Source organism: Streptomyces sp. NPDC048196 (assembly GCF_040652715.1).
Taxonomy (GTDB): Bacteria; Actinomycetota; Actinomycetes; order Streptomycetales; family Streptomycetaceae; genus Streptomyces; species Streptomyces siderophoricus.
Map to the genome: position 1 here is coordinate 57,672 of NZ_JBEZMM010000010.1, position 57,671 is coordinate 115,342.

Annotated in this window: 42 protein-coding genes and 8 pseudogenes (1 of these 50 only partly in view); 36 read left to right on the plus strand and 14 right to left on the minus strand. The window is 69.6% G+C overall.

The features are described 5' to 3' along the window. The first annotated feature begins 517 nt into the window (after positions 1 to 517). The 5 genes and pseudogenes from AB0E02_RS13720 (at position 518) to AB0E02_RS13740 (ending at position 4,273) form a co-directional block, all read left to right on the plus strand. Entirely contained in the window at positions 518 to 1,132 is a 615-nt protein-coding gene (locus tag AB0E02_RS13720; RefSeq protein WP_362138557.1) for a DUF998 domain-containing protein, read from the plus strand. A 259-nt stretch (positions 1,133 to 1,391) separates the two neighbouring features. Beyond that, positions 1,392 to 2,036 carry a dihydrofolate reductase family protein gene (locus AB0E02_RS13725; RefSeq protein WP_362138560.1) on the plus strand — a complete coding sequence of 215 codons (645 nt, stop codon included), beginning with the start codon at positions 1,392 to 1,394 and terminating at the stop codon, positions 2,034 to 2,036. Between the two features lie 169 nt (positions 2,037 to 2,205). Beyond that, a pseudogene (locus AB0E02_RS13730) lies at positions 2,206 to 2,724 on the plus strand (decarboxylase); the annotation flags it as partial. A 268-nt stretch (positions 2,725 to 2,992) separates the two neighbouring features. After that, positions 2,993 to 3,331: pseudogene (locus AB0E02_RS13735) on the plus strand (IS21 family transposase); the annotation flags it as partial. A 131-nt stretch (positions 3,332 to 3,462) separates the two neighbouring features. After that, positions 3,463 to 4,273 (plus strand): annotated as a pseudogene (locus AB0E02_RS13740) (ATP-binding protein). Between the two features lie 76 nt (positions 4,274 to 4,349). Here AB0E02_RS13740 and AB0E02_RS13745 read toward each other — a convergent pair. From AB0E02_RS13745 to AB0E02_RS13755, 3 genes are read right to left on the minus strand one after another with little or no spacing between them, the layout of a single operon-like run. Continuing rightward, complete coding sequence (locus tag AB0E02_RS13745) at positions 4,350 to 5,141, minus strand: aldo/keto reductase (RefSeq protein WP_362138745.1); 792 nt, start codon at positions 5,139 to 5,141, stop codon at positions 4,350 to 4,352. After that, complete coding sequence (locus tag AB0E02_RS13750; RefSeq protein WP_362138563.1) at positions 5,065 to 5,415, minus strand: cupin domain-containing protein; 351 nt, start codon at positions 5,413 to 5,415, stop codon at positions 5,065 to 5,067. The genes AB0E02_RS13745 and AB0E02_RS13750 overlap by 77 nt, the downstream gene beginning before the upstream one ends. Beyond that, a complete protein-coding gene (locus AB0E02_RS13755; RefSeq protein ID WP_362138565.1) occupies positions 5,396 to 5,719 on the minus strand; it encodes a hypothetical protein in 324 nt (107 codons plus the stop codon). Before AB0E02_RS13755 ends, AB0E02_RS13750 begins: the two co-directional genes overlap by 20 nt. 150 nt (positions 5,720 to 5,869) lie before the next feature. Between AB0E02_RS13755 and AB0E02_RS13760 the strand changes: the two are divergent. Next, positions 5,870 to 5,994: pseudogene (locus AB0E02_RS13760) on the plus strand (DUF6009 family protein); the annotation flags it as partial. 165 nt (positions 5,995 to 6,159) lie between these two features. On the opposite strand, the gene AB0E02_RS13765 reads toward AB0E02_RS13760, so the two are convergent. Beyond that, positions 6,160 to 6,486: a hypothetical protein gene (locus AB0E02_RS13765; protein WP_362138567.1), complete on the minus strand. Its 327-nt coding sequence runs from the start codon at positions 6,484 to 6,486 to the stop codon at positions 6,160 to 6,162. A 61-nt stretch (positions 6,487 to 6,547) separates the two neighbouring features. Further along, positions 6,548 to 7,537: a YafY family protein gene (locus AB0E02_RS13770; RefSeq protein WP_362138569.1), complete on the minus strand. Its 990-nt coding sequence runs from the start codon at positions 7,535 to 7,537 to the stop codon at positions 6,548 to 6,550. Between the two features lie 93 nt (positions 7,538 to 7,630). On the opposite strand from AB0E02_RS13770, the gene AB0E02_RS13775 reads away from it, so the two are divergent. The 3 genes and pseudogenes from AB0E02_RS13775 to AB0E02_RS13785 all read left to right on the plus strand — a co-directional run bounded on the left by AB0E02_RS13775 (position 7,631) and on the right by AB0E02_RS13785 (position 10,378). Continuing rightward, positions 7,631 to 8,029 (plus strand): VOC family protein, encoded by a 399-nt coding sequence (locus tag AB0E02_RS13775; RefSeq protein ID WP_362138571.1) that lies wholly within the window; start codon positions 7,631 to 7,633, stop codon positions 8,027 to 8,029. A 48-nt stretch (positions 8,030 to 8,077) separates the two neighbouring features. Further along, a pseudogene (locus AB0E02_RS13780) lies at positions 8,078 to 8,280 on the plus strand (leucine zipper domain-containing protein); the annotation flags it as partial. Between the two features lie 357 nt (positions 8,281 to 8,637). Beyond that, positions 8,638 to 10,378 (plus strand): annotated as a pseudogene (locus AB0E02_RS13785) (coagulation factor 5/8 type domain-containing protein). A 254-nt stretch (positions 10,379 to 10,632) separates the two neighbouring features. Here the strand turns inward: AB0E02_RS13785 and putP are convergent. Then, entirely contained in the window at positions 10,633 to 14,202 is a 3,570-nt protein-coding gene (putP, locus tag AB0E02_RS13790) for a sodium/proline symporter PutP (RefSeq protein WP_362138574.1), read from the minus strand. Between the two features lie 611 nt (positions 14,203 to 14,813). On the opposite strand from putP, the gene AB0E02_RS13795 reads away from it, so the two are divergent. From AB0E02_RS13795 to AB0E02_RS13805, 3 genes are all read left to right on the plus strand, one after another. Then, positions 14,814 to 15,194 carry a hypothetical protein gene (locus AB0E02_RS13795; protein ID WP_362138576.1) on the plus strand — a complete coding sequence of 127 codons (381 nt, stop codon included), beginning with the start codon at positions 14,814 to 14,816 and terminating at the stop codon, positions 15,192 to 15,194. A 358-nt stretch (positions 15,195 to 15,552) separates the two neighbouring features. Next, entirely contained in the window at positions 15,553 to 16,617 is a 1,065-nt protein-coding gene (locus AB0E02_RS13800; RefSeq protein ID WP_362138578.1) for a serine hydrolase, read from the plus strand. 746 nt (positions 16,618 to 17,363) lie between these two features. Continuing rightward, entirely contained in the window at positions 17,364 to 19,223 is a 1,860-nt protein-coding gene (locus tag AB0E02_RS13805; protein ID WP_362138580.1) for an Ig-like domain repeat protein, read from the plus strand. A gap of 524 nt (positions 19,224 to 19,747) precedes the next feature. On the opposite strand, the gene AB0E02_RS13810 is transcribed toward AB0E02_RS13805, so the two are convergent. Next, positions 19,748 to 20,311, minus strand: coding sequence for a GNAT family N-acetyltransferase (locus tag AB0E02_RS13810; RefSeq protein WP_362138582.1), 564 nt, complete (start codon positions 20,309 to 20,311; stop codon positions 19,748 to 19,750). Between the two features lie 952 nt (positions 20,312 to 21,263). On the opposite strand from AB0E02_RS13810, the gene AB0E02_RS13815 reads away from it, so the two are divergent. After that, complete coding sequence (locus tag AB0E02_RS13815) at positions 21,264 to 21,455, plus strand: hypothetical protein (RefSeq protein WP_362138584.1); 192 nt, start codon at positions 21,264 to 21,266, stop codon at positions 21,453 to 21,455. A gap of 154 nt (positions 21,456 to 21,609) precedes the next feature. Here the strand turns inward: AB0E02_RS13815 and AB0E02_RS13820 are convergent, their stop codons facing one another. After that, complete coding sequence (locus tag AB0E02_RS13820; protein WP_362138587.1) at positions 21,610 to 22,176, minus strand: hypothetical protein; 567 nt, start codon at positions 22,174 to 22,176, stop codon at positions 21,610 to 21,612. A gap of 342 nt (positions 22,177 to 22,518) precedes the next feature. Here AB0E02_RS13820 and AB0E02_RS13825 point away from each other — a divergent pair, with 342 nt between their 5' ends. Beyond that, on the plus strand, positions 22,519 to 23,019 hold the full coding sequence (locus AB0E02_RS13825; RefSeq protein ID WP_362138589.1) for a hypothetical protein: 501 nt from the start codon (positions 22,519 to 22,521) through the stop codon (positions 23,017 to 23,019). A gap of 224 nt (positions 23,020 to 23,243) precedes the next feature. Here the strand turns inward: AB0E02_RS13825 and AB0E02_RS13830 are convergent, their stop codons facing one another. Then, complete coding sequence (locus AB0E02_RS13830; protein WP_362138591.1) at positions 23,244 to 23,924, minus strand: DUF6445 family protein; 681 nt, start codon at positions 23,922 to 23,924, stop codon at positions 23,244 to 23,246. Positions 23,925 to 24,112: 188 nt separating this feature from the next. After that, positions 24,113 to 25,603 carry an alpha/beta hydrolase gene (locus tag AB0E02_RS13835; RefSeq protein ID WP_362138593.1) on the minus strand — a complete coding sequence of 497 codons (1,491 nt, stop codon included), beginning with the start codon at positions 25,601 to 25,603 and terminating at the stop codon, positions 24,113 to 24,115. Between the two features lie 166 nt (positions 25,604 to 25,769). On the opposite strand from AB0E02_RS13835, the gene AB0E02_RS13840 reads away from it, so the two are divergent. From AB0E02_RS13840 to AB0E02_RS13885, 10 genes are all read left to right on the plus strand, one after another. Next, complete coding sequence (locus tag AB0E02_RS13840) at positions 25,770 to 27,026, plus strand: ATP-grasp domain-containing protein (protein ID WP_362138595.1); 1,257 nt, start codon at positions 25,770 to 25,772, stop codon at positions 27,024 to 27,026. Continuing rightward, positions 27,023 to 27,898: a DUF364 domain-containing protein gene (locus AB0E02_RS13845; RefSeq protein WP_362138597.1), complete on the plus strand. Its 876-nt coding sequence runs from the start codon at positions 27,023 to 27,025 to the stop codon at positions 27,896 to 27,898. The genes AB0E02_RS13840 and AB0E02_RS13845 overlap by 4 nt, the downstream gene beginning before the upstream one ends. Then, positions 27,895 to 28,992 (plus strand): pyridoxal-phosphate dependent enzyme, encoded by a 1,098-nt coding sequence (locus AB0E02_RS13850; RefSeq protein WP_362138598.1) that lies wholly within the window; start codon positions 27,895 to 27,897, stop codon positions 28,990 to 28,992. Before AB0E02_RS13845 ends, AB0E02_RS13850 begins: the two co-directional genes overlap by 4 nt. Beyond that, positions 28,989 to 30,044, plus strand: a complete 1,056-nt coding sequence (locus AB0E02_RS13855) for a dipeptide epimerase (RefSeq protein ID WP_362138599.1) — start codon at positions 28,989 to 28,991, stop codon at positions 30,042 to 30,044. Before AB0E02_RS13850 ends, AB0E02_RS13855 begins: the two co-directional genes overlap by 4 nt. Continuing rightward, on the plus strand, positions 30,041 to 31,300 hold the full coding sequence (locus AB0E02_RS13860; protein WP_362138601.1) for an MFS transporter: 1,260 nt from the start codon (positions 30,041 to 30,043) through the stop codon (positions 31,298 to 31,300). Before AB0E02_RS13855 ends, AB0E02_RS13860 begins: the two co-directional genes overlap by 4 nt. A 13-nt stretch (positions 31,301 to 31,313) precedes the next feature. Next, entirely contained in the window at positions 31,314 to 32,126 is an 813-nt protein-coding gene (locus AB0E02_RS13865; protein ID WP_362138603.1) for a class I SAM-dependent methyltransferase, read from the plus strand. A gap of 26 nt (positions 32,127 to 32,152) precedes the next feature. Then, entirely contained in the window at positions 32,153 to 33,760 is a 1,608-nt protein-coding gene (locus AB0E02_RS13870; RefSeq protein ID WP_362138605.1) for an ABC transporter substrate-binding protein, read from the plus strand. Then, complete coding sequence (locus tag AB0E02_RS13875) at positions 33,757 to 34,710, plus strand: ABC transporter permease (RefSeq protein ID WP_362138607.1); 954 nt, start codon at positions 33,757 to 33,759, stop codon at positions 34,708 to 34,710. The genes AB0E02_RS13870 and AB0E02_RS13875 overlap by 4 nt, the downstream gene beginning before the upstream one ends. Before the next feature lie 71 nt (positions 34,711 to 34,781). After that, positions 34,782 to 35,573 carry an ABC transporter permease subunit gene (locus AB0E02_RS13880; RefSeq protein WP_362138747.1) on the plus strand — a complete coding sequence of 264 codons (792 nt, stop codon included), beginning with the start codon at positions 34,782 to 34,784 and terminating at the stop codon, positions 35,571 to 35,573. A 68-nt stretch (positions 35,574 to 35,641) separates the two neighbouring features. After that, positions 35,642 to 37,183: an ATP-binding cassette domain-containing protein gene (locus AB0E02_RS13885; protein ID WP_362138749.1), complete on the plus strand. Its 1,542-nt coding sequence runs from the start codon at positions 35,642 to 35,644 to the stop codon at positions 37,181 to 37,183. 31 nt (positions 37,184 to 37,214) lie between these two features. Here the strand turns inward: AB0E02_RS13885 and AB0E02_RS13890 are convergent. Continuing rightward, a pseudogene (locus AB0E02_RS13890) lies at positions 37,215 to 37,460 on the minus strand (N-acetyltransferase); the annotation flags it as partial. 103 nt (positions 37,461 to 37,563) lie between these two features. Between AB0E02_RS13890 and AB0E02_RS13895 the strand changes: the two are divergent. Together AB0E02_RS13895 and AB0E02_RS13900 are read left to right on the plus strand one after the other, a co-directional pair. Beyond that, a pseudogene (locus AB0E02_RS13895) lies at positions 37,564 to 38,202 on the plus strand (HAD-IC family P-type ATPase); the annotation flags it as partial. Positions 38,203 to 38,230: 28 nt separating this feature from the next. Then, positions 38,231 to 39,787, plus strand: a complete 1,557-nt coding sequence (locus tag AB0E02_RS13900; protein ID WP_362138609.1) for a cation-translocating P-type ATPase — start codon at positions 38,231 to 38,233, stop codon at positions 39,785 to 39,787. A gap of 583 nt (positions 39,788 to 40,370) precedes the next feature. On the opposite strand, the gene AB0E02_RS13905 is transcribed toward AB0E02_RS13900, so the two are convergent. Both AB0E02_RS13905 and AB0E02_RS13910 read right to left on the minus strand, forming a co-directional pair. After that, a complete protein-coding gene (locus AB0E02_RS13905) occupies positions 40,371 to 41,591 on the minus strand; it encodes a metallophosphoesterase (protein WP_362138611.1) in 1,221 nt (406 codons plus the stop codon). 433 nt (positions 41,592 to 42,024) lie between these two features. After that, on the minus strand, positions 42,025 to 44,805 hold the full coding sequence (locus AB0E02_RS13910; protein WP_362138613.1) for an AAA family ATPase: 2,781 nt from the start codon (positions 44,803 to 44,805) through the stop codon (positions 42,025 to 42,027). Between the two features lie 644 nt (positions 44,806 to 45,449). Between AB0E02_RS13910 and AB0E02_RS13915 the strand changes: the two genes are divergently transcribed. Next, positions 45,450 to 46,418: a GlxA family transcriptional regulator gene (locus AB0E02_RS13915; RefSeq protein ID WP_030410749.1), complete on the plus strand. Its 969-nt coding sequence runs from the start codon at positions 45,450 to 45,452 to the stop codon at positions 46,416 to 46,418. Positions 46,419 to 46,953: 535 nt separating this feature from the next. Continuing rightward, on the plus strand, positions 46,954 to 49,866 hold the full coding sequence (locus tag AB0E02_RS13920; protein WP_362138616.1) for a BTAD domain-containing putative transcriptional regulator: 2,913 nt from the start codon (positions 46,954 to 46,956) through the stop codon (positions 49,864 to 49,866). A 21-nt stretch (positions 49,867 to 49,887) separates the two neighbouring features. Here AB0E02_RS13920 and AB0E02_RS13925 read toward each other — a convergent pair whose 3' ends face one another. After that, positions 49,888 to 50,034 carry a hypothetical protein gene (locus tag AB0E02_RS13925; protein WP_158744850.1) on the minus strand — a complete coding sequence of 49 codons (147 nt, stop codon included), beginning with the start codon at positions 50,032 to 50,034 and terminating at the stop codon, positions 49,888 to 49,890. Positions 50,035 to 50,454: 420 nt separating this feature from the next. On the opposite strand from AB0E02_RS13925, the gene AB0E02_RS13930 reads away from it, so the two are divergent. The 8 genes from AB0E02_RS13930 to AB0E02_RS13965 all read left to right on the plus strand — a co-directional run. Further along, the gene (locus tag AB0E02_RS13930; RefSeq protein ID WP_362138619.1) at positions 50,455 to 51,237 is read left to right on the plus strand and encodes a methyltransferase domain-containing protein; all 783 of its coding nucleotides are present in this window, start codon (positions 50,455 to 50,457) and stop codon (positions 51,235 to 51,237) included. A gap of 31 nt (positions 51,238 to 51,268) precedes the next feature. Beyond that, positions 51,269 to 51,964 (plus strand): 7-carboxy-7-deazaguanine synthase QueE, encoded by a 696-nt coding sequence (locus AB0E02_RS13935; RefSeq protein WP_362138621.1) that lies wholly within the window; start codon positions 51,269 to 51,271, stop codon positions 51,962 to 51,964. Positions 51,965 to 52,002: 38 nt separating this feature from the next. Beyond that, the gene (locus AB0E02_RS13940) at positions 52,003 to 52,365 is read left to right on the plus strand and encodes a 6-carboxytetrahydropterin synthase (RefSeq protein WP_030410744.1); all 363 of its coding nucleotides are present in this window, start codon (positions 52,003 to 52,005) and stop codon (positions 52,363 to 52,365) included. A 37-nt stretch (positions 52,366 to 52,402) separates the two neighbouring features. Beyond that, complete coding sequence (gene folE / locus AB0E02_RS13945; RefSeq protein ID WP_362138623.1) at positions 52,403 to 52,993, plus strand: GTP cyclohydrolase I; 591 nt, start codon at positions 52,403 to 52,405, stop codon at positions 52,991 to 52,993. Positions 52,994 to 53,144: 151 nt separating this feature from the next. Continuing rightward, the gene (locus tag AB0E02_RS13950; RefSeq protein WP_362138625.1) at positions 53,145 to 54,125 is read left to right on the plus strand and encodes an aspartyl/asparaginyl beta-hydroxylase domain-containing protein; all 981 of its coding nucleotides are present in this window, start codon (positions 53,145 to 53,147) and stop codon (positions 54,123 to 54,125) included. Positions 54,126 to 54,227: 102 nt separating this feature from the next. Next, positions 54,228 to 54,917 (plus strand): 7-cyano-7-deazaguanine synthase QueC, encoded by a 690-nt coding sequence (queC, locus tag AB0E02_RS13955; protein WP_362138628.1) that lies wholly within the window; start codon positions 54,228 to 54,230, stop codon positions 54,915 to 54,917. Then, positions 54,914 to 55,939 carry a 2-oxoglutarate and iron-dependent oxygenase domain-containing protein gene (locus AB0E02_RS13960; protein ID WP_362138630.1) on the plus strand — a complete coding sequence of 342 codons (1,026 nt, stop codon included), beginning with the start codon at positions 54,914 to 54,916 and terminating at the stop codon, positions 55,937 to 55,939. The genes queC and AB0E02_RS13960 overlap by 4 nt, the downstream gene beginning before the upstream one ends. Positions 55,940 to 56,050: 111 nt before the next feature. Continuing rightward, positions 56,051 to 57,671: the 5' portion of a BTAD domain-containing putative transcriptional regulator gene (locus AB0E02_RS13965; protein WP_362138632.1), read on the plus strand. It continues 212 nt past the right edge of the window; the window shows 1,621 of its 1,833 coding nt (coding positions 1–1,621); its start codon is at positions 56,051 to 56,053; the stop codon falls past the right edge of the window.

The window sequence follows — 57,671 nt, forward strand, 5'->3', positions numbered from 1 at the left end:
GGCAGACGGGATGGGAGCTGCTCCTGCACGCCACTACTCGCACTCGCCAACGGCGCCCCCGCAGTCTCGGAGACCGAGTGCCCCTTCCGGAGGCATGAGGCATGAGGCATGAGGCATGAGGCATGCTTTTGACCGTCGCCGGAGCGTCTGTTCCAGCAGCTCCATGCCGAAGCGGACGCGGCTGGCCGGATCGACTGGGACATCTCCCTCGACTTCACGATCGTGCGAGTGATGGGCATGCCGGCAGCGGTGCCAGCGGTCGGTGCCGCTTATGATCGAAATGCGCCCGACCCAGACGGAGGTGACACTCCGCCAGGCGGCTCTGTTGAAGGCCGAACGCGTCGAGTTTCCCGTCGCAGCGATGTGCCGCAATGCCGTCGAATGAGAACGCTCAGGACAGTAAAGTCACCGACTCGGCACCTGAAAGGCCATGATGAAAACGAGATCCACGTCGTACTCCGAATACCGCACCGCCGCGACTGCAAGGATCGGTGCGGCCGCATTAATCGTAGGCACCGTGCAGTTCTTCGTCGTCCAGCTGGTCGTGGAGACCGGCTGGCACACTCCCTACAGCTGGGCGGAGAACAACATCAGCGATCTCGGCAACGTGGGTTGCCGGCTCTGGGACGACTCCCGGCCCCGATATGTGTGCTCGCCGCTGCACGGCGTCATGAACGCCAGCTTCACCGTCCACGGCGTACTGCTGCTCACCGGCGTGCTGCTGGCCGGAGCCTGCTGGGGCCGCGGTGCGATATCGGCAAGTTCCCGTATTCTGCTCGCAATCGCTGCCGGTGGGTGGGTTCTGGTCGGCCTTGTTCCTGCAGACGTCGAAGAAAACCTCCATGTAGGGGGCGCACTCCTCATCATGGGGCTGGGAAATCTCGGGCTCCTCCTCACCGGATTCACCTCCCGAGACGCACTCTTCGGCGGACTGCGGAGCGTAACCCTCCCGATAGCTGTCGCCGCGGCGCTCGCCGCATGGATGTTCTTCGGTCAGTACGACCCAGGCATCGGACTGGGCAGCCTGGAACGTATCGCGGCCTGCGCACTGGACGCGTGGAGCCTCCTCATGGCTCTCGCCATACTTCGTGCCCGTCGCTCGGACACCGCGGGCGACGTGGCGAGTCGTTGAAGCGATCGGGCGCGGCACCATGGTTGACGATGTGTTCCTTGTGCTGCCGGCCTTCGTGGCAGCGAACAGGTTCACGCGGAACAGGTCCCGCTATCCCACGCCATCTTGTACCCTCGGCGCGCTATCTTTCCCTGCACCCGCAGGCGCCCTGACTGGTTAGCCCGGCTTCTGACCGGACACGGACGCAGCGGGGAGTTTCCTGGCCCGGCAAGTCTCACCACCGTTATGGCCCTCACCATCGTCATCACAGGAGGAACGAGTGGCTCAGCTATTGAGAGTTCAGAACTTCAACGTCTCGAGTGACGGTATCGGTGCCGGTGAGGACCAGAGCCTGGAGAGTCCGTTCGGCCACGCCCATCCCGAGAGGCTGTTTGCCTGGGCCGGCGCCACGGCGAGCTGGCCCATGCGCACCGACCCCGGGGGCAGCCGTGGTCTCGACGACTACCTCACGCGGGACTACGCATGCAACATCGGTGCCGAGATCATGGGCCGCAACAAGTTCGGTCCCCAGCGCGGCCCTTGGCACGACCACGAGTGGAAGGGCTGGTGGGGTGACGAGCCCCCGTTCCGCACCCCGGTATTCGTCCTGACCCACCACAAGCGTCCATCGCTCACGCTCTCCGACACCACGTTCCACTTCGTCGACGGCGACCCGGCAACGGTCCTCAAGCAGGCCCGGGAAGCGGCGCAGGGCAAGGACGTCCGACTCGGCGGCGGGGTCACCACCATCCGGCAGTTCCTCGACGCCGATCTCGTCGACACCCTGCATGTGGCGGTCTCGCCGGTGAAGCTCGGGACCGGACTACGACTCTGGGAGTCCCCCGATGAGCTGCTCGACCGGTTCCACCTGGACGTCGTGCCCAGCCCGAGCGGTGTGACGCACCACCTGTTCTGGCGGAAGTGACCGGTCCTCAGGGCCGGCCCCGGCCAGCTGTTCTGTCTTCCGGGGCTGCCCTGAGGCGGGCCGTCGTGTCGCGCCTCGGGCGGTCAGCGTCGACATCAGCCTGGACAACCCGGAAGATCCTCTCCCATGTGCCGTCCGCGGAACCACGCTGGTGCCGGTCGTCACACCAGAGGTGGACTCGCTCATCGCCGACGGCGAGACCGTCCTCCTCGACAGCGGCACCACCTGCCTGGAGATCGCCCACCTGCTGCGCGACGGCCGCTCACTGCGCTGCCCCTGTCATTGCAGGCCATCCATGTGCTCGGCGGAGGCCCGGGACCGGCAATGCTGATGGTGCCCGGCGGGCAGCTTCGGGCAGCTTCGGGCCGCCGAGGGAGCCCTCACCGGCCCCCTCACCCTCGCCTCCCTGGCGGCACTGCGCTTCGACACTGCCGTCATAAGCTGCTGCGGCCTGAGTGCCGTCGAGGGCCTGACCGCCTACGGCCTCGATGACGCGGCAGTGAAGAAGGCCGGCATCGCCTCCGCGCGCCGCATCGTCGTCGCAGCCGACGGCAGCAAGTTCGGCCACACCGCCTTCGCGTACGTCGGCCCTTCCACACACCTGCACACTCTCGTCATCGTCACCACGACCCCCGCCGATGAGGTCACCGAGCTCGAAGGCACCGGCATCCTCGGGAAGGCCGTTTGACGACTGTGCGGCTGGAGTGGGCGGTGGAAGCTGCGACTGCGGCGCGGCCATTCTCCGGTCATCGCGGTCGCGGCCAGTATCTTCTGGGCAACCGTCCCGCTTTGCAGCGGCCGCACATCGCGATCAGGACCACCTCCGGGCCCAGCGCGATCGCTCGTTACCAGGCTCCGTCTTGCAGCAAGGTCGACGTCCGTTCCACCTCCACGATGATCCAGATCTTCCATGATGGCCGGCTCGTCAAGGCCCACACATCGCTCTTGAACAGGTAAGACGCACCGACAAGAGCGACTACCCGCCGGAGAAGATCGCCTTCCAGATGCGCACGCCGGTCTGGTGCCGCAGCCAGGCGTCCGAGGTCGGCGACGCCTGCCGCGAGGTCGTCGATCAACTGCTTGAGGTCAACGTGCTCCATCGGCTCCGCGCCGCCCAGGGAGTTCTCGCCCTGCGGAAGAAGTACGGCGACACACGGCTGGAAGGCGCCAGGGCCGTCGCAGTCGGAGACCCGTCCTACCGCACCATCAAGGGCATTCTCATCGCGGGCACCGAGGCCGATCCTGAGCCCGAGACCAGCGGAGACGCCGGAGCCGCTGCCTTCCTCCGCGGCCCTGCCGGCTCTTCGCCACCGTGGCGACCCCCGACACGACGGACGACGACTGCGACGACAGGTGCACGACGAAGCAGAGGTGGAAGCCCGAAGACCGTGATGAATGCCGCCCTGCGGGAGTCACTCAAGGCCCTGTGACTGTCCGGCTTGCTGGAAACCCTCGACGCCCGCCTGGCCCAGGCCCACGGCGGCGAACTGGCCACCTGGACTTCCTTCAGGTCCTCTGCCAGGACGAGATCACCCGACGCGAGACCGGTGCCTTCCAACTCCGCCTGCAGCAGGTCAAGTTCGAGCATCAGGTCGCCCTGGAAGAGTTCGACATTTCCGCGTCCTCGCAGTCGCCGGCAGCGCAGATCCGGGATCTGGGCGCCTTGCGCTGGCTGCACGCCGGCGAGTTGGTCATCCTCTTCGGCCCGGTCGGTGTCGGCAGGACACACATCGTCCAGGCCCTCGGCCACGTCGCCGTCCGCCAAGGTGCCCATGTCCGCTTTGCCAAGACCAGCCACATTCTCGCCGACCTCGCCGGCGGCCACGCGGACCGCACATCGGATCCGCGAACTCGTCCGCCCCGACGTCCTCATCCTCGACGACTTCGCGACGCGCCAGATGTCCGCAGCACAAGCGGATGACCTCTACGAGCTCGTCAGCGAGCGCCAGGGCAGATCCCTGACCATCACCAGCAACCGGGCGCCCAGCGACTGGTATCCACTCATCCCCAACCCAGTCGTCGCCGAATCTCTCCTCGACCTGCCCATCAACACCCGCCACCAGGCCATCATGAACGGCCCCAGCCACCGCCCAACGAACGCCCCAGGAACTCGACCGGCAAAAAGCGCTAAGTCCCTGGCCAGCAGGGCCCGCGCTCGTCTCGCGCAGTGCACACATCAGCCTTATGTCAGCCGCGGTTCCAAGATGCGGAAGGCTCCCTCAGAATGCCCTGCATGAAGATCCTCAACATCGGCACGATTGCTGGCTCCCAGACGACTGCCTACGGCAGCCGAGGTGTCCGACGCGTCCGTGTTCACGGCGGGAGCGGTGCTGCCGCCGTGAACATCCTGCACTTGGCGCCAGGCGGACGCCTTGGGCGGCATGTCGCGCCAGTGCCACAGGTCCTCATCGTCACAGAGGGCCAGGGGTGGGCCAGCGGCCCGGACGGTGAATACGCGACCCTGACGAGAGGCCAAGCTGCCTGTTGGGCCGCGGGTGAGGAGCACGAGACCTGGACCGACACTGGTATGACCGTGCTCATCGTCGAAGCCCAGTCCCCGCCCCCGGAAAGCATGCTGGGGGAAGCTGCTCGGGGATAGCGGCAGTCCGGATCAACGTCAGACCCTGGGGAATTACGCGAACTTACTCCTGGGGAAATACGCGATCGTCCACACTCGAGTACGTCGGCCTCAACGAGGCTGACCGGCAGTTGCACTTCACGCAGTCGGTGGTCGGGCGAGCCGGCGGCCTCGACAGCCAGCCGGTCCAGTTCCTCGACGGTCATCAGCCCCTCGGTGCAGCCGGTCCAGGTGGCGATGCCGTACGTGCTCAGGTGCCCGGCTGCTGCGGCTTCCTCCAGGACGGCGAAAGCTTCGCGCAGCACGATCGGCAGCACAGCTCGGTCGCTGGTGCGCTCGGGGTTGTGCAGGAAGACGGTGTCGAGGCAAGCGCGGCCCAGAGCGGCACGGTTGCGCTCCAGCTGCCAGCGCACATATCCGGCCGTCAGGCTGTGCCCGCGCTCGGCATCCTCAGGGGGCAGGACGCCGGCGGCCACGGCGGCGGCTGCGCCAGGGGCCGGGAAGCCGACCTTTGTCGAGACCCGCAGGCCTGGATGGTCGGCGAGGGTGGGAGCGAGGAGCCGGTGGGCGCGGCCGGGTTGCGGTGCATCGGTGCGATTCGGGTCGGACCGTAAAGCTGCCAGTGCTTGTAGCCTCGACCTGCACGACGATCACGTCGTGGTCGTCCCAGTGAGTGCCGAAGCCTTCCTGGGCGCTCCAGGAAGCGTAGGCATTGACCTGGACGTGCGTGCGCAACCAGCCTTCCAGGTGCTGGGCGAGGTCGGCGACCGGCTCATGGAGCTCATCGATCGCATCGATCACCGGCGAGGCGCCCTCGGGCCAGGCAGCGGTGCAATTCGGCCGGGTGGGTGCATTGCCAGACGGTGTGCCGACGAGTGGTGACGGGGACGGCGTAGCGGTGTGGGGGCAGCATCTCACCGTCGGCAGACAGCCGAAGCCGCGGAACCTCCAGGCGGTGGGTGGCGATCAGGTTGTTGAGCGTGTCGAAGTAGATGAGGACACCGGGGTCGGTCACGGTGCCGGGAACATAGGTGTAGTCGCGGTGCAGCGACCGGGCCCGGAACTCCTCCTGGCCCAGCCGCTCCGCGGTGAGCTGGTAAGTCATCGCTTCGGTCACCGTGGCCTGTCAGTCGTTGCCGTCCGAGCGGCCGGTGCCGCCCCCGTCGGAGGGCGTCGTACCCCGGGCGCGGGCGGCCTGGATCTGCCGACGGGGCGGGGATCGACTGCTCACCGAGGAGGAAAGGGGTGGCGGAGCATGAGTTCCCTGATCGACGCGGACGAGATCAGTCACAAACCGAGCTCGTACGGCTGGAGGACGTCGACCAACTCGACTACGCCCGCCAGAGCCTGGACCGGCTGCCCACCCGCAAGGCCAAGCCCTCCTGACCGCGACGGCGGCATGTTCGGCCTTCGTGTCGATCCCCAGCACGAAGAGCCCCTTGTTCTCGTTGCCGCTGCCGTCGGCCTTGTCGAGCGCTGTCTGCAACTTCTGCGAGCCCTCGTACTGCCGTTGGTCGTGGATGCCCAGCTCTCCCCTCTGCCTTTTCATGTCGTACTCGGCGAGTTGGAGATCCACCGCTTGCGGGTGGCCTCGTCACGATCGGCGCTGGGTGTGCCGTCGAGCCATCCGATCCTGTCGGGATAGGCGTCGATGTACTCCTCCCGCTCCTGTGGAGAAAGGCTAGCCCACCACTTGGCGTTCTCCTTGGGGTCCTTCTTCGAGGGGATCGAATCCTCATCGAGGTGGGAGAAGCCCGCGACCTCGCGTGCGGCGTCCCTCGCCGCCTGGGTGCCGTAGTCGACATCCTGCGGCAGGCGGGAATCGAACGCAGCGCCATCGCGCTGGATGACCGGAAACTGATCGAGTGGCAAGGCGGCGGGCCGGTGGTCTGGGCCTGGTCGTGCCGGGTCTCATGGCATTGGTTCCTCGCTGTCAGGCTTGGCGGGCGTAGGACGTGAGGCGATCGGCGAGGGCGATGACGAGGTCGCGTAGTTCATCAGGGCGCTCGATGACGAACGGTCGGTCGAGTGAGGCGAGTGTCCGAGGCAACCAGTTGAGCTGTTGCGCCCGTAGCTCGACGCGCAGCCAGTGCTCGGCCGCCGGGTCCTGGCCGGCTGCGGGCTCGTGCTCCTCCAGGCTCGCGACGGTGGCGGGGAGGTGGGCGCGGATCTGCTCAACCGTTCCGTGGATCCGCAAGGTCACCTGATGCCGGTACTTGGCCGTGGCGAATCCTGAGAGCACGCGCTCTGCCGGACCGGGACCCGCGGGCGTTTCGAATGAGCCGGGCAGGGCCCTGGCGGCTGCGATGCGATCGAGCCGGAAGGTTCGGTCCTCGCCGGCCTGGGCGTCCTTGCCCGTCACGTACCACCGGCCCGCATGGGCGACGATCCCGTACGCGTGCAGTGTGCGTTCGCTGCGCCGTCCGTCGCGGTCGGTGTAGCGGATCGAGAGCGGTCGGCGGTGGCGTACCGCATCGGCGATGGTGAGCAGGAGCCCGGCGTCCGGGTGGTCCAACTCGCCGGGCTGGTCTGTGAAGGCGAGAGCTTCCAGGAGTGTGTCGAGCCGGCGGGCGAGGTGCTTGGGCAGCACCCGCCGGATCTTCGCCGACGCCGTCTCGTTCGCCGTGCGCTCCGTCGTCGTCAGCCCTGCCCGGCGGCCGGCGACCAGGCCCAGCAACACGGCCAGCGCCTCGTCGTCGCTGAGCATGAGCGGAGGCAAGCGGTACCCGGGGGCGAGCCGGTACCCGCCGTAGCGGCCGCGCACCGATTCCACGGGCACGTCGAGGTCGATGAGCTGGTCCACATACCGGCGCACGGTGCGCCCTTCGACGCCGAGCCTGTCGGCGAGTTCGGCCACCGTCCGGGTGCCGCCCGACTGCAGCAGTTCCAGGAGTGTCAGCACGCGGCCGGTGGGTCGTGGCATGTTCGCAGCCTAACGCGAATACCGGACCGATTCTGTCCACTATTTCTCCTAGCCTGCGGCGTGCACGCCTCCCACACAGCCAAGGAGATTCCCATGGACTTCGTCTCGATCCGCATCATCACCAGTGACGTCGCACGCCTCGTCGAGTTCTACGAGCGAGCTACCGGGATGCAGGCGATATGGGCCACCGAGGACTTCGCCGAACTCAAGACCGCGGGCGCAACCCTCGCGATCGCCGGCACCCGCACCGTCGCGCTGTTCGCCCCGGGCTCTTCCCGCCCGGCGGACAACCACAGCGTGATCACCGAGTTCCTCGTCGACGACGTGGACCGCGTTCACCAGAACCTGACCGGCTTCGTCACCGACTTCGTCAACGAGCCCACCACGATGCCCTGGGGCAACCGGTCGCTGTTGTTCCGCGACCCCGACGGCAACCTCGTCAACTTCTTCACCCCCGTCACCCCGGAGGCCATCGAAAAGTTCGCACGCTGACCCCACGCCCAGCCGCTCACCGGGAGCCCCGGGATCCCAAGGCTCCCGGTGAACGCAGCCGCCGAGCCCAGGAGCGCCACCAGCAGGGGACATCGGAACGCACCGCTGACCCCGAAGGACGTCTGCGCTTGTGCCTGCGGGTCGACGCCGGACGTCCGATCGCACACGTCGCTGCCGAAGCAGGAATCTCCCGCCGCTGCCTGGCCAAGCGGTACGCCCGCTGGCTCCGTTCGTCGGGGTGGGAGGGGCTGCGTAGGGAGGCCGGTGTGGGCTGGCCGGGCCCGTAGATCTCAACACCTCCTGAATGCAAACCGTCAGCTCACACCAGTCGGGTAGGCGGACCTGAGACCGAGGTTGAATCGCCGCCAACCGCGCTGAATGATAAGCCAGTTGGTGACACGTCAGCGGCGTCTTCTCCGTGACTCTGGACAGAACTCTTGACGCACTGTTCACATGTGGTGAACATGCAACAAGTAAGAGAGCGCTCCCATGAACTTCACTCGTTCACTTCCTGAATCCAAGTCAGGAGGGCTTCCATGCCCACACCCCCCGCAGACCGAACCGCTCACCGCACACCGAGACCCTCACGCCGCGGAGTCCTAGCCGCGATGGCGGCTGTGCTCCCCGTCGCCGGAGTGCCCGTCCTTTCCTCCCGGGCCTCCGCGGCGCCCGCTGCCGCTCAGCCGTCCGCCGCCGCTGCGCTGCCCGGCGGTGGCGACCTCGGTCCGAACGTGCTGGTCTTTGACCCCGGCACACCCAACATCCAGGGCAAGCTCGACGAGATCTTCAAGCAGCAGGAGTCGGCGCAGTTCGGCAGCGCCAGGTACGCCCTCCTGTTCAAACCGGGCACGTACAACGGCCTGAACGCCCAGCTCGGCTTCTACACCTCGATCGCGGGCCTGGGGTTGTCGCCCGACGACACCACCATCAACGGCGATGTGACCGTTGACGCCGGCTGGTTCAACGGCAACGCGACGCAGAACTTCTGGCGCTCGGCGGAGAACCTCGCGCTCGCGCCCGTCAACGGCACGAACCGGTGGGCCGTGGCGCAGGCGGCTCCGTTCCGGCGGATGCACGTCAAGGGCGGACTGAACCTGTCACCCGACGGCTACCGGCTGGGCCAGCGGCGGGTACATCGCCGACAGCCGGATCGACGGACCGGTCGGTCCGTACTCCCAGCAGCAGTGGTACACGCGCGACAGTTCGGTGGGCGGCTGGCGCAACGCCGTGTGGAACATGGTGTTCTCCGGAGTCGAGGGAGCCCCCGGACAGACGTTTCCCGACCCGCCGTACACAGCCCTGGACACCACTCCGATCTCGCGCGAAAAGCCCTTCCTCTACCTTGCGGGCGGCGACTTCCGGGTGTTCCTCCCCGAGAAGCGGGTCAACGCCCGCGGCACCACTTGGGGCAACGGCACACCGCGGGGCGCATCCCTTCCGCTGAGCCAGTTCTACGTGGCCAAGCCCGGAACCGACGCGGCAACCCTCAACGCTGCCCTGGCCCAGGGCCTCAACTTGCTGCTCACGCCCGGGATTTACCACGTCGACCGGCCGATCGAGGTCCAGCGGGCGAACACCGTGGTCCTGGGGCTGGGGTACGCGACCATCGTGCCGGACAACGGGGTGACCGCCATGAAGGTCGCCGACGTCGACGGGGTGCGACTCGCGGGGTTCCTCATCGACGCCGGCCCGGTCAACTCGGCCACCCTGTTGGAAGTCGGCCCCGACGGCGCTTCTGCGGACCACGCCGCCAATCCGACGACGGTGCAGGACGTCTTCGTGCGTATCGGCGGCGCCGGCCCCGGCAAGGCGACGACCAGCATGGTGATCAACAGCAACCACACCATCATCGATCACACCTGGGTCTGGCGCGCCGACCACGGGGACGGGGTGGGCTGGGAGACCAACCGGGCCGACTACGGCATCCGCGTCAACGGTGCCGACGTCCTGGCCACCGGGCTGTTCGTCGAGCACTTCAACAAGTACGACGTGGAGTGGCGCGGCGAGCGGGGCCGTACGGTCTTCTTCCAGAACGAGAAGGCGTACGACGCACCCAATCAGGCCGCGGTCCAGAACGGCAACACCAAGGGCTTCGCCGCGTACAAGATCGCCGACACGGTGACCACCCACGAAGGGTGGGGCCTGGGCAGCTACTGCTACTACAACGTCGATCCCACCATCCGGCAGGACCACGGCTTCGAGGCCCCGAACAAGCCGGGTGTGAAGTTCCACGATCTGCTCGTGGTTTCGCTGGGCGGTAAGGGTCAGTACGAGCACGTGATCAACGATGTCGGCGCCCCCACCTCGGGCACCTCGACGGTTCCGTCCACGGTCACCTCGTATCCCTGACCACCGCGCCTACGAAGGACAGGCCCCCAGGAGGGGCGAGCGGCCTCAGGAGGACGAGGGCCTCAGGACGGACGAGCGGCTATAGGAGGGCGTCGTTCCGTTGCGTGGTGGACTGTGGTGGGCTCGGCTGCTGATGCCAGGTGCGTGGCACCGGCGGCCGATAGGTGTCCGCGTCGGCCGGCAGAAGCGCGGAACGCCCACGGCGCGGGCCCGTGAGGTCCGGGTGACGTCTCATCCGGCAACGCGAGATCCGCTCACCACCGGGCCTCCGCGTCGGCGGGAATGTCCTGCTCCGTCCAGATGATCTTGCCGGTCATCGTGTAGCGGGTGCCCCATCGCCGGGCGAGTTGGGCCACGATCAGTAGGCCCCGCCCTCCCTCGTCGGTGGTCCGGGCATGGCGCAGGCGTGGCGAAGTGCTGCTGGCGTCGGAGACCTCGCAGATCAGGCCGCGGTCCCGGATCAGGCGCAGACTCACCGGCCCGGTCGCATGGCGGATGGCGTTGGTGACCAGCTCGCTGACGATGAGCTCCGTGGTGAACGTCAGGTCGTCCATGCCCCACTCCGCCAACTGCCGGCCGGTGAGGGCGCGGGCGTTCGCCACGGCCGCCGGGTCGCTGGGCAGGTTCCATGACACGACCCGGTCCGGAGCCAGGACCTGGGTCCGGGCGAGGAGCAGGGCCACGTCGTCGGACGGCGGACCGGTCAGCAGGGCGTCGACCGCACCCAGGCCGATCTGCTCCAGCGTCTGACCGGGCGCCACGAGGGCGTCGCCCAGTCGGGAGAGCCCGATGTCGAGGTCCCGGTCGTAGGTCTCGATGAGACCGTCGGTGTAGAGGGCGATGAGGCTGCCTTCGGCCAGCTCCAGTTCGACGGACTCGAAGGGGAGGTACCCGAGGCCGAGTGGCGGTCCGGCGGCCAGGTCGAGGACGTTGGCGGTGCCGTCGGGGCCGACGATCACCGGTGGGAGGTGACCGGCCCGGGCGAGGGTGAACCGTCTGCTGACCGGGTCGTACACGGCGTACAGACAGGTGGCACCCATGAACGCGGCACCCGCGCTCGAGTCCTCGGCCTCCGCCGGCCCCATGAGGCCGATGACCAGGTCGTCCAGATGAGCCAGCAGTTCGTCCGGGGGAAGGTCCAGATCGGCGAGCGTGCGTACCGCGGTGCGCAGACGCCCCATGGTCGCCGCTGCGTTCATGCCGTGTCCGACGACGTCCCCGACGACCAGTGCAACCCGGGTCCCGGAGAGGGGAATGACGTCGAACCAGTCGCCGCCCACGCCGCTGGGGGCATCCGCCGGGAGATACCACGAGGCCACCTCCAGAGCGGACCCTCCCGTGAGCTCCTGCGGCAGCAGGTAACGCTGCATGGAGCGGGCCGCGGTGCGCTCGCGGGTGAAGCGGCGCGCGTTGTCCACGCACAGCGCCGCGCGGGCGACGAGTTCCTCGGCGAGACGCACGTCATCGTCCTCGAAGGGCCCCCGACGCCGGGAGCGGGCGAACGTCGCCACGCCAAGGGTGACGCCGCGCGCCCGTACCGGAACCACCATCAGCGAGCGGAAGTCGAACTCGCGGATGGAAGCGCCCAGTGACTGGTCCTCGGTCATCCAGGCGCTGGTGGAGCGGTCCAGGACGCGTTCGACGAGAGTCCTGCTTTCCAGCAGGCAGCGGGTCACGGGTGACGAGGGAGCACGCCGGACCGTTTCGCCCACGGCCAGGCTCGCCTCCGGACAGCCCTCGCGCACCGACTGCTGCCCCGCTCGGCGGATGACGGGCGTCATGCCGACCGGTCCGGGAGCCGGCTCCTCGCCCCTCATGACCGAGTCCAACAGGTCGACGGCGACGAACTCGGCGACGGACGGTACGACCTCGTCGGCCAGTTCCTGCGCGGTCCGCGTCACTTCCAGTGTGCTGCCGATACGGGCACCCGCGTCGTTCAGCAGAGCCAGGCGTTCCTGGGCCCGCCAGCGCTCGGTGACGTCGATGACCATGTACCAGATGCCCACGTACCGGCCCTGACGGTCCTTCATCGCGAAGAAGGAGGCGGAGGCCGCGCGCGTGCGGTCGGGATCGGCGTAGCCGGGGCTGCGGAACTCGTAGTCCAGCACCGGTTCCCCGGTCTCAAGAACCCTGCGCATCCGCTCCTCGAAGGCTTCCGCCTCGCTCCTCGGCAGTACTTCTCCCACCTGCCGCCCAAGTCGTTGTTCGAGGGGGATCAGGCGACCCAGCGGCTCGTTCACCCAGACGTAGCGCAGGTCCGTGTCCAGGACGGCCATGCCGACCGGTGCGTGGGTGAGGAACGGCGTGAGCATCAGCTGGCTCATCCCGCCTCCCGGCATCCGCCAGAAGGCCCGTTTCGGCGGCTGGCCGACGAACCGGCCGAAGACCAGTGCGGCGACCGTGGCGACCAGTACGCCCGGGACCATTTCGTAGAGGCCCGACTGGAGTGGCCCGAGCAGCGGATTGATCCTTTTCCAGAGGAGCACCGTGGTCGCGCCCGACACGATCCCGGCCATGGCTCCCGCCCAGGTCATACGCGGCCAGTACAGCGAGAGGAGGATGACCGGCCCGAAGGCGGCCCCGAAGCCCGCCCAGGCGTAGGCGACGATGCCCAGCAGCCCATCGCCGTTGAGCGCGATCACGAAGGCGACAAGGATCACCGCGACGACGGCGCCGCGGCCGACCCACACCAGCACCCGGTCCGCGGCGCGCCGGTTGAGGAACGCGCGGTAGAAGTCCTCCGTGAGCGCGACGGACGACACGAGAAGCTGGCTGTCCGCGGTCGACATGATCGCGGCCAGTACGGCGATCAGCATCACCCCGGCGATCCAGGGATTGAGCAGGATGCGGCTGAGGACGATGTAGACCGTTTCGGGGTCGTGGAGCGGCGTGCCGAGCCGCCCGATTCCCGCGAGGCCGACGAGTGTGGCGCCGGCAAGTACGACGATGACCCACCCGGTTTCGATACGGCGGGCCGCGGGGATGGCACGGGTGCTGCGGATGCCCATGAAGCGGGCCAGGATGTGCGGCTGACCGAAGTAGCCGAGGCCCCAGGCGAGCAGCGAAATGATGGCGACGGCGCCGAGCGACCCGCCTGCCGACCACTGCCCGGCGGTGTAGTTGACCTTTGCCCCCATGTCCAGCAGGCCCGGCGCCTTCTTGTGGAGGGCATCCGCCAGTTCCCGGAAGCCTCCGAGGGACCCTACAGCCGTCAGGGGGACCACGAGCAGGGCGAGGAACATCAGCGTCGCCTGCATCACGTGCGTCATGCTCACGGCGAGGAAGCCGCCCAGGACCGAGTAGATGACCATCACCAGGGCCATCAGGGTCACCCCGAGCCCGAAACGGACGTCGAAGACGTGCTCGAACAGCAACCCGCCGGCCACCAGACCACTGGCGACGTAAACGGTGAAGAACACGAGGGTGACCACCGCCGAGGCCATCCTGAGCATCCGGGTGCGGTCCTCGAACCGCTCCTCCAGGTAGGCCGACAGGCTCAAGGCGTTCTCGGCACGCTCGGTGTAGGTGCGCAGCCTCGGCGCGACGAACCGCCAGTTGAGGTAGGTGCCGACCGCCAGGCCGACGGCGATCCAACTGGCGCCGATGCCGGCCGCGTACACCGCTCCGGGAAACGCGAGAAACAGCCAGCCGGACATGTCACTGGCCCCTGCGGACAGGGCGGCGACCCACGCGCTGAGCCTGCGGTTTCCCAGGGCGAAGTCGGCGAAGGTGTGAGTGCGGGTGTATGCCCAGGCACCTACTCCGATCATGGTGAGCGCGTACACGAGGAACGTGGTCACGATCGGCGCACTCAAATCGAACATGTTCTCCTCGTCTGCGAGGTTCGTGAGCAATGGGCGCGACCAGAGGCGCGCCTGGGAGCCCGATCCGCCCTGGCGGGCAAATGTACCGATTTGTGTCGCCAGACGGTGGCCGCCACCTCCATGCCGGTGTCGAACGGCCTATCACCGCGCGGATTGGCGGCCGGGTCGGCGTGCTGGCCCTTTCCGAGGCGTGCAGCTTCCGCGTGCTCACCGGCACCAGCTGCGCGAAGGCGTATGCCGTTGTGTGTCACACGCACGGGTGGCCATCGCCTTCGCCGGTGCAGCTCCTGTTTCAGGGCAACCAACCGCTATAGGGCTTGGCGAGAATGAAGGCCGAGGTCTCTCGTGGTCGGTTCGTCCGTGGTGCTCAGCGGGTGGGCTCGCGGAGCCGGCGGACGGGCGAGGCGATGTGCGCGAGAACCCTCACATCGATGAAGGACGCGGTCGGCAAGAGCCCGAAAGAGTCGATTGTCCGTTTTCGCCGAGGGTAGATGGCTTGCATGTCCGCCACACGTAACCTTGTGCCGGGAGCCCTTCGTCGGAACTCTCATCGCCACCGACTGCCCCGGCACAGGCGCCCTGGCCGCCGACGCGGCAAGCTCCACCGGCGGGTGTTCGCCTACCGGGATGTGGTCATCTTCCATTCCCCGCACCCGACGAGTAAGCAAGCTCAAAGTCTGCTGCTGGTGTACATCCGCCGCGTCGTCGGCGAGGTTACCTACGAGGTGTGCGAGCTCTGTGCGAGCGGCGTGATCACCCAGGTCCACGTGGCAACGCCGTTGCAGGACAGCGGCCTGGGCACGCGCGCCGTGGCGCACCTGCGCGCGTGCTACCCCGATGTCACCTGGCGCAGCTGCCTCACCCAACGCATGACGCGTGACCTGGCCCACCGCATGCGACTGCCCAACGACCGGAGCGCCGCCCTGGCGTGTCCACACCTCACACGTGCTGCCTCCGAGGGTCGTGGGAAACCGGGTCGCGCAGGACGCTGATACTGGAGGGCTTCATTCAGGACGTGCGGACCGCACTCGCCGATGCCGCGGTCCTTCGCCGCCCTTGGCGGCACTGCCACCACACAGGGCGTGCCGGGGCGCCGTGTTGGTCATGGGCCGGCGTGGGGTGACGACGCACTGACGCTTGAGCAGATCGATGACTGGTCAGTGAGGGGACGGCATATCTTCGTGCCCGTCAGGCCCCACCAGTCACCTGCACCACACACCACAGAGGTGAACCCCGTTACTTGACCAAGACATACCCGACACTTGAGTCATTGTCATCGCACAAGTAGGTTCGCTATGAAGCGACTTCTTCTACGCACCGGCGTCCCTTCGCCGGAAGAATGGACGCCCCATGGGTTCCCACGCCCGCCCGAACCGCATACATCGCACCGGAGTCCGGATCGCGATGGTCGCGCTTGTCGGTGCCGCCCTGCCGCTCACCGCCGGCGGCCTCGCCGAGGCGGCCACCCCCGGCGCCACGCACTCCGCGGACGAGAACGACCAGCAGGGCGGCGCGGCCCCCACAACGGCCGGCCAGGAGCAGGGAACGCAGCGGCAGTTCCCGTCCGACCAGGCGGCACGACACGCTGTGCGGGACAAGACGGCCGATGTGCAGAACGAGAGGGTTCAGGCCGGCCCCCAGATCAACGCCGACCACGCCTTCCTGCTGGACGCCCGCGACGGCAGCCAGGAGCGGGAGCTGTGGGGTGGGGCGAAGGCGGACGAGAGCGTGTCGATGGCCAGCACCACCAAGATCATGACTGCCCTCGTGGTGCTCAAGCACCCGGAGTGGCTGAGTCGGCAGATCACGGTGAAGCAGGAGTACCGGGACTACGTACAAAAGGTCGGCGGCAGCACCGCCGACCTTCAGACCGGCGACACGCTGACCGTCGAGCAGCTGCTGCACGCCATGCTGATCCCGTCCGGCGACGACGCCGCGATGGCCCTGGCCGACAACCTCGGCTCCGGTTACACCACAGACGCGCGGATCGCCGACTTCGTGGGCCAGATGAACGCCGAGGCGGAACAACTGGGCCTGACCGGCACGCACTTCGACGGCTTCGACGGCATCTCGCACGGCAACAACTACAGCACCGCCCGCGACCTGGCCAAGCTCGGCCAGCGCGCCATGCTGCAGCCGGTGTTCGCCGACATCGTGAAGGACAAGCAGTTCGAGACCGAGGCTCCGGCGGCCAACGGTCGCATCCGGTACTACACCTGGATCAACACCAACAAGCTGCTGAGCAGCTACGACGGTGCCTTGGGCATCAAGACGGGCAGCGGCCCGGAGTCCGGGTACGCCCTCGTCTTCGCCGCCGAGCGGGACAACCGCACCCTGGTCGGCGCGATCCTCAAGGACGACGAGGGCCGCTTCGACGACGCCACCAAGATGCTTGACTGGGGCTTCGCCCACTGAACAGGCACCCCACTGAACAGGCACCCCACTGAACAGGCACCCCACTGAACAGGCACCCCACTGAACAGGCACCCCACTGAACAGGCACCCCACTGAACAGACACCCCACTGAACAGGCACCCCACTGAACAGGCACCCCACTGAACAGACACCCCACTGAACGGAGAGCGCCCCCAGCGCTGAAGGCTCACCGCGTGCGGCGTCGCCGGCGCCGGCTCGTTGAGGCCGCACGGGCGCGATGGCGTGCGGTCATCGGTGCCCATCTGGTGCTCGTGGTCCGCGCCGGCGCGAGCTTTGAGATCGGCATCCTGCCCGAGCGGTGCGGGGAGGCCGTGTGAAAGACATGTTTGCGGCACTCGGACGGCGTGCGCGGGTTGGGCTGTGGGTTGGTCTGTTCGGGTGAAGTCGAGTCAAGGGCGTGGTGCCTTATTGGTTATTTCGGGTTAATGGTGGTGAACGTTTTCCGGTGGGTTGCCCATCTCTCCGGGGAGAGAGGCAGCCCCTGTGTGCGCCGGTGTGCGGGTGCGTGGTCGTGTCGGTGCGTCTTTCTCTGTCCCGGTGTGCAAGCGGTGATCCGGTTCACGTTTACCGGCGCCGGGCGACGCGGGCCCCGGTGGGAGTTCTTGGGCGGCCCTCTCAGCTGAGAGAGGTTTGTCATGGAACCTTGTACATGTTGGTCGGGAGCTCCGGCGGTAGGCCGCGGGGTTCGGCCGGTTGTACCGGCGGGTGGGTCTGCGGTGCCCGCTGTGCGGGGGCTTGTGGCCACGCCGTTCAGTGCGGCGTTCTCCACGGTGACGATCCCCGCGGGCACGACCCCGCTGGCGGTGGCGGTGGCGCCGAACGGCAACGTCTACGTCGGCAACGCCAATTCGAGCAACGTGACGGTGATCAGCAGCACCACGAACACCGTCCTGGCCACCGTCCCCACCGGCTCAGACCCGGCCATGATTGCGGTGGCGCCGAACGGCAACGTCTACGTCACCAACCAGAGCTCGAGCAATGTGACGGTGATCAGCAGCGCCACGAACACGGTCCTGGCCACCGTCCCGGTCGGCGGGGGCCCGTTCGCACTGGCGGTGGCGCCGAACGGCAATGTCTACGTCGCCAACAGCACGTCGAACAACGTCACGGTGATCAGCAGCGCCACGAACACGGTCCTGGCCACCGTCCCCGTCGGCGCGGTCCCGGACGCGGTGGCGGTGGCGCAGAACGGCAACGTCTACGTCGCCAACCGAAACGCGGGCACCGTGACGGTGATCGCCAGCGCCACGAACACCGTCCTGACCACCCTCCCCACCGGTGGGTTCCCGGGCGCGGCGGCGGTGGCGCAGAACGGCAACGTCTACATCGCCAACCAGACCTCGAACAACGTGACGGTGATCGACAGCGCCACCAACACGGTCGTGGCCACGGTCCCCGCCGGCACGGTCCCGGGGGTGATCGCGATCGCGCAGAACGGCAACGTCTACGTCACCAACACCGTTTCCAACAACGTGACAGTGATCGACAGCACCACGAACACCGTCCTGGCCACCGTCCCCACCGGCGGGGGCCCGTTCGGGGTGGCGGTGGCGCCGACCGGCAACGTCTACGTCGGCAACAGCAATTCCAACAACGTGACGGTGATCAGCAGCGCCACGAACACGGTCCTGGCCACCGTCCCCGTCGGCGCGTTCCCGTTCTCGGTAGCGGCGGCGCCGAACAGCAACGTCTACGTCACCAACGCCAATTCGGCCAACGTGACGGAGATTTCGCCGTTGACGGTGACGACCTCGCCGGCGTCGCCGGTGTGCGGGCAAGCGGTGACGTTCAACATTTCCGGGGGAACTCCCAACGGGACAGCGGTGGTGAACTTCGGGGACGCCAGCCCCACGGTCACCGTCGCCCTGGACGCCACCGGAAGCGGGCAGGCCACCCACACCTACACCGCCGGTATGTTCACCGCGACCGTGAACGGCAACCCCACCTCCGTCACCGTGAACTCCAACCCCACAACGCCGACGCTGTCGGTGACGCCGAACCCCTCCACCTGCGGGCAGAGCGTGACCGTATGCGCCACCATCACCCCGGCACCAGGCACCACCACAGTGCCGACCGGCACAGTCACCTTCACCCTCCCCAACGGCGGGACCCAGGTGGTCCCCGTCAACGGATCGGGGCAGGCATGCTTCACCACATCTGCCCTGACCACCGGCACCCTCACCGCCGTCTACAGCGGTGACAGCTGCTTCACCGGCTCCGCCGCCAGCACCTCCGTCACCGTGAACCCCGCCCCCACAACGCTGACCGCGCAGCCAGGCACCATCCGGCTCCGGCTGACCCCGCTGCCCGAGTTCTACATCCCCACCCTCAGCGCCACCCTGACGACCACGTCAGGGATGCCGGTGGCCGGTCAGCCGGTGACCTTCACCGCCACCACACTCTTCGGCCCGGTCAACCTCGGCACCGCCGTCACCGACGCCAACGGCACCGCCACCATCCACAACGCCGTCGTCCCCGTCTACGCCATCGCCACCCCCTTCTACACCGCCACCTTCCCCGGCACTGCCTGCTACAACGCCGCCACCGCCCACGGCATCCTGCTGTTCCTCCCCCTCCCGTCCTGACCTCATCGGCTTCCAAAGCCCCAGGTCACCGGGGGGCATCGTCGACACGGCTCCCAACGTCGTCGTGATGACGCATGGCACGCTGACCGCGGGCGCCTGGTACCTGCACCAGGCGCCGACCTGATCCCTGGACGTACAGCGCGTACCGCACGACCAGCAGATGAAGGCTTCCGAGGCGAAGTCGGTCAGGGTGCCGTCGAAGACCAGCATGCTGCACGCCAGGACCCGGAGCGGACGTTCATGCAGATGTGCCGGCCGCAACCCGGTGCGGTGCGGGCCCGGTTGCGGCGGCGCGGCCGGTGGTGGTGCGGGCTGCCAGAGCGAGGCTGCTGTCAGGGTAGGGCCGGCCGCCGTGTCAGCGCCGTCCCTCCTGCGCCGACTCAGTCGCTGAACGCCCAATAAGGGGTGTCGTTGACGGTAACCAACAGTCCGTGGCGGGCCTCGTGTTCAGCCTGGGTATGGCTCCTACCGTCCACCTACCGGTTCCGGTGGGCATGGATGCAGAACGGCCATTCGTCCTGTGGCTACTGCTGCTCCCACTGCTCCTTGGCGATCTCGTACCGTACGCCGCCATGTTCGGAACCCTCGATCATCTGCATGTCGGGGGGAGTGGGGAGGGTGTCTGCGAGCGTCATTTCGAGCTTTTCCATGATATTGCGTGAACCGCGGTTCACGGACATCGTCGCAGCCCAGACCAGGCGCACACCGAGCTCTGTGAACGCCTTGCGCAGCAAGGCCCGCGAGCCCTCGGTGGCATAGCCCTTGCCCCACGCCGCCTGTCGCAGCCGGTAGCCGAGTTCGGCTTCGTCCAGCGGGCCCTCCGGCTCGGGACGCAGGTGGAACCAGCCGACGAACGCGCCGCCGTCCTTCTCGAGCGCGGCGAACAGTCCGGGGTCGCCGCCCCACTTCTCGTAACCGGCGAGGATCTTCGGCAGGTTGCGCTCGCGGACGAGCTCCGGCGCGGTCGGATTGCCGCCGGTCAGGTAGCGCATCACGGCCGGGTCGCTGTCCAGCTCGATCAGCAGGTCCGCGTCATCAGCAGTGAAGCGGCGCAGGACCAGGCGCTCGGTCTCCAGGTAGGTGTCCACGAGTCGATCATGCCTGCAGCAAATCGGTCAGCCCAACGATTTTGCCGGGCAACTGGCGGGCGTTGCCATGACGTCGCAGGATACGGGTGCGACCAGGTGCCGGTCCGTTCCCCGTTGCCTGAAGGAACGGTGGTTTTCCTCCCATGCCCCTCGTCTCCCCGTGCCCCTCGTCTCCCCGTGTCCGTCGGCTCTTCGGTGACGAGCCGTCCGCCGGGGGTGAGCCAGCGGGTGGCGCGTTGGATGACCTCATCGCGTTGGGGGAGGGGCAGAAGAGGTAGCGATCTCACCGGTCGAGGGCGAAGTCGGCGGCGGCACGGCGATGCTCCTGTCCACGATGGCAGATGGGCGCAGCTTTGAAGCCCGTTCAGTACTTGGAGGCAGGGCTCGCATCGGGGTGAGGCGCATGCGATTGGCGGGTATGCGTGGTCGGACGGCTCCCATCAGGTCGTGGTCAGGCACGCTCCGACAATTTCCGTGTTGCCGGAAGAGCCTCGGATCCCACGAACACGGCTTCCTCGGAGAGCCGAATGGTGCGCAGGGACCTGACCTTCTTGAGGCTGCTCACGTCGATACTGACCAGAGCGCTTTCGAACGTGATGGTGTGGAGCTTCGGGAAGTACGCCAGCCACATCCATCCACTGACCGGACCGGAGGCGGAGCGCTGTCCCTACGTCGACGACGTGGTGCACGGTGCGGGAGGAGGGCGTGGCGGTCGGTGTGAGAGGGGCGGCCACCTGCCGGGGCGCGGAGGAGACCCTGATTCTGCGCGTCGCCCCCTGAGGGCTGGACCGAGGCATGCGGTGGCCGGAGACCTCGGCCCTCGTGGTCTGTCCCGCCCTGGGCGGGTCACTGAAGTCCCACGGGAACGGCGTGGATCCGCCTCTGTCGCACGGCCGAACTTGTCCGGATACTGGGACATCTCGCGGGCCTGCGCCTGACCTGGGGTGTTTCCGTGCACTGCCTGGTGTACCGCTGCTGCGGACTGGGGCTGAGCTCCGGCGCCATGGCGAGCCGGACGCACCGGCGACTGCGAGCCCTGGACGGCCAGCTGGGCTCCGCCGCGGCGCCGGTCGGCGGCTACCCGGGGGAGCAACCGGTAGTGCTCTCCCAGACGTTCGACCTGTCGGTCCAGGAGGCGGGCTGAGCGTGCGAGAGCGGGGAGGCGGAAGCGGAGGACGCCGGGCCTTGATCTGCGAACCCACTGCCGGTGGTCGCGGATCTTCCGACAGGTGACCAGGCGATCCCCATGCGGGCTCTTCGCGTAACTGCTCTGCCCCGCCCAGGCAGGCTGCGGCTGATCATCTCGACCATGACGGGCAGAACTCCACATGGAATTGTCCCCATCCGTGGCTATCCAGATCTGGCCAGTGATAGAGGCTCCGGCAGACGTGGTAGTTGCATCCGCCGGAAATGTACAGCCCCGTCGCTGCAGCGGGCGGCCCGTCCTTCGTAACGGCGAATATGTGCGGAGCGGCTTCCTTGAACGCCGCCGTGCTGCCGGTCAGAAACAGGGTCTCGGCGTGGACCTGCTGGTGCAGCAGGTTCCTGTGCTCCGGATCGCTGGGGCTCGGATAGTCAATCTCGGGGGCATCGGCCGGCAGATCCCTCTTCGGCACGCTCGCTGTGCGCAGTTCCCGGGGAGCGTTCCCTGCGCGAATGCGTGCCCGCAGCTTCTTCCATTGGGAGGGCCGGAACTGTACTGCCCGGTGGGCCAGCACGAGGTCGAACGGCATCTCCTCCTCGTGGACGCCGTCGAGATCCTTTGCCGGGGTGCGCGTCGGCAGGTAGACCAAGGACCGCGGGGATCGCGCCGCGAGCAGCCACAGGGCGCCGATGCGTCGGCCGTCTGTCCGGTCCACATACATGTGGTATGAGTCCTTGAATTTGTAGAGTGCCCCGTTTTTGAGTGGTTTCGAGGGGCTGATTACTCGGTATTGCTCGTCCCGAGTCGCACCTGCTGCACAGTGATCTTCAGTCGCAGACCGTCTCGTGTGAGGGCGGCCCTCGATGCAGTCATCCCCTCGACTCCCGCTGTCGATTTGATCTCTCACTTCCTTGTCCCGGCCGGAGACAGGGAAGTCTCTGGAGCGTTCACCGGGCGTTACTCGGGGGACCAGTCCAACGAGTCACAACAGGCCACAGCCGTGTGCGACGCCTTCCGCAATGTGCTCGGTACGCCAGGCATCGAGAGCCACATCTACCATCGGATGCAGGACGACCCAGGCGAGGGCGGCCTCAAGCTCGGCCTGCGCAGGCAGGACGGCTCCGCCAAACCCGCCTGGTCCACCTGGGCGCTGGCCAACCGCAACGACCTGCCCACACCCCAGCTCTCCTGCGGCTTCGAGCACTTGCCCTACACCGTGCTGCGCCGCGGCTACCGGCCCGACCGAGGACACATCGCCTCCTCCCGGCTGCTGCCACCCGGCTTCGCCCAGGAGCAGACCTGGAAGCTGCTGCGCCACCACGCTCCCGAGACGGCGATGCTCTACGAGTGCAAGGTGGGCGGACACACCTTACTGACCCGCGACCCCGGCTGCGAAGGCCAGTTCCCCATGGGCCCCGTCGGCTACATCCACACCAACCAGGTGAGCGGATCCGTCCCCCTCTACCGCTGCTACATCCCCTCCAACGGAGACCACCTCGTTTCCAGCGCCGCCGACTGCGAAGGCCACACCAGGGAGGCCGTGCTCGGCTACGCGTTCCCCTGAGCCCGCTCAGTGTGGCCTGGGCCAGGCCGGCGGTCCTCCGTGGTTCGCAGGGGACGGCCTTGGACGAGCCCGTGATCGGCCGTATGCCGTCCAGTGCTCCACCGGCCTCCGTACAGCCTCGGCCTGCCTCAGTCGATATCCGCAACGCCGAACAACAGGCGCAGGTTCTGGTCTTCATCGGTATCGCTCCACGTAAGGAGTCCCAGCCCTGGTCCGGCGTGCTGTCAGGCCATCCAGAAGAAGACCGCGGTCATCCGCTTGTCTTCCAGTGTGCTGCCCCAGTAACAGGTAGCGCTGTGAAGCATGTTGGCGGTGTAGAGCAGCAGCCGATTGTGGCGATGCGCTACGCGTACGTCCTCGGTGAAGGAGTCGGGCGGGACGAAGCGTGTGCCGAGGGCGTCGACCAGGTTGTTGTGTGGCGCGGTCACCATGTTTCCGCCGAGGCGCCCACCTGGCAGGTTCTGACGGTAGAAGCTCGTTCTGCAGTCCTTGGGCACCTGGGGGTTGAGGTAGAGCACAGCGGCGTAGCGGCACAGCGATCGCGAATCGGTGTGGGGTCGTGGCTCGCACTCGTCCTTGCCGACGACCTGGATGCAGTTGTGATTGTGGGTGCCGCCGCCTGGGGCGGTTGCCTGCCACAGTCGACGGGCGCCGGTGGCCTTCATGACGAGTCTTTCGACGTGGGCCAGTTCAGCTGGTTCGAGCCCGGGCATCGTGCGCAGACCGGGCCAGCTCTCGGGCTTGTGCGGATAGCCTTCGACCCAGTTGTCCTTGGTGAGGCAGCGCTCCCGGACGGCTTCGATGTCGGGCAGTGCGTTGTCCAGGACCCAGTAGTCCCGGCCGGGTGTGGGTTTCCGGTAGGGGAGGACGGGGAGCGACGGGGTCTTTGGGGGGTGTGGGGGCATGCCGCTGACCATACGGTCGGCCTGTGTCAGGGCTCTCCCGCGAAGGGGTCAATCTTCCGTCAACTCAGGCAGCCCCCGGGTGTCTGGTGTCGCCAAGCTTGCCGCGCAGGTCACGACCGCGCAGGCCCTCATCGGCTGCCCCGCAAATACATGAAAACGCTTTTCAGGAAGCTGTTTCGCTCCCGCGTTCACGGCACGTCCGGCAGCCCGGGGCCGGTGCAGTGCAGGTCCGCCTTCGGCGCCGTGCCGTGGACGAGATAGGCAGCCGCGGTGTCGTCCACGCAGGCGTTGCCCCGGCTGGCGAACACGCCGTGCGAGTAGTCGTTGTCGAGCGTGACCAGGCGCGAGCCGGGCAGTAGTTGGCGCAGTCGGCGTGCGCCTTCGATGGGGGTGACGGGGTCGTGCGCGGAGGCCACCAGCAGGACGGGTGGGGACTCGGGGCTGCCGAGCGGGGTGCGGTGGGCAGGCTGGTGGTGCCAGTAGGCGCAGGTGGATGCCTCCATGCCGGTCAGGACCGGCTGCGGGTCGAGCCGGCGGGTGCGGTGGATGTCCGCCAGGATCCGGTGAGGCGTGGGGGCGGGGGAGTCGGCGCACTTGACGACGCGGTTCGCTGCTTCGTAGTTGCGTGAGTCCGGGCTGTCGAAGGCGGTGGTGGGGCGGAGCCCGTCGGGGCGTCCGTCGTGCAGGTAGGCGCGCAGGCCGTCGGCCAGGCCGGCCCAGCGTTCGGTGCGGCCCAGTGCGCGGTAGACGGTGCGGTCGAACTCGGCGGGTCCGAAGCCGTCCACGGGGTGCCTGGTGAGTGCGTGGCGCACGCGCAGGTAGGCCCGGCGCGTGGCGGCTGCGTTCTCGCCGAGGCCGAAGCGTTCCGCGTGGGCGGCGGTCCAAGTGAAGAAGGTGTCGCGCTGCCGCAGCAGTGCGCGGCTCTGGGTGACGTCGAAGTCGTACCAGTCCCACGGGCCCACGACACTGTCGAGCACCATGCGACCTACGCGGTGCGGGAAGCGCGCGGCGTACGCGGCGCCGAGGTAGCTGCCGTAGGAGACGCCGAGGAAGCTCGTCCGGCCTTCGCCGAGTGCGGCGCGGATGGCGTCCATGTCCCGCGCGGTCTGTTCTGTCGACAGGTGGGGCAGCGTGTCGCCGGCGCCCGCGGCGCAGTCGTCGGCCATGTTTCGTAGCGAGGTGAGGTAGTTCTTCTCCGCCGGCCTGTCCACGGGTACGGGGTTCGTGCCCGGGCTGGTGAAGAGGCCGCCCATCCGGCCGCAGTTCGCGGGGGCGCTCTGTCCGACGCCACGGGGGTCAAAGCCGATGATGTCGTACGCCCGCCGCACGCTATCCGGGAGCTTGGCCCGCTTCGTGACCGCGTAGGAGAGTCCGGAGCCGCCCGGTCCTCCCGGGTTCACCAGCAGGATGCCGCGCCGCTCGGCGCGGGAGCCCGATGAGCGTATCCGTGAGACGGCCACCTCGATGTGCGGCCCCCGCGGATGGTTCCAGTCGAGCGGGACCCGCAGCCGCCCGCACTCGACATGATCCGGGGCCGGCGGGTTCGGCAGGGAGTCAGGGCATGCGCCGAAGCGTAGCGGGGGAGTCGGGGTGGCGGCCTGGATCGGGCCGACGGGGAGGAGGGTGGCGGCAGTCAGCAACGCGCACAGCACGGCGGTGCGGCGTAGGGGAGGGGTCACGGGGGCCTTCCGAGGGGCTCGGCGAACAAGGGGGCGGCAAAAGCCTGCCCCCAAGATGACAATGAAAATGATTATCGTTAACGTGTGCCTCGGGCAAACCCGCTCCCCGCGTCTGGAGGGGCACTCGGCTGCCCCGTACCCGAAGTCCAAGCCCGGAAGGGGAGTTGTGGCTCATCTGCTGGTGGTCGAGAGCTGGGTCGGAGCGATGAGCCGACTACTGCCGCGGGCGATACGGGAGGGCGGGCACACGTTCACCTTCCTCACCCGCGACCTGCACCACTATCTGCGCTCCGCGCCCGAGGGGACGGCGCACCCGCTGCTCGGGGCCCGCAACGTCATCACCGCCGAGACCAACGACACCGAAGCCCTGCTGTCCGAAGTTGAGCGCCTGCATGCGGTGTGGGGGTTCGACGGGGTGATCACGTCCTGCGACTACTACCTGCCGACCGTGGCGCGGATCGCCGGGCGGCTCGGCCTGCCGGGCCCCGGGCCCGAAGCGGTCGAGATCGCCTGCCGTAAGGACGCCACCCGCCGTGTGCTCGCCGATGCCGGAGTGCCCGGCCCGCGCTTCGCCGTACACGAGGAGTGGGCCGACATCGCGTGCGCCGCCCGGGAGATCGGTTACCCACTGGTGGCCAAGCCCGTCGACCTGTGCGCCGGCATGTACGTACGGCGTGTGGATGACGAGGCCCAACTCGCCGACGCCTACCGGACGTTCGCGGACGTCCCGGTCAATGTGCGCGGACAGCGGCGTGCGCCCGTGGTCCTGCTCGAAGCGCTGCTGGACGGTCCCGAGGTGAGTGTCGAGACCGTCTCGTGTGCAGGAACGGTCCACGTGGTCGGCGTGACCGACAAGAGCATCGGCGGGGCGCCCGCGTTCATCGAGACCGGCCATATGTTCCCCGCAGCCCTGACGGCCGCCGACGCCGAGGCCGCCGAACGGACCGCGCTGCACGCCCTGAAGGCCCTCGGGCTCGTCGACGGCGTCGTGGCGCACACCGAGATCAAGCTGACTGCCGACGGGCCGCGCGTGGTCGAGGTCAACCCACGTCCCGCCGGTAATCGCATCACCGAACTGATCCGTCACGTCACCGGCATCGACCTCACGGCGGCCTTCGTCGAGGTCGCGCTGGGCCGCCAACCCGAGTTGCGGCGCACGGAGACCGGACTGCGCAGCGCCGCCATCGGATTTCTGGTGCCGCAGGCCGCCGGCACGCTCGAAGCGCTGGACGGCGGCGAACTGCGGGACGCACCCGGCGTGCTTGAGGTGCAGCTCGCCGACCCCGGCAAGGTGGTGCAGGCGGCGGGCAGCAACAACGAGTACCTCGGGCACGTCATGGCAGGTGACGCCGACGGGCCAGGGGCCCGCGACCGCGTCGAGGCCCTGCTGGCCGGGCTGCGCGCGGGACTGGTGATCCGATGACCGCCGTCACCGGCGCGGCCGGCGCGGTGGCGTACGAGACGTGCCGGACGTACGCCGACCTCGTGGACCGCGTCCGCGCGGGCGGGCTGGGCACCGACCCGGCTACCCAGCGGATCACCGTGGCCTTCACCACCCGGCAGGCCGTACGCCACGACGGGCGCGGCACCGGTTACCGTAACGAAGTACTCAGCCTGCGCCTGGCCGAGGCCGTCGGCTCCTGTGCGGTCGAGCCCGGCACCCTGCCCGACAGCGCGCTCGACGACTGCGTGGGCGCGGACGTGGCCCGGCTTCTGGAGCATCCGCTGCTGCCGGTGCGAGTGGCCGCTCTGGACGCCTATCTGATGCACGTCACCCCACACGGCCCGGAGAGCGGGGCGCGTCCCTTCCCGCTGCCCGCCGGGTCGTCGCTGGAGAAGTCCCGGGTGCGGGCGAAGGCGGTTGCCGAGCTGATCGACCTGCCGCCCGGGGCCACCGTGCTGGTGATCGGAGTCGTCAACTCCCTTCTCGAGGCGCTGCGTGGACGCGGCCTCCGGTACGTGCCGTGCGACCTCAAGGGCGGCGTCACGGAGTGGGGTGAGCCGGTCGTCACCGATGCGCTCGCGGCGGCCGGCCGCTGCGATGCGCTGCTCGTCTCCGGAATGACACTGGGCAACGGCACCTTCGAACCGCTTCGACGGCACGCGCAGCAGCACAACAAGCAGCTGGTGATGTTCGCGCAGACCGGCAGCGCCGTGCTGCCCCGCTTCCTCGGCCAGGGCGTGAGCGCGGTGTGCGCCGAGCCGTACCCCTTCTTCTGGCTCGACGGCGGCGCCGGAGTCGTCCACCGCTACCGGGGACCGCACGGCAACTCCTGTCAGGGAGGCCACATATGACCGCGACCGCGGTCCGCCCCACCGCCCGCCCGGAGCTGCTCGCCCTGCTCGGCCGTACGCCACTGGTGCGCATCACCGCTGATCTGCCGGACCCCCACCCCGGATTCTGGGCCAAGCTCGAAGGGCTCGCAGCCGGCGGCATGAAGGCCCGGGCTGCCGTGTCGATGCTCAGGGGCGCCCGCGAGCGCGGCGAACTGCGTCCCGGCGCACCGGTGGTGGAGTCCACCTCCGGCACCCTCGGCATCGGCCTGGCCTTCGCCGGGCAGGCCCTCGGCCACCCGGTCGTGCTGGTCGGCGACCGGGAACTGGAGCCGGCCATGCAGCAGTTGCTGTGTGTCCACGGCGTTCGCCTCGAACTCGTCAACCGGCCGGCCCCCGAGGGCGGCTGGCAGGCCGCCCGCCTCGCCCGGCTGCGTGAGCTGCTCGCCGTGCTGCCCGACGCCTACTGGCCCGACCAGTACAACAACCCTGACAACACCGCCGGTTACTCCTCACTGGCCGCCGAACTCACGGCCCAGCTCGACCACCTCGACGTCCTGGTGTGCAGCGTCGGTACCGGCGGCCACAGCGCGGGGATCATCGCTCCCCTGCGGCGGCAGTGGCCTGCCCTGCGCCTCATCGGCGTCGACGCAACCGGTTCCACGATCTTCGGGCAGCCCGCCCGCCCCCGGCTGATGCGCGGACTGGGCAGCAGCATCCACCCGCGCAACGTCGCCTACGACGCCTTCGACGAGGTCCACTGGGTCGGCCCGGCCGAGGCCGTGGAGAGCTGCCGGCGGCTTGCCCGGGGCAGCTTCGTCAGCGGCGGCTGGAGCACCGGTGCGGTCGCCCGCGTCGCCGCCTGGGCGGCCCGCGTCCACCCCGGGACGGAGGTCGCCACCGTCTTCCCCGACGGCCCGCACCGCTACCTCGGCACCGTCTACGACGACGACTTCACCGCCGCGCACGGCCTCGCCCCCTCCGCCGCGGCCGCCCGACCCGTCGAGATACCGCACCCCCGGGCGACCGAGGCCGCCGGGTGGGTCCGCTGCACCCGCGTCACCGACCCGCTCCGGGCCCCCGACTCCCTGCACCCTTCGGAAGAGAGACTGTGAAGGCCACCCAGCGCACCGTACGCCTCGACCTCGCCGAGCCGTTGCGCATCTCCCGCTCCACCATGGCCGCCCGCGACGCCGTGTGGCTGACCGTCGAACACGACGGGCTGCGCGGCCACGGCGAGGCCGTCACCAGCGTCTACTACGGCCTCGACGCCGACACCCTCGAACGGCTCCTCGCGGCCGTCGCCACCGACCTCCGGCGCTTCCGTGACCCCGAAGGCGCGCTGGATGCCCTGCGGGCGGGCGAACTGGCGGGGGAGGACACCCCGCCGGCCGTCACCGCCGCCGTCGAGTCCGCGCTCCTCGATCTCGCCGGCAAGCACGCCGGCAGCCCCGTCCACCGGCTCCTCGGCGCCGTCACCGCCCCGGTGGCCGCCACGGCCCGCACCATCGGCATCACCTCGCCGGTGCGGGCCGCGGCCGAGGCGCGATGCCTCACGGCGAGCGGCTTCGCGGTCATCAAGGTCAAGGCCGGGGCGCCCGACCCCGAGGAAGATGTGGAGCGGGTGCGCGTCATCCGTGACGCCGCGCCCCGGGCCAGGCTGCTCCTCGATCCCAACGGTGCCTGGACCACGGCCCAGGCCGACGCCCTGCTGCCCCGGTTCGCGGAACTGGGAGTCGAGGCCGTCGAACAGCCCCTCGCACCCGGCGATCCGGAGGCGCTCGGCGCGCTCGCCGCACGCTCATCACTGCCGGTCATCGCCGACGAGGACGCCGGGAGCCTGGAGGACGCCCGCCGCCTTGCCGGACGCGTGCACGGTGTCAACGTCAAGCTCGCCAAGTGCGGCGGTGTCCACGCGGCCCTGCGCATCGCAGAAGCGATCGAAGGCAGCGGCACCGCGCTGATGCTCGGCTGCCTCACCGCCAGCAGCCTCGGCCTGGCCCCCGCCGTCCACCTGGCCGACCGCGCCCGCTGGGCCGACCTCGACGGACACCTGCTGCTCGCTCACGACCCGTGGGCCGGGATCGGCGGCACGGACGGCTTCGTACGGGCAAGTGGCCTGCCCGGCCTGGGCGTCCGGCGCAGCCCGGGGGAGGAGGCGGCGTGAAGATCTGGACCGAGATGCGCCGATTTCCCCTGGCCGTCCGCCTCCTGCTGGCCAACCAGCTCGGTGTCAACACCGGCTTCTACCTCCTCATCCCCTACCTCGCCACCCACCTCAGCCAGAACCTGGGCATGTCGGCGGCCGTCGTGGGGATCGTCCTCGGTGTCCGCAACCTCAGCCAGCAGGGCCTGTTCCTCATCGGCGGTTCCGCCTCCGACCGGCTCGGCGCGCGCGGCGTCATCATCGCCGGCTGCGCCCTGCGCACCGTAGGGTTCGCGCTGTTCGCGCTGGGCGACGGGCTGGCCGTATTGCTCGCCGCCTCCGTGCTCAGCGGGCTCGCCGGCGCCCTGTTCAACCCCGCCGTGCGTGCCTACCTCGCACAGGAGGCGGGGGAGCGCAAGGCCGAGGCGTTCGCCCTGTTCAACGTCTTCGCCACCACCGGCGCGTTGATCGGTCCGCTGCTGGGCAGCGCACTGCTGTTCGTGGACTTCCGCACGTCCGCGCTCACCGCCGCCGGCATCTTCGCCGTCCTCACCGTCGCCCAGGCCGTCGTCCTGCCCGCGCGCAAGGTGGAGCCGAGCGAGGGCGGCGTCCTCGCCGACTGGCGCGAGGTCCTCGGCAACCGCGCCTTCCTGGCCTTCGCGCTCGCCATGGTCGGCATGTTCACCCTGCAGAACCAGCTCTACCTGCTGCTGCCCGACGGAGCCCGGCGGACCACCGGCTGGGACGGCGCGGCGGGCCTCGTCTTCCTCGTCGGCACCGTCACCAACCTCACCCTGCAACTGCGCATCACACGTGCCCTCAAAGGCCGTGCTTCCAGGGCGTGTTGGATCTCCGTCGGGCTCGTGGTGATGGCGCTGGCCTTCCTGCCGCCGGCACTGGTGGCAGGCGGGTCCGGCGCCCCGGACGGCACCGCCGACGCGGTGCTGCGCACGCTGCCCGTCCTGCTCGGTGCCCTCCTGCTCTACCTCGGCGTCATGATCGCCCAGCCCTTCGTACTGGAGCTCATCCCCGGATTCGGCCGCACGGAGCTGACCGGCACCTACTACGGGATCTTCTACGTGGTCTCCGGCATCGCCGCCGCGGCCGGAAACACCGCCGTCGGCTGGGCCATGGACACCGGGGAACGCGGCGCCCCCTGGCTGCCCTGGGCGTGCTGCGCCCTGTTCGGCCTCGCCTCCGCGTGCGGCGTGGCCTGGCTGCACCGGCGCAACGCGCTGCCGACGACGCCGAAGCCGGCCCTGACGGTGGCGGCCTGAGGAAGGAGACGCCATGACCCGCACCGCCACCGAGGACATGCACAACCTGCTCACCGACCACCCCGAGCTGTACGAGGCCCGTTTCCCCGACGCCGACCGGCTGGCCGGCCGCTGGACGGAGGACTGCCTGCGGCGGTACGGCACCGGCCCGCGGGTGCTGGACATGGGCTGCGGCACCGGCCGTGACGCCGCCCACCTGCACGGCAGCGGCCGGACGGTGACCGGCGCCGACCTCTCCGAGGCGATGCTCAACCACGCCCGCGCCCACCACCCCGGGCCCGTGTACGTCCATGCCGACCTGCACGGATTCGACCTGGGCCACCGCGCATTCGACGCGGTCGTCTGTCTGGACAGCTCCTTGCTGTACTGCCACACCGACGCACAGCTCGACGGTTTTCTGGCCTCCTGCCGTCGCGCGCTGACCCCGGGCGGCCTGCTCGTGGCGGAGATGCGTAACGGCGCCTACTTCCTGGGCCGTACCGACCTGCTCGACACCCCCACCGTCCACGAGTTCACCTGGCGCGGCACCGCCTACCGGTCCACCACCACGCTCACCGTGGACCGCACCGCCCAACTCCTGCGCCGAACCCGCGTATGGACCGCGGACGACGGGTCCCGGCCCGTCGAACAGCGCTCCGCATGGCGGCTGCTCTTCCCGCTGGAACTCCGCCGTCTCCTGGCGGGGCACGGCTTCGAGGTCCTCGACCTGCACGACGGTCCGGGCCCGCGCACCGAGCCGCCCTGGCGAGAAGGCATGGCCCCGGGAGAGACGACGGACGCCGACCGGCTGCACGTCGTCGCCCGGCTCATCGAGCAGGCACCGTGACCCACCCCCACCATGAGGACACTCGCATGAACGAAGAAACCACCCGCCACCTCGGCTTCCCTGCCGAACAGCCCTTCCCGGGCCTGCGTCGCCGCGGTTTCCTTGCCGCCACGGGCGCCGCCTCGCTCGGCGCACTCGCGCTCACCGGCTGCGGCGGCCCCGGCTCCGACGACGGCACGGCCAAGGGCGACGGCCGGCCCCGACGGGGCGGCCGGCTACGCGCCGCCTTCGCCGGAGGTGGCGCGAGCGAGACCCTCGACCCCCACCTGGCCAACCTCTTCGCCGATGTCGCCCGTGCCAAGGCGCTCTTCGACAAGCTCGCCGACTACGGCGCCGACCTGTCCGCGCACCCCCGCCTCGCCGAGAAGTGGCAGGCGAACAAGACCCTGGACCGCTGGCAGGTCACCCTGCGCAAGGCCACCTTTCACCACGGTAAGCCGGTCACCGCCCAGGACGTCCTGTACAGCTACCGCCGGATCGCCGACCCGGAGAAGGGGTTCCGCGCCAAGGCGTCCCTGGAACCCATCGATCTCGATGCGAGCCGCGCCATCGGCAAGCGGAGCATCGATTTCGTCCTCAAGCGCCCCACCGCCGAATTCCCCAACATCCTGGCGGCATTCGGCGCGTACATCGTCCCCGAGAACACGACCGCGTTTGACAGGAATGCGATCGGCTCCGGCCCCTTCCGCTTCGTTTCCTTCACCCCCGGCCGCTCGGCCGTCTTCCGCCGCTACGACGACTACTGGGAGGGCGCCCCGCACCTCGACGAGATCGAATTCGTCGTCGCCAACGAGGAGTCCGCACGCGTCAACGCACTCCTCGGCGGACAGGTCGAGTACGCCCACGAACTCGACCCGACCACCGCCCGCGCGCACGAAGGCAAGGGCCAGATTGAGATCGTCCGGCTGCGCAACAGCGCCATGCAGGGCTTCGCGATGAAGACCGACCGGGCCCCGTTCGACGACAAGCGGGTGCGCCAGGCGTTCTTCCTCATCGCCGACCGGAAGGAGCTCGTCGCCGGCGCCCTGTCCGGGGCCGGCGAGATCGGCAACGACCTGTTCGGCAAGGGCTACGAGTACTACGCCGACGGCCTCCCTCAGCGCGAGCAGGACCTGGGCCGTGCCCGTGCCCTGCTGAAGCAGGCCGGCGCCGAGAGGCTCAAGGTCACCCTCGACACCTCGGCCGTCGCCGCCGGATTCACCGAGGCCGCCAGCATCTTCCGCGACCAGGCAGCCAAGGCGGGCGTGACCATCGACGTCAAGACGGGCAGCAAGGACACGTACTGGAGCGACATCCTCGACTCCGGCACCCTGTGCTGCTACCGCTCCGGAGCCATGCCCATCGAGGCCCACCTCTCCCAACGGCTGCTGACCGACTCCACCACCAACGCCACCAAGTGGCACCACAAGGACTTCGACGCCCTCTACCAGCAGGCGCAGTCCACCCCCGACACCAAGGCCCGCGCAGCCGTCTACGCGCGCATGCAGCGCCGCCTGTACACCGAAGGCGGCTTCCTGATCTGGGGCTTCGCCGACTGGATCCTGGGAACGGCGCGCACGGTGACGGGGGTTGACCGGAAGGCGCCCGCCAACACGCTCGACTGGGCCCGGTTCGACAAGGTGTGGCTGGCGTGACGGGACTGCGCTCCTTCGTCGCCCGGCGGCTGCTCCTCGGAGTCGCACAGACCGTGGCCGTGGTGCTGCTGGTCTTCGCGCTCACCGAGGCGCTGCCCGGCGACGCCGCCGTCGCCCTCGCCGGCGACCAGCCCGACCCCGCCCGTATCGCGGCCCTCCGCGAGGCCATGCACCTCGACCGGCCGGCGTACGAGCGGCTGGCCGAGTGGGCCGCGGGCCTGCTGCACGGCGACTTCGGCACCTCCGTGACCTCCGGACGGCCCGTCAGCCAGTTCCTGGCCGACGGCTTCGGGCCCACCCTGCTGATGGCCGCCCTCACCGTGGCACTGCTCGTCCCGGCCGGCTTCGGCCTGGGCGTACTGGCCGCCCGTCACGAAGGGCGACTCGTCGACCGGCTGATCAGTTCGCTGACGCTCGCGGTCTACGCGGTGCCCGAATTCGCCCTCGGTGTGCTGCTGGTGACCGTCTTCGCCCTCCGCCTGGGCTGGCTCCCACCCACCGCGGTCGGCTACGGCACCGACCTGCTCGCGCACCCCGCAGCGCTGCTCCTGCCCCTCCTCGTACTGCTCTCCCGCCCCGTGTGCTCGCTGGGCCGCCTGGTCCGCGCCGGCATGGTCGACGCCCTGGCCGCGCCGTACGCGGTGCATGCCCGCCGCTACGGCGTAGGCGGCGCCCGCGTCCGCTACGCCCACGCCCTGCCCAACGCCCTCGCCCCGGCCGTCCAGCAACTCGCCCGCACCCTCGACTGGCTGCTGTGCGGCGTCATCGTCGTGGAGGCCCTCTTCGTGATCCCCGGGCTCGGCACCGTCCTGCTCAATGCCGTCGCCGAACGCGACGTACCGGTGGTGCAGGGCCTCGCCGTGGTGTTCGGCGTCCTGACCGTCGTGCTCAACCTCTGCGCCGACCTGATCGCCCACCGACTCGCGCCCCGGGCGGGGGTGGCCGCGTGACCCCCGCGCCGTCCACGCGAGTATCCGGTTCCTGCGCCGTCGTACGGCCGCGCCGCGCGGGCCGCTACGCCCTGGGGCTCGCCGTCATCTCCGTACCCCTCGTCCTCGCCGTCCTGGGACCGGTGTTTGCGGGTGATCCGGGCACGCGGGCCGCGTCCTTCACCCTCGGCGACGGACACTGGTTCGGCACCGACTTCGTGGGCCGTGACGTGGGGCGTCAGGTCCTGCTCGGCGGCCGGCCGGTGGTGCTGACCGCGCTCGCCGCGACGGCCCTGGCCTACCTCGTGGCGCTGCCCCTGGGCCTCATCGCCGCGCTCAGCCACCGCCGCTGGCTGGAGGAAACACTGATGCGGCCGCTGGACGTGGTGCTGGCGGTGCCGTCCCTGCTGCTGATCCTTCTGGTGGCATCCGTGCTCACACCGGGTGCCGTCGGGCTCGCCCTGCTCGTCGCGTTGGTCAACGTCCCGGACGCGGCGCGGATCGTGCGCGCGGCCGCCGCCGAGGCCGCGGCGCGCCCCGCGGTCGAGGCGCTGCGCATGCAGGGCGAGACGTGGTGGCGCACGGCCGTCGGTTATGTCGGCCGCTCGATCCTGCGCACGCTGGCCGCCGACGCCGGCACCCGGCTCACCGGCGTGCTGTACCTCGTGGCCACTGCTGCGTTCCTGGGCGTCGGCGTCGCGCCGGACGCCGCCGACTGGGCGGTGATGGTGGACCGCAACCGCACCGGACTGCTCGTGCAGCCCTGGGCCGTGGTGGTGCCCGCGCTGCTGATCGTCGCGCTGACCACGGGCAGCAACCTGCTCTGCGACGCGGCACTCCACAAGCCCGGCCGGCGCCGGGGAGAGAGGGAACCACGGCCGTGACCGAACGGAACGATACGACTGCACCGGCGGGCGCAGGCACCGGTGCCGGGCCGGCCCCTGTCGCGGAGATCCGTGACCTGTGTGTGGAGATCGACGGGCGGGTGATCGTGGACGGCGTGCAGTTGCGGGCTCTGCCGGGCAAGGTGACGGCGCTGGTCGGAGCCTCCGGCAGCGGAAAGACCACCACGGGCCTCGCCCTGCTCGGCGCGTACCCCTCGGGTGCCCGGGTCACCGGCGACGTCCGCGTGGCGGCGGACGGCCCGGTCGGCTACGTGCCCCAGCATCCGGCATCCGTGCTCAACCCCGCCCGCCGGGTCTCGGCGCTGCTGAACGACATCGCCCGCACCCAGGTGCGCGAGCTGCCCCGCAGCCGGCGCCGGGCGGCCGTCCGCGAACGCATCCTGCGGGCTCTGTCGGACGCCCAGCTCGCGGACGGCGAGGCGGTGTTGTCGCGCTATCCGCACCAGCTGTCCGGCGGCCAGCAGCAGCGCGTCGTCCTCGCGCAGGCGCTGCTGCTCGGTGCCCGCGTCATCGTCGCCGACGAACCCACCACCGGCCAGGACGCGCTGACCAAGAGCCGCATCGTCGACCAGCTGGCAGCGCTGGCGGCCCGCGGCATCGCGGTCGTGCTGCTCAGCCACGACCTCGATGTGGTGCGCGCACTCGCCGACGAGGTCCTCGTCATGCGGGCGGGCCGGGTCGTGGAATCGGGCCCGGTCCAGCGGCTGTGGCTCGCACCGCGTCATGAGTGGACCCGACAACTGCTCGGTGCCCGGCCGTTGCCGACCGGGCACAGGCCTCCGCCGGACACCGGACCGGCTGTCCTGCACGTACGCCATCTCACCGCGCGCCACCGCGGTGGCACCCTCGGTGCCACTGTGGTGCTGCGAACCCCGGAACTCGCCCTGCGCCCTGGTGAGTCGCTGGCCGTCGTCGGCCGTTCAGGCAGCGGTAAGACCACCCTCGCCCGCTGTCTGGCCGGCCTCCACCGCGACCACGACGGCCAGGTCCATCTCGACGGCACCCCACTGCCGCGCAGCGTACGGCAGCGCAGCCGCGCCCAGTTGGCGGCTGTGCAGTACGTCTTCCAGGACGCGCGGGCCGCCTTCGACGAGCACCGCCCCGTCCTTGACCAGGTCACCCGCACCGCGGTACGTCTGCGCGGCACCGACCGTCGGTCAGCCGCTCAGGAGGCCCTGACGACACTGACCCGCCTCGGCCTCCGGTCCGAAACGCCCCACCGCCTCCCCGCGGAGCTCTCCGGCGGCGAACTCCAGCGGGCGGCCCTGGCACGCGCCCTGTTGGCCCGGCCCCGGGTGCTGATCTGCGACGAGATCACCTCCGGTCTCGACTCGGTCACGCGCCGCGGCATCCTCGACGCCCTCGCGGATCTGCTCCGCGACCGTTCGGACATGTCCCTCATGCTGATCACCCACGACCTGGAGACCGCACGTCTGGCCCACCGCATCGCCGTACTGGACGCGGGCGAGCTGGTCGAACAGGGCCCGGCTCACCGGATACTGACCGAGCCACGACACCCGTTCACCGTCTCACTCATGGAGACGAAGGCGTGTCTGGCGGCGGGGACTGCCCCGCCGGGAACCTGGTGAAGCCCACCGCCGAGGTCACGCGCATCGAAAATCAGGCGGCGTCCGGCAGTGCCAGCCATTCCTGCCAGGACAGGTCCCGACCGACGAAGCATGGACGCTCGAAGGGCCACTCGTAAGTGATCCACCGCGGCACCAAGGCGTCGAGGGCGTGCTCGAGCGCGGTTCCCACACGGTCGTCCACGACCCACCAGGAAATCTCCGCGTCGAAGCCCACCTTGCGCGCCGGGTCGATGTAGACGCAGCCGAGCAGGGCGGTGCCCGCGTCGTCGAACAGGGCGCCGCCGCGGCGGGATCGGGGCCCGCAAGGACCGCAAGGCGGCCGGGGGCGCCACGCCCGACGCCTTGCCGAGCTCTTCGCCCGGTCGGCCATCGGCGCCTGCGTGCGGCGCGAGGGACGGGAGAAGTTGGTCACCTCGGGCGATCTGGTCCCCGGCGACATCGTCTGTCTGGGGCCCGAGGATGTCGTGCCCGCGGACTGCCGGCTGCTGGAGGCGGAAGGCTTCGAGGTCGACGAGTCCTCCCTCACGGGGGGATCCCTGGCCGTGAGCAAGGATCCCGCGCCGGTGGTCGCCGCACACCTCACCGGACGCCGCTCGATGCTCTATGAGGGCACGGCCGTCTCCGCCGGCCGGGCCGTCGCCGTCGTCGTGGCGACCGGCTTGGCCACGGAAGCAGGACGCAGTCTCGCCACCGCCCGCCAGGCCGCACCGGCAACCGGCGTGGAGGCCCGGCTTTCCGCACTCACCCACGCCAGCATGCCCATCGCCCTGGGGTCCGCCGGCGCGGTCGCCCTCTCCGGGCTCCTTCACGGCCGCCCCCTGACCGACAATCTGGCCTCGGCGGTCAACCTGGCCGTCGCCTCCGTACCCGACGGCCTGCCCTTCCTCGTCAACGCCGCCCAGCTCGCCGCCGCACGCCGCCTGGCCGACCGCGGCGCCCTCGTACGCAACCCCCGCACCATCGAGGCACTGGGCCGCGCCGACGTCCTCTGCTTCGACAAGACCGGCACCCTGACCGAAGGAACCCTGGAGCTCTCCCGCGTCAGCGATGGCGAGCGCACCATCGCCCTCGACCTTCTCGACACCCCCCCGCAAGGAAGTCCTCGCCGCGGCACTGCGGGCCACGCCGCCCGCCCGCCAGTCCGAACCGATGGCCCACCGGACCGACCGGGCGATCGCCGACGGCGCTCACCGGGCGAAGATCACCACCCGCACCGGCGCGCCCCGTTGGCGGCGCACCGACGCCCTTGCCTTCGAGCCGGCCAGGGCGTACCACGCCACCGTCGGCCACACCGGCCGCGGTGCCCTGCTCAGCGTCAAGGGAGCACCCGAAAACGTCATCAGCCGATGCACCGGGCGCAGGCAGCCGGGCGAGCCGGTGACCCTCGACGCTTCAGCCAGGCGCGCCCTTGCTGAAGCGGCCGAGGAACTCGCTGCAGCCGGCCAATGCGTCCTGGCCGTGGCGGAACGCAGCATGAAGATCGGCGAGGACCTCACCGACGAAGCCGTACAAGGCCTTGAGTTCCTCGGGTTCCTCACGCTGGGCGACCCGGTGCGCGACAGCGCCGCGCCCGCGACGGCACGCCTGCGCGAGGCCGGCGTGCACACCGTCATGCTCACCGGCGACCACCCTGCCACCGCCGACGCCATCGCCTCCGCCCTCAGCGAGCAGGGCGCAGAGCCGAAGGTGTGCACCGGGACGGAGATCGACGTACTCGACGACGACGCACTGGACGAACTGCTGCCCACCGTCGATGTCATCGCTCGCTGCAGCCCCAGCCGCAAGGTCAGCATCGTGCAGGCTTACCAGCGCATCGGCAGAGTCGTGGTCATGACCGGCGACGGAGCCAACGACGCTCCCGCCATCCGACTCGCCGACGTCGGCATCGCACTCGGGCGCCGCGGCACCCCTGCCGCGACCGCGGCCGCGGACCTGGTCGTCACCGACGACCGGCTGGAGACCATCGTCTCCGCCCTCATGGAAGGCCGCGCCATGTGGACCACCGTCCGCGCGGCACTCGCCATTCTCATCGGCGGGAACCTCGGCGAGGTCACCTTCAGCGTGCTTGCCTCCGCGCTCACCGGCACCACCCCGCTGAACGCACGTCAGATCATGATCGTGAACATCCTCACCGACCTCGCCCCCTCCCTCGCCATCGCGGTCCGCGAGCCGTCCGGCCAGACCGGCGAGCGCCTCCTCGCCGAAGGCCCCCACCGCTCCCTGGGCACCGCCCTCACCCGAGAGATGCTGCTGCGAGGCGTCATCACCGCCCTCGGCGCGGGCCTGGCCTGGCCAGCAGCCCGCCTCACGGGCCGCGGCCGGCGCGCATCGACCGTCGCCCTCGCCGCAGTCGTCGGCACCCAACTCGCCCAGACCCTCAGCACCGGCGGCACCGACCGCAACGTCCTGGTGGCCGGACTCGGCTCCGCAGCCGTCCTCGCCGCCATCATCCAGACCCCCGGTATCAGCCAGTTCTTCGGCTGCACCCCGCTCGGGCCGGTCGCTTGGAGCATCGCCCTGGGCGCGATCATCACCGCCCCTCTCCTCGGCCACTTCCTCGCACCTCTGATCACCGCACGCCTCGCACGGGCCACCGAGAAGTGACCCACAGAATCGGCAACGCGGTGACACCCACCGTGCGGCGAAATCCACGGCATCAATGGCTGACGCCCTACACGCCCCGGCACAACGGCAAAGTGTGCGGCGAGTGTGGCTTCCACGGGTGATGACGAAGCGCTCGAACGTCGTGAAGGCGACGCCGGACGGGGCGCTGGGGGATCGTGAAGATGCGGAGCCGACACCATGGGGGGACGATGCTGGTCGCCGACGAACTCACCGCGGGAGAGCGGCAGTTGGCGCAAAGGCGACCCATGGACTGACCGCCGACCTACGCGGCAGCGAGGCTCTGTGTGCCCCAGGACGCGGCGCCTCATGGGGGCCGGATCGGACGATCCGAGCCGAGTTGGGTGGCCCAGCTGTTGACCGACTCCGACGCGCGCGCCCCGCTTCGCCTGCTCGGCGCGCGCATCACGAGCCCGTTGGTTTTGGAAGGGGCCGCTCTCGACCGCCGGCTGTGGCTGACGGGAATGGTCCGGATTTTGTCCTCGGCGAGACGGGCCTGGTCAGCTGTTTCCGCCGCACCCCTCGGCTCGTGGACTCTCCAGCGGATGTGGTGGCCGGCCCAGTGCTACGGCGAGGTGGGCAGGTGCGGGGAGCGGAGGACGAGCAGGGTGATCTCGCTGGGGGCGAAGACGCGGAACGGCGGGCCCCAGAAGCCGGTGCCGCGGCTGGTGTAGAGGAGGGTGCGGGTGCCGTGGTGGCTGAGCCCGGCGAGGGCGGGCTGGTCGATGCGGACCAGGTGGTGGAAGGGCCAGATCTGGCCGCCGTGGGTGTGGCCGGAGAGCTGGAGGTCGATGCCGTCGGCTGCCGCCCGGTCGACGAACTTGGGCTGGTGTGCCAGGAGCAGGACGGGCAGGTCAGGGCCGGCGCCTTCCAAGGCTCCGGCGAGGTGGGCGCGGTGGCCTGCCAGGCCGGAGGACTCGGCGGTGACGTCATCCACGCCGGCGACCACGAGGGTGTTGCCTCCGCGTTCGAGCAGCAGGTGGCGGTTGCGGAGCGGCTCCCAGCCCAGCTCGTCCATCAGGTCGACCCAGCCCTGGGCCTCGCTGTAGTACTCGTGGTTACCGGTGACGTATACCCGGGCCCGGGTGGCCCGCACGGTACCGAGTGGGACGGCCTGGGCGCGGCGGCGTTCGGCCGTGCCGTCCGCGATGTCGCCGGTGTGGCAGACCAGGTCGGCTTCCAGAGCGTTCACCGTCTCGCATACCCGTGCCGACCAGCGAGCGCGATCGAGTGGGCCGTAGTGGGTGTCGGTGATGAGGACGACGCGGAGGCCGTCCAACCCGGCTCCCAGTCGCGGGAGTTGCACGTCGAGTCGGCGCACGCGTGGTACGCGGCGTGCCTCGGCGTACCCCCAGGCGAGCAGTACGGCGGTCACGCCGAGGGCGGCCCACGTGACGATTCGGGCCCGGTCCTGGCTCGCGCCGACGCCGGCCACGGTCAGGGCGAGCCGCAAGAGAACCCCGATCAGAACGGACCAGGTGAACAGCACCCAGCTGGCGCCCAGCAGGGTGTCACCGATGATCGCCGCCCGGTCCTGCCGGCGCCGGCCGTGGCCGCGCATCATCGCGACCGGCATACTGACGAGGCCGAGGACGAACAGGGCGGTGCCGACCAGCGTGACGGGCAGCGGCCAGTGCTGGCCGCTGTGCAGGAGCACCCAGCAGGGCACGGCCCACAGCAGGACGGGGGCAACCAGGGGGAGGTAGCGCATCAGGCGGTGCAGTCGGTTCTGCCGCGGCGCTTGCGCTTCGCCCTCGGCGGGCCGGGCGTTGCTGGTGTCGGTCACTTTCCCCCCTGACCAGGCTGTTGTCTCGCGCACTGTATCCGGTCACCCTCGGGCCGGCCGGACGGGCGTTCAGGGGTGCGGCCCCGTGGGGCGAAGGGATCTCTGCGGGATGGCACATGCTGATCGATGCCGGCTACCCGATCGATGACGCTCAGGAGGAGATCACGCGCATTTGGACCATGGCCTTCGAGTTTGCCGCCGGCCTTGCCGACGCGGCGGGCGACAATCCTGCCAAGTTGGCGTGCCAGACCTCCCGGCTGTCGTTGGTGCACCGAGCGCGCCCTCGGGGAGAGCCCGCGAGTTCGGCCGGCTCAAGTGCTCCGGCCGGATCCCCGCCCGCGGCGCCGACGCCCCCTGCCCCCACCCCACGGCACCCCCACCGCGCAGGCCTCTCTGCTGGGGAGTCGGGCGTCAGGTGGGTGGCCCATTCGCCCTACGTGTGCCGGTCGCCGACCAGAGATCCGTACGCCGCGTCGCCGCCCGTCAGGGCCGTGCTCAGGGCGCTGCGTCGATGGATGCCCAACTTGCGGTAGCTGTGCGTCAGATGGGTCTCCACGGTACGGCGGGCCAGGTGGAGCAGATCCGCGATCTCCGCATTGGTGCGTCCCCCCGCGGCCAGTTCGGCGATACGGCGCTCGCTGTCGGTGAGCGAGGCGACACCGGTCCGCGTCGCCCGACGGCGCGCGCCGCCCTCCCGCAGCGCCTCCTCCGCCAGGTCCCGCAGCCGTACCGCGCCCAGGCGTTCGGCGAGCTCGGCCGCCTCCCGCAGGATGTCACGGGCCCGGGACGACTCGCCCGACGCGGTCAACTGACGGCCCAGGGCCAGCAGCGCCGCCACGATCTCCGGTCCTGCCGGACCGCTACGGAGCAGTCGTACCGCCTCCTGAGTCAGCTCCAGGCCCCGGCGCCCGCCGGTCGCGGTGCCGAGGACACGCAGTGCCCGGCCCACCGTGCGGGGCGTGTTCCACACCCGGGCCAGGCGCAGCTCTTCCTCGGCCAGGGCGAGCGCATCCCGTGGGACGCCCAGGGCCAGGTGGCACTCGGCGGCCGCCGTGCGCCACGGGGTGACGACCGGGCTGAACACCTCCCGGGCCGACTGGCGACGCCCGCACTCCAGGAAGTCGTGCAGGGCTCCCGCCAGGTCACCGTTCGCGGCGCGCAGCCCCCCGCGCGCGTACAGGAACCGGTTCAACTCCCAGGAATCCGGCGCCGTCCGCAGGTCGAAGGCCTCGGACAGACGTTCGGCCTCGGCGGTGCGGCCCGTCTCCACGAGTGCCGTGAGCGCGTGGGCATGGGCGTTGGTCGGGGTCGCGGCGGCGGGCAGCGGCTCGGCCAGGAGGCGCGGGTAATCGGCCCGTGCCGCGACGATGTCCTTACGGGTGTTGAGCAGCGACTCGTGCATGGGATGCAGGAAGTCGGGGCGCTGCCCGGCCAGACCGCGCTCCACCAGCCGTTCGGCCTCGTCGAGTTCGTCGGCCCACTGGGCGACCGCGGCGACCGTCCCCAGCAGGTACGGCTCGGACAGCGGGTCGGCCGGTTCCGCCAGCAGACCGCGCAGGCGCAGCATCGCCTCCTTCGCCGAGCTCAGACCCGCCGCGACCGCGTATTTCACCAGGTACGCGTGACCGGCCGTGCTGATCGATTCCGGCGAATGCTCGGCCACCTCGGCCAGCCGCTTGTACGCCTCCTGCCGCACCAGCTGGTCGTTGTCGGACAGTTGCAGGAATGCCTGCCGCAGGATGCGCACCAGGTCGGGACGGTCGGCGAGCGCGTCGTACAGCGAACGCAGCACCTCGACCCCTGCGCTGGTCCTGCCACGGCCGGTCAGCGCTGTCCCCAGGGCGACCGCGGCGCGCACCTGTTCCTGCGGCGGCCCCGGCAGCCGCAGCGCCTCGGTGAGCCTCAGGATGGCGGCCGAGGAGCCGGGCACCCCGTACTCCAGTGAGCCCAGTTCGGTCAGCAGGCGTTGTCTGCTCTCGTTGGAGAGGGGTTCGTCCAGAGCGCGGCGCAGGAAGGCCACTGCGTCCTCGATGTGCCCCTCACGTAACGCCAGTGAAGCGGCGTCCTGAAGCACCGGCAGTGCCCAGGGCGCGTCCACCACGTCGGTGAGCAGCAGTTGACGGGCGACAAGCTCGCTGCAGACACCGCGGTGCAGCATCGCCTCAGCGGTCGTCCGGTGCGCGGCGCGCCGCCGGGCCGCGGGCACGCCGGTGAGCATCTCGTCCCGCAGCAGCGGATGGGCGTAGCGGGGGCGGCCCATGCCGTCGGGGCGCAGCAGGCCGAGGCCGGTCATCGCGGTGATCCAGCCCGCGACCCGGGCCGGGTCGGCGCCGGAGAGTTCGGCGAGGACGGAGGGGACGTGGAGGACGCGGAACGCCGCGCTGCGGGCCGGTCCGTGGTCCCAGCCCTCGTCCAGGATCGCCAGCGTCCGCGCCACCTCCGCCGTGCCCGGCCCGGCGCAGTCCAGCCACCACTGCACGGCCGCCGAAAATGCTCCCGGGTACAGGGCGGCCGAGGTGTCCGGCACGACCGGGTGACCGTAGTCGGAGAGGTCGTCCAGCAGGGCGCGCAGCAGCAGGGGGTTGCCCGCGCTGGCCCGTACACAGTCCTCGGTCCAGGAGTCGTCGGCGTCCGGGAAGACCGATCGGACGGCTTCCGCCGCGGAGTTGTCGGACAGCCGGGTCAGGGTGTGCGTGGTGACCAGGGCGGGGGAGAGGCTGTGGGTGAGGCCCTGGGCGGGCGGGTCGACGTCGTACTGGCTGCGCTCGGTGGCCGCCAGGACGATCGGCAACCGGTCCAGGAGCCGCGCGGACTCCACCAGCCAGCGGCGGGACGCCGGGTCAGCCAGGTGCACATCGTCCACGGTGATCAGCAGCGGCGACTGCTCGGCGTACGCGCGCAGCACCCGTCGCAGCCCGACGCCGGTCGTCCGTTCATCGCCGTCCCATGACGGATCGGCGAACTCGATTGCCGGGCAGAAGAGTTGACGGACCGCAGCGAAGGGGATCGCGGAGTCGCCGGCGGAGCAGCGAGCGCGCAGCACCTGCATACCGCGGGCGGCGGCGTCCTCGGCGGCGGCCTCCAGGACCGTGGTGCGGCCCGTGCCGGTGGCACCGCGCAGCAGGACCAGTCGTCCGGTGCCCGCATGAGCGCGCTCGGTCGCGGTGGCCAGCAGCCGTGCCGCTTCCCGTAGTGCACATGCCGGTCGGGACATCCCTGCCTCCTTGTGTGGACGTCAGTGTCCTCACTCACGAGGACGCAGTGCGCCGGACATCGGTGGCGTGACCCGCACCGTGAGAAGAACCACCGTGGTCCCGCACTTGTGCGACGGAACCGGGATGTCGCTTTTGCCATCGCGTTCCCACTGTCGTGGTTCCGGCCGGCCGATCTCGTGGTCCGTGTTGTGGTGCTCCACGATTGCGCTGGTCACGAGCGTCACATGAGGGTAAACAGCCTCCGCTCGCCTCTGATCCCACAGAAGTGGCGGGGTCGTGGACAGGAGGCAGGTTGCTCAACTCAATCCGGATGACACAGGCCGGCACGGCAGACGGCACCGCCGTGCCGCCGGCTCGGGTTCCCGTGCCCGTGCAGCTTCCCCGGGTGGTGACACGACGTCAGCCGATGTGCTGGTTATGTCCGTCGTGCCTCGAAACGGCGTGGCAGCAGCATCGCGAGGACGCACACCGACTCCGCTCCGCCGTGTTGGCCGGTCGTCCCGGCAGCCGCCCCCAAGAGCCGCACCCGCCCCGCCGCCCGAAGTCGTACCCACCGGGAGCTAAACATGGCACCGAGCCGATGGCGGAGATCGTCATATGTGTGTCCTTGCTGCCAAAAGACACGGCGGGCCATGATGATCAGGTGACACAACGGCGCGTCGTCTTCCTTGTCTATCCGCGGTTTCAGGTGCTGGACCTGGCGGGGCCGCATGAGGTGTTCGCGCAGACGCAACGGTGGGTGCCCGAGGACGAGGGCTATGCCGTGGAGATCGTCGCGGGCCGGGCCGGAGCGGTGCGGGCCTGTCACGGAATCGACATCGCGGCCGGCAGTGGCGTCCAGCAGTGTGAGGGACCGCTGGACACGTTGGTGGTCGTCGGTGGACCGGGCGATCGGGAGGCGGTGGACGATGAAGAGCTGGTCGGCTGGGTCAGGGCGGCAGCCGGCCGGGCCCGGCGGGTCGCTTCCGTGTGTACGGGCGCGTTCCTGCTCGCGCGGGCCGGGCTGCTCGACGGACGGCGCGCGGTGACGCACTGGGCGGCCTGTGAGCGGCTGGCCCACGAGCACCCGGACGTCACGGTCACCCCGGACCAGATCTTCGTACACGACGGGGCGGTGTGGACCTCCGCCGGAATCACGGCGGGGATGGACCTGGCGCTCGCCATGGTCGAGGAGGACCACGGGCCCGAGGTCTCCCGGGCCGTCGCACGGATGCTGGTGATGTTCGTCCAACGCCCGGGTGGTCAAGCACAGTTCAGCACCCAGCTCGCCGCGCAGCGGCCCACGCGTCAGCCGCTGCGGGACGTTCAGGCATGGGTCACCGACCACCTCGCTGAGGACCTGACCGTCCGGGTGCTGGCCGAACGGGCCGGTATGAGCGAGCGCAACTTCACCCGGGTCTTCCGCGCCGAGACCGGACTGACCCCGGCCGCCTACGTGGAGACCGTCCGCATCGAGGCTGCCCGGGCGCTGCTGGAGACGACGGACACCACCATCGAGGCGATCGCCCGAGCCTGCGGCTTCGGCTTCGCCGAGACCCTGCACCGCCGCTTCAAGCGCACCCTGGGCGTCACACCGGGGCAGTACCGCCACCACTTCTCCAGGTCAGGGTGAAGGAGCGCCTGGGGCTTGCCGTCGCGGTGTGAAGCCCGAGTGCCACCGGCACGTCTTCCTGGGCGCCTTCGGGCAGTGCAGGTTGTGGAGCACCGTTGGCCCTCCGCCGACCCGGGCGCCGACCTGGTCCTGGGACTGCACTTTCCACGGCCGGACCTGGCACGAACAGCACAGGGAGCGCACGTTCCGGGTCAGCGACGCGGTACACCACGACCTCGGTCTCCTCCTGCCGAGCACACCGCCCCCCTTTCTTCCCGTCCCCCGTCCCGACACACCGCTGATCGGAGCAGTCTCGATGAACGACACCGCCTCGGCAGAGTTCTCCCCGCCCCGGAAGGCAACGGCGGGTGGGCATCCATGGGACGGCAGGTCGAAGGCGGCTGACCACGCGCCGGGCCCGGCCCCGGCCGAGCCCTTGGCGGTGTGCGGCGACGCAGTCAACGGCTACGGCTGAGGAGCCAGGTCGGTATGAGTCCCGTTCCACTTTGCAAGCCGGACCACACAGCCTGGCTGATCTCACAGAAGCAGGTTATGCATGGCAGTTTCAGGTTACGACGGCAGCGGCGTAGCGGCAGCGCCCTTCCGGGTGCTCGGGCCGCTTGAGGTGAGCGGCGAGCTGGGGGCCGTATCCGTGGCACCGGGGCGTCAAGAGATCGTCCTCGGGGCGCTGGTGCTCGAACTGAACCGGGTGGTGGAGACGGCCCGCCTGGTGGATGTCCTGTGGGCCCACGATCCGCCGAAGACCGCACGCGCCCAGGTGCAGATCTGCATCTCCCGACTCCGCAAGGCGCTTTCGGACGGGGGAGTCGACGCCACGATCGAGACCCGAGCCGGCGGGTACGTCCTGAGGGCGCCGGAGGATGCGACCGATGTCGGCACCTTCCGTCGCCTGGTCACAGAGGCGCACGCGCTGGCCCGAGATGGTCTGAAGATGCCTGCGGTGGAAACGCTGCGCTCGGCGATCAGCCTGTGGCGGGGGCGGTGCCTGGCCGGGGTACCGAGCGAAGTCCTGGCCGGTACGGCAGCGCAGTGGGACGAGAGGCGCCTGGAAGCGGTGGAGACCTGCATGCGGCTGTTGTTGGAACTGGGCCGTCACGAGCACCTGGTCGGCGAGCTGATGCAACTTGTCGCCAGCCATCCGCTGCGTGAGCGGCTGCGCGGGCACCTCATGGTGGCGTTGTACCGTTCGGGCCGGCAGGCGGAGGCTCTGGAGGCCTACCACCAGGGCCGCGCGATTCTCAGCGAAGAACTGGGTCTGGACCCAGGAAGGGAACTGCGTGATCTGGCGCAAGCAATCCTGACCGACGACGCCGACCTGGCACTGGCCGAACCGGCCGAACCGGGTTCTCTCGTGGCGGCGCCGGTCTCCGAGGCGGTGCAGGAGCGCAGTGCCGATCCTGATCCGGTCGTCACCCCAAGGCAACTTCCCGCCGACATCGGCGACCTCGTGGCCGACGACGCGACCGTTTCAGCGGTCTGCGACGCCGTCACCGAGGGGCAGGAAAAGGGGCAACTGAACGTGGTTCAGGTGCTTGGCGGACCTGGTGTCGGCAAAAGCACGTTGGCCAGGCACGTGGCGCACCGACTCGCCACCGGGTACTTCCCGGACGGACAGCTCTACTGCGACCTGAGAGGGCCGGGCGGACAACCGGTGGATTCCGCCCAGGCGTTGGGGCGGTTCCTCCGGGCGCTGGGCGTACCCGGCCAGGCCATACCCGATGCGCTTGATGAGCGCGCGGAGATGTACCGCAGTCTGCTGGCCGGTCGCCGGATCCTGGTGGTGCTGGACGACGCGGTGAGCGAGTCGCAGGTGATTCCTCTGCTGCCCGGAACCGGCAGCAGCAGTGTGCTGGTCACCAGCCGCGGCCAGCTCACGGCGTTGCCGGGCACCCGCCGTTTCGACCTGGAGCCGCTGGGCCAGGAACAGGCCATCCAGCTCCTGGGGCGGATCATCGGAGAGCACCGTGTGGAGAGCGAGCGGGAGGCAGCGGGGGTCCTCATACGCTTGGTGGGCGGGCTGCCCCTCGCGCTGCGTATCCTCGGCGCGCGCCTGGCCGCGCGCCCGCACTGGTCTTTGACCTCCATGTGTCACCGGCTGGAGAACGAGCACCGCCGGTTGGACGAGCTGGCACACGGCGAGCTGTCCATCCGGGCCAGCCTTTCGCTCAGCTACGACGGTCTGGCGGCGGCTGACCGTCGCCTGTTGTGCCTGCTCAGCCTGGCCGAGGGGACGGAGATTCCGAGTTGGTTGGGTGCCGCCCTGGTCGGCGACCGCACGCCGCACCCCACTGACCTGCTGGAACCGCTCATCGACAGCCGGCTCCTCGACATCACCGCCATGGGCCGGGGCGGGGAGTTCCGATGCGGACTGTCGCAGATCGTGCGGATGTTCGCGCACGAACGGCTGCCCGCCGAGATTGCCGAGGCGGAACGCGCCGGAGCGGTGCGGCGTATGGTCGGTGGCTGGATGGCGCTCGCGGAGCGGGCGCACAAAGCGATCTACGGCGGTACGTACACCATCGTGGCGGGCCGGGGCGAACGGTGGCACCCGCCGGAGGACCAGGTCCAGCGGTGCCTCAGCGACCCGCTCGGGTGGCTGGAGAGCGAGCAGACCAACCTGTTGAACGCGGTCGAGCTGGCGGCCCGGTCCGGGCTGGACGAGTTGTGCTGGGAGCTGGCCACCACTCTGGTGACGCTCTTCGAGGCCCGTGGCTATCCCGAGCTCTGGGAGCGCACTCATCGGGTGGCGCTGACCGCAGTGCAGGAGGCCGGCAACGAACCGGGCCAGGCGGCGGTACTGGGCTCGTTGGGGACCCTGCACCTGTACCGGGGCGAGCATGAGGCAGCGGGCCCTTACCTCAGCGCCGCTTTGGAGATCTTCGAGAGGGTCGGTGAGGTGCGTGGTCAGGCGCTGTGCCTGCGTGACCTGGCGCGCATCGAGCGGCACCACGGTGACGACGATCGGGCACTGGCCCTCTACGAGAGCGCCGAGCGCAACTTCGTGCGGGCGCAGGACGTCATCGGCCGGGCGTACGTGCTCGTCGAGATGGCGCACATCACGATGCGGCGAGCAGACTTCACGCGGACCCGTTCCTCTCTCGACGAAGCCCTCGGCATCTGTCGGTCGGCCGGCTTCGACCGGGGCCAAGCCCTCGCACTGCGGCGGCTGGGCCAAATGCTGATGTGCCAGCAGCGGTACGAGGCGGCGGAACGGACCCTGCTCGAGGTCCTCGCCATGGTCCGGGCGAGCGGCGACCTGGTCGGAGAAGGGTATGTGCTGCACGACCTCGGCCGGGTCAATGCCCACCTGCGTCGGGTGGAACAGGCCGTCCAGCACTACTCGCGATCGGCCAGGATCCGGGAGCGGATCCTCGATCACAGCGGGGCCGCTGCCGTACGGGCCGACATCGTTGCCATCCTGGGCAGGCCGATGACGTCGGTCGGCTGATACCAGGAGTGTGCTGGTCCGTCACGTCCACGGCGTGTTGTCGGCGGGTGCTTCATCGGCCGGCGTCACGGCGGCCGGGCGCTGCTCCACGCCGTGCAGATTTCCCACAGCGCCCAGGACCAGCACGACGACGGCCCCCGCGGCAGCCGTCCATCTCTTGGTTGCCATCTCGGTTCTCCTTCCTTCGCCACCCGTTTCGCCATCGTCCGGGCGTTGCTGAAACCAGCGTGAACCAGGTGCCCATCGCGGCCGCATGCTCGCGCTATCACCGTCTTATCCCGGCCCCGTCACCGCTGTGGATGCGCCGTGATGCCGGGCCGATAGGGCCACACCGGAGATTGGGTCCTGCCGACCTCGGCGCCCCTTCAGGGGACGCCCACAAGGAGTGGTCCGAATGACCGTATTGACCCGGGACGCGGTGACGCCCGCCGCCTTCGGCGTCCCGGAAACCGCATCGCAGCGCAGCACGAAGTCCCCCGCGATTGCAGCGGGGGACCTTGCTGGGAATTTCCCACGGAAGAGGAAGGATCCGGTGCGTACGCACCAGGGCCTCTCCTTGAGCGTGGCTCAGGGGAAGGTGCACGGCCGATGACGATGGACGCGGAGTTCTACTCCCGGGTGGCCGAGCGGTTCGGCGGCTACTTCAGCGATGCACGGAGCACCGACGTTTTCCCCGACGGCCGCCCGGACGCCGTCTTCGATGAACTGGCGACCGCACTGGGGGCGCCGCACGCCCGACTGCTGGATGTCGGCTGCGCCGACGGACGTAGTTTGTTGCGCATTTCTCCCGCGTACGGCGCCGTGACCGGGATAGATCTGTCGCCGTCGATGCTGGAATGCGCCGAGCGGTATCGAGCGGAGGCAGGTCTGCCGCACGTGACGTTCGAGCTGTGCGACGCCGCCCACACGAAGCTGCCCGACGGGTACGCCGATGTGGTCACTTCCCGCCGCGGTCCGCTGATCGCCCGCGAGTTCGAGCGGGTGCTGCGCCCCGGTGGGTTCGTGGTGTACATGGGGATCGGGGAGCAGGATGCGCGCGAGCTGAAGGAAACGTTCGGTCGCGGCCAGGACTTCGGCAGCTGGAACGGCCGGCCCATGGCGGAGGAAATTGCTCAGGAGCTGTCCGATGCAGGCTTCGTGGTGACAAGAAGCCAGGCGTTCCGATTCGAGGAGTTCTACCACTCGGCGGGCGATCTGGACACTTTTCTGCATCAAGTGCCGATCGTCGACAACTACGATTCGGCGGCGGACATGGAGGCATTCGATCGATATGTCGCCGCGGTGTCCGTCGACCAGGGTATCCGGCTGAGTCGGCACTGGTTCATCGTGCAGGCGCAGAAGCCGGCGGCCGTCGAGTCGTCCTCCTCATAGGAAACGGTGCGCCATGTATCAGGATCTCGTAGTGAACGAAATCTTCGGTCCGACCGTCCAGGGCGAGGGTCGGTCCCTGGGGCGCAGGTGCGCGTTCCTGCGACTCGGCGGGTGCAACCTGTCGTGCTCGTGGTGCGATACGCCCTACACGTGGGACTGGACCGGAGCCGGTGAGAGCGGGGTCGCCCACGATCCGCGTAAGGAGCTGCACCGCCGCCCGGTCGAAGCTGTCGTCGCGGAATTGCTCGGATTCGACACCGAGCTGATCGTGATCTCCGGCGGTGAGCCCCTGGGCCAGCAAGAGCGACTGATTCCTCTGGTGGCAGCATTGACCGACCGCGGTAAAGAGATCGAGATCGAGACCAACGGGACGCACGCCGCGCACCCCGAACTCATCGCCGCCGGCGTCAGGTTCAACGTCTCGCCGAAGCTGTCGCACTCCGGCGACGACCTTAAGCGCAGGATCGTCCCGGCCGCACTCACCAGTCTTTCGGCACTGCCGGGAAGCACGTTCAAGTTCGTCTGCCAGAACACCCGCGATCTCGACGAAGTGGCCCAGCTGGTCGCCACCTTCGACCTGCCCTCGGTATGGATCATGCCGATCGGGCGTACCGCCGACGATGTCACCAAGCACATGAGCGAGTTGGCCGACGCGGTGGTGGAGCGCGGCTGGAATTTGACGACCAGACTGCACACCTTGGTGTGGGACGAAAAACGCGGCGTGTGAGCAACGACGCACGCAATGGAGAAGGGGAACTCGGATCGATGGCATTTCGCATCACGAAGAAATTTGAATTCTCGGCCAGTCATCGGCTTGCCGGCCTTGCTCCTGAGCACCAGTGTGCCCGAATGCACGGGCACAACTATGTGATCGAGTTGGAGCTTGGAGCCGATGATGCGGACCTGTTGCCCGTGGGCTTCGTTCGCGACTACGGAGATTTGTCCGCATTCAAGGCCTGGCTGGACAGTCATCTTGATCACCGGCATCTGAACGATGTGATGGAAGAAAATCCGACGGCCGAGAATATGGCGGCCTGGGTCTACGGGACATGGTCGGTGAAGTTTCCCGAGTTGACCTGCGTGCGTGTCTCAGAAACTCCCAAGACTTGGGCCGAGTACCGGCCGTGAGGTCGGCAACTCCGAAGTCCGGACGAAAGGTAGCCGCATGTCGGTGACAAAATTGGACCTGAATGGCGACGCGTCGGCATCGAGGACGACCGAGGACCCACTGGTCGGCCTCGCCCGCCAACTGCTGGAAGAGATCGGCGAGGACCCGAAGCGCGACGGACTGCGCGACACACCTGCGCGGTTCGCCCGCTGGTGGCGAGAGTTCATCAACTACGACCCGGGTTCGCTGGGCACGCTTTTCGAGACCACCGGCACGAACCAGCTCGTAGTCGTCTCAGGCATTGAGGTCTGGTCGCTGTGCGAGCACCATCTCCTGCCGTTCAACTGCTCCGTGACGATCGCGTACCGCCCGACGGGGCACCTCCTCGGCCTGTCGAAGTTCGCCAGGGTCGCCCATCAGTACGCGCACCGGCTGCAGGTCCAGGAGCGCCTCGTGGACCAGATCGCGCTGGAGATCAGCACTTTGAGCGGCACCCCGGACGTCGCGGTCATAGCGAAGGGCGAGCACCTTTGCATGACGATGCGCGGCATCAAGGCGGCCGCGCAAATGACATCGACCGCATATCGCGGGGAGTTCGGCACGGATTCCGGGCTCCGGGGCGAGCTGTTCGACCTGCTCCGGGCGTGACGAGCCATCGGATTCCGACAGTGCGGCGTCGTCCGGGGCGGCGTTCGGAACGGGCGTGACGCTGCTCGCGCATTCGTCGTGCTCGCCGTGCCGGCGGCCGTCCTCTTCGACACACGTGCGCATCCGGTCCGGTCGACATGAAAGGACAACGATGAACGAGAATGACTCTTCGACGCCTGCGGAAGCGGCTCGGCTGCTCCCCGTGCTGGACGCCGACCGGCTGGTGGCCGACCTCATGACGGCGCGCGACCACCTGTGGGACGAGCAGAGCTCGCACGAGAACGGGCGAGTGTCCAGGTGGGCCGAACAGGACTGGCGCTGCCTCCCGGTGCGCAGTCCCGGTGGTGACAAGACCCGGACCGACCCAGGGGGCCCTGGCAGCGCGGAGTTCGCCGACACCGAGTGGCTGGACCACATGCCGTACGTGCGGGAGGTCCTGCGCTCGATTCCCGGACCCCTTTACGCAGCCCGATTCCTGGATCTCGGACCCGGCGTCGTCGGATACCGCCACTGCGATCCCAAGTTCGCCCCGGACTGGGGTTTGGCCCGACTGCACATCCCGGTCATCACCCACGAGGAAGCCTCGCTGGACCTTGACGGCGGGATCTATCGCTGGCAGCCCGGTGAGTTCTGGTTCGGCGACTTCAGCCGCAAGCACCAGATCCAGAACCTCGGCCCCGAGCATCGGGTGCACCTCGTCGTGGACGTGCTCGTCACACCGGAGCTCGCCCAGCTCTTCCCGGCCGACTGGGCCGACTACTTCAACGGCTCGGATGTGCTCTACAACCGTCCGGCCGTGGCCACGACCGACCAAGAGCGGGAAGCGGCGCGGTGTTCGTTCGACGCGCCGGCGCACCTGCTGGAAATAGAGGTGTTCGGGTCGCTCACCGGCTCGCAGCCGCAGGCCACCTTCAGCATCGTCGACACCGGCACGGAGCTGGCTGTTCGATCTCCCCAGGACCACCTCTTCCCGCTGGTGGCCCTCGGCGGAAACGAGTACCGCTTGGTCGGGTGGAGCGAGGAGCGAACCGTCACCACGAGGCTGGACGGTCCGCGGCCCGAAGTCGAACTGACCTACCGCAAGGGCAACCGATCGGCCCGGCTGCTCGTCCCGGCCACACCGGCGGCGTGACCGACGCCCGCAGGTCCCCCGCTGTTCCGGTGCACAGCACACCGCGGCTCTGATTCTTGAGCACTGATCCTCCATCCATCCCCGTCTGCCGGAAGGCGACGCATGCCGAAAACTGTCGCAATCGTGTCCGGCGGCCTGGACTCGGTCACCATGGCCTACCACCTCCAGGCGCAAGGACACACACTCCACCTGCTGTCCGTGAACTACGGCCAGCGTCATCTCGTCGAGCACGAGTTCGCCGCGAAGGCGGCTCGATCGCTCGGTGTGCCGCACGACGTCGTCGACCTCAGCCCCGTCGGCAAGCTCCTGAGCGGCTCCTCGCTCACCGACCCGACCGTCGACGTGCCCGATCACCAGAGCGGGTCGACCGGCGGCAGCCCGAACGTCGTACCCAACCGCAATGCCCTTCTGCTGTCCGTCGCCTTCGCGGTCGCCGTCGCCCAGAAGGCGGAAGCGGTGGCCGTCGGGGTGGTCGACGACCTGCAGGCCGCGCCCGACAGCAATGCCGCGTTCATCGACTCCTTCCTCGCCATGGAGCGGATCGCGACCCGCGGATACGCGCACCCCGACCTGACCCTGACAGCCCCGCTGGTCAGGCTGCGCAAGAGCGACGTGGTGTCGCTCGGTGAGGAACTCGGCGTCCCCTGGACCGAGACCTGGAGCTGCTTTCGCGGCGACGCGTTGCAGTGCGGACGGTGCGCCGCCTGCCGGGAGCGGCAGGAAGCGTTCCGGGACGCCGGCGTGACCGACCCGACGACTTACCAGACCAGCGAGGCGAAGGAGCTGCCATGACCGACCGCTTTCCCGTGCTCGACCTCCGTGACGCCACCGGTTCACAAGAAACCCGGGCAGCGTTCCTGAACCGGTTGCGCCAGGCCATCCACGAGATCGGCTTCTTCCAGCTCGTCGGCCACGGCATCGAGGACGCCGAGGACATGCTCGAACTGTCCCGCCGGTTCTTCGCCCTGCCCGAGGCCGATCGGCTCGCCCTGAACATCCTCGATTCGCCGCTGTTCCGCGGCTACTCCGAACTCGGCCGCGAACACACCAAGGGCATCCCCGACCAGCGCCAACAGCTGGACATCGGGCCGGAGCAGCCCACGAGGACGCCCGCGCCCGGCGAACCCGCCTACCGGTGCCTGATCGGCCCGAACGAGTGGCCCGAGGCGATGCCCGAGCTGCGCCCGGCCATCGAGTCATGGATCACCCGGCTGACCGCTCTGTCACATCAACTGCTACGGCTGATGCTCGAATCGCTCGACGCCCCCGCCGATTTCCTGGACGACGTGGTCGATCCGGATCCGCAGATCCACCTCAAACTCCTGCACTACCCCGGCCCCACGCGGACGAGCGAGCACGCCGGCTCCGGCCAGGGAACCGGCATTCACAACGACCTCGGGCTGCTCACCCTCCTCGTCCAGGACGGCCACGGCGGTCTCCAGGTCGCGGTCGAGGACGACCAGTTCGCCGATGTGCCGGTGATCCCGGGGGCGTTCGTGGTCAACCTGGGAGAGCTGCTGGAGGTGGCGACGAGGGGCTATGTGCGTGCCACCCTCCACCGGGTGGTCCGGCCCGCCCCCGGCGTCGACCGCTACTCCATTCCCTTCTTCTACAACCCCCGGCTGGACGCCACGATGCAGCCACTGCCCGGCCCCTATGTCGAGGGCGCCGACGGGGTCATCGACGTCGCCGGCAACCCGTTGTTCGCCCTCTACGGCGACAACGTCATGAAAGGGCTGATCCGCTCCTTCCCCGACATCGTTGCCCGACACCACCCGCACCTGGCCGCGGTGGCCGGGTCCCGGAGTTCCTGACACCGGGCGGCCGAGCACATCCTCACCGCCCGGCCCGAGCGGTCGGGCCGGGCGGTGGCGTCGCCGGCTGGTCCGACGGCGACCGAACGAACATGAGGCAGGGGGAATTTCATGAGAATCAACCTTCTCGGGCCGCTCCAGGCCTACGGGGACGATCACCGCGTCGACATGGCGCCGGCCGCCCAGAAAGTACGTCAGACACTGGCGATGCTCGTGCTGAACGCGGGCCGGGTGGTGCCCTTCGAGCAACTCATGGACGAGCTGTGGAACGACACCCCGCCGGCCAGCGCGCACACCGCGCTGCAGACGTACGTGTACCAGCTCAGGAAGCGGTTCTCCCTCGGCAATCCGAGGAGCGGCGACGCGGTACGGACGGCCGGGCCGCTGCTGGGCACGGTCGACGGCGGCTACCAGCTGTCGCTGCCCGCCGACCACGTGGACGCCTTCCGGTGCGAGCCGTTGCTCGACCGTGCCCGGGCGGAGTTCCGTGACCAGGACTTCGCCCGGGCCCGTGACACGGCCGCCGCGGCGCTGCAGCTGTGGCGGGACGATGCCCTGGTGGACGTACGCAAGGGACCCACGCTGAAGGCCGAGGCGGTCCGCCTGAAGGAGTTGCGTACCGGCGCGCACCACCTGCGGATCGAATCCGACCTGCACCTCGGCCGACACCACGAGGTGCTCAGCGAACTCACCTCGATGGCCGGGCGGGAACCGACGGACGAGCGGGCCCAGGGCAATCTGATGACGGCCCTCTACCGCATGGACCGGCGGGCGGAAGCGCTCCAGGTCTACCAGCGCGCACGCGAGCGGATCGCCACCGAGCTGGGTCTCGACCCCTCGCCCCAACTCCAGGCCCTGCACACGGCCGTGCTCACGTCGGACGAGGCGCTGCTGCGTCCCGCCGGGCGGCTTACGGCCGTGACCGCCGCCACCCGGGCGCCCTGCCATCTGCCCGCCCCGCGCGAGCCCCTGACCGGACGCGCCGGCCAGCTGGCGCGCCTCACCGCGGTGCTGGCCGGCCGGGCGCGGGAGGACCGGCCGCTGGTGATCGTGGGGGGCGCCCCCGGCACGGGGAAGAGTGAGCTGTGCCTGCACGCCGCGCACCGAGTGAGCGGTCACTACCCGGACGGACGGCTCTATGCGCGTCTCCGTGACGGCGCCGGCCGGCGGGTGCGGCCCGCCGAGATCCTCCGTTCGTTCCTGCGTGGACTCGGTGCGACGGAGGAGCAGTTGCGGCTGGGCACGACCGACCTGAGCCTGCTGTTCCGTACCTGGACCGCCGACCTGCGCGTCCTGGTGGTGCTCGACGACGTCTGCGACGTACGGGACTTGACGCCGCTGCTGCCGTCCGGCGCCGGCTGCGGCGTGGTGATCGGCAGCCGACGGCGGCTGTTCGTGTCCTCGTCGGCGGTCCATGTCGAACTGGCCGGACTGCCCTTCGACGACTGTCTGCACCTGCTGGCATCCTCCGTGCCGAGGCACCCGGTCGCCGCGGACCCGGAGGGGCTGCGACGGCTGGCGCGGTGGTGCCGGGGGCTGCCGGGCGCGCTCTTCGCGGTCGCTTCGCAGTTGCGCCGCCGCCCGCACTGGACGGCCCGGCAGGCCACTGCCTGGGTCCTCGCCTCCGGGGGCGCCGACAGTGATCCGCTGGGCGTGCGGGCCGGATTCGACCGGACGCTCGCGACGCTGCCCGCCGAGTTGCGGCCCCTGGCGTACGCGCTGTTGTCTCCCG

Bases quoted from the DNA above. Each gene is read 5' to 3' on its own strand.
- AB0E02_RS13755 (WP_362138565.1), bottom strand. From the start codon at position 5,719: ATGACTTACCAGCTCACCGCGGAGCGGCTGGGCCAGGAGGAGTTCCGG.
- AB0E02_RS13900 (WP_362138609.1), top strand. From the start codon at position 38,231: ATGGCGAGCGCACCATCGCCCTCGACCTTCTCGACACCCCCCCGCAAG.
- AB0E02_RS13925 (WP_158744850.1), bottom strand. From the start codon at position 50,034: ATGGCAACCAAGAGATGGACGGCTGCCGCGGGGGCCGTCGTCGTGCTG.
- AB0E02_RS13865 (WP_362138603.1), top strand. From the start codon at position 31,314: ATGACCCGCACCGCCACCGAGGACATGCACAACCTGCTCACCGACCAC.
- AB0E02_RS13850 (WP_362138598.1), top strand. From the start codon at position 27,895: ATGACCGCGACCGCGGTCCGCCCCACCGCCCGCCCGGAGCTGCTCGCC.
- AB0E02_RS13770 (WP_362138569.1), bottom strand. From the start codon at position 7,537: ATGCCACGACCCACCGGCCGCGTGCTGACACTCCTGGAACTGCTGCAG.
- AB0E02_RS13820 (WP_362138587.1), bottom strand. From the start codon at position 22,176: ATGTATGTGGACCGGACAGACGGCCGACGCATCGGCGCCCTGTGGCTG.
- AB0E02_RS13960 (WP_362138630.1), top strand. From the start codon at position 54,914: ATGACCGACCGCTTTCCCGTGCTCGACCTCCGTGACGCCACCGGTTCA.
- AB0E02_RS13930 (WP_362138619.1), top strand. From the start codon at position 50,455: ATGACGATGGACGCGGAGTTCTACTCCCGGGTGGCCGAGCGGTTCGGC.
- AB0E02_RS13825 (WP_362138589.1), top strand. From the start codon at position 22,519: ATGCAGGACGACCCAGGCGAGGGCGGCCTCAAGCTCGGCCTGCGCAGG.
- queC (WP_362138628.1), top strand. From the start codon at position 54,228: ATGCCGAAAACTGTCGCAATCGTGTCCGGCGGCCTGGACTCGGTCACC.
- AB0E02_RS13950 (WP_362138625.1), top strand. From the start codon at position 53,145: ATGAACGAGAATGACTCTTCGACGCCTGCGGAAGCGGCTCGGCTGCTC.
- AB0E02_RS13910 (WP_362138613.1), bottom strand. From the start codon at position 44,805: ATGTCCCGACCGGCATGTGCACTACGGGAAGCGGCACGGCTGCTGGCC.
- AB0E02_RS13845 (WP_362138597.1), top strand. From the start codon at position 27,023: ATGACCGCCGTCACCGGCGCGGCCGGCGCGGTGGCGTACGAGACGTGC.
- AB0E02_RS13800 (WP_362138578.1), top strand. From the start codon at position 15,553: ATGGGTTCCCACGCCCGCCCGAACCGCATACATCGCACCGGAGTCCGG.
- putP (WP_362138574.1), bottom strand. From the start codon at position 14,202: ATGTTCGATTTGAGTGCGCCGATCGTGACCACGTTCCTCGTGTACGCG.
- AB0E02_RS13920 (WP_362138616.1), top strand. From the start codon at position 46,954: ATGGCAGTTTCAGGTTACGACGGCAGCGGCGTAGCGGCAGCGCCCTTC.
- AB0E02_RS13830 (WP_362138591.1), bottom strand. From the start codon at position 23,924: ATGCCCCCACACCCCCCAAAGACCCCGTCGCTCCCCGTCCTCCCCTAC.
- AB0E02_RS13775 (WP_362138571.1), top strand. From the start codon at position 7,631: ATGGACTTCGTCTCGATCCGCATCATCACCAGTGACGTCGCACGCCTC.
- AB0E02_RS13870 (WP_362138605.1), top strand. From the start codon at position 32,153: ATGAACGAAGAAACCACCCGCCACCTCGGCTTCCCTGCCGAACAGCCC.
- AB0E02_RS13940 (WP_030410744.1), top strand. From the start codon at position 52,003: ATGGCATTTCGCATCACGAAGAAATTTGAATTCTCGGCCAGTCATCGG.
- folE (WP_362138623.1), top strand. From the start codon at position 52,403: ATGTCGGTGACAAAATTGGACCTGAATGGCGACGCGTCGGCATCGAGG.